52 protein-coding genes (1 of these 52 running past the window's edge) are annotated in these 56,654 nt (G+C 60.3%); 39 read left to right on the forward strand and 13 right to left on the reverse strand.

Going from position 1 to position 56,654, the window contains the following annotated elements; all coding sequences use genetic code 11:
- Positions 1-201: 201 nt before the first annotated feature.
- The 4 genes from AC0Z5Z_RS19685 (at position 202) to AC0Z5Z_RS19700 (ending at position 4,502) form a co-directional block, all read left to right on the forward strand.
- On the forward strand, positions 202-915 hold the full coding sequence (locus AC0Z5Z_RS19685; RefSeq protein ID WP_016770970.1) for a GntR family transcriptional regulator: 714 nt from the start codon (positions 202-204) through the stop codon (positions 913-915).
- Positions 912-1,910, forward strand: a complete 999-nt coding sequence (locus tag AC0Z5Z_RS19690) for an ADP-ribosylglycohydrolase family protein (RefSeq protein WP_431078155.1) — start codon at positions 912-914, stop codon at positions 1,908-1,910. The genes AC0Z5Z_RS19685 and AC0Z5Z_RS19690 overlap by 4 nt, the downstream gene beginning before the upstream one ends.
- 203 nt (positions 1,911-2,113) lie before the next feature.
- On the forward strand, positions 2,114-3,580 hold the full coding sequence (locus AC0Z5Z_RS19695; RefSeq protein ID WP_485611554.1) for a purine-cytosine permease family protein: 1,467 nt from the start codon (positions 2,114-2,116) through the stop codon (positions 3,578-3,580).
- Positions 3,573-4,502, forward strand: a complete 930-nt coding sequence (locus AC0Z5Z_RS19700; protein ID WP_150742569.1) for a PfkB family carbohydrate kinase — start codon at positions 3,573-3,575, stop codon at positions 4,500-4,502. The genes AC0Z5Z_RS19695 and AC0Z5Z_RS19700 overlap by 8 nt, the downstream gene beginning before the upstream one ends.
- Before the next feature lie 114 nt (positions 4,503-4,616).
- Here the strand turns inward: AC0Z5Z_RS19700 and AC0Z5Z_RS19705 are convergent, their stop codons facing one another.
- From AC0Z5Z_RS19705 to AC0Z5Z_RS19715, 3 genes are all read right to left on the reverse strand, one after another.
- Positions 4,617-4,997: a Rho termination factor N-terminal domain-containing protein gene (locus AC0Z5Z_RS19705; protein ID WP_217851772.1), complete on the reverse strand. Its 381-nt coding sequence runs from the start codon at positions 4,995-4,997 to the stop codon at positions 4,617-4,619.
- A 104-nt stretch (positions 4,998-5,101) separates the two neighbouring features.
- Positions 5,102-5,356 carry a hypothetical protein gene (locus AC0Z5Z_RS19710; RefSeq protein WP_041479421.1) on the reverse strand — a complete coding sequence of 85 codons (255 nt, stop codon included), beginning with the start codon at positions 5,354-5,356 and terminating at the stop codon, positions 5,102-5,104.
- 44 nt (positions 5,357-5,400) lie between these two features.
- A complete protein-coding gene (locus AC0Z5Z_RS19715) occupies positions 5,401-5,745 on the reverse strand; it encodes a hypothetical protein (RefSeq protein ID WP_041479419.1) in 345 nt (114 codons plus the stop codon).
- A gap of 377 nt (positions 5,746-6,122) precedes the next feature.
- Between AC0Z5Z_RS19715 and AC0Z5Z_RS19720 the strand changes: the two genes are divergently transcribed.
- The 10 genes from AC0Z5Z_RS19720 (at position 6,123) to AC0Z5Z_RS19765 (ending at position 14,647) form a co-directional block, all read left to right on the forward strand.
- Positions 6,123-6,602 carry a GNAT family N-acetyltransferase gene (locus AC0Z5Z_RS19720; protein WP_485611555.1) on the forward strand — a complete coding sequence of 160 codons (480 nt, stop codon included), beginning with the start codon at positions 6,123-6,125 and terminating at the stop codon, positions 6,600-6,602.
- A 159-nt stretch (positions 6,603-6,761) separates the two neighbouring features.
- The gene (locus tag AC0Z5Z_RS19725) at positions 6,762-7,424 is read left to right on the forward strand and encodes a hypothetical protein (protein WP_252868079.1); all 663 of its coding nucleotides are present in this window, start codon (positions 6,762-6,764) and stop codon (positions 7,422-7,424) included.
- Positions 7,421-7,915, forward strand: a complete 495-nt coding sequence (locus AC0Z5Z_RS19730; RefSeq protein ID WP_041479413.1) for a PAAR domain-containing protein — start codon at positions 7,421-7,423, stop codon at positions 7,913-7,915. The genes AC0Z5Z_RS19725 and AC0Z5Z_RS19730 overlap by 4 nt, the downstream gene beginning before the upstream one ends.
- 6 nt (positions 7,916-7,921) lie before the next feature.
- Positions 7,922-8,656, forward strand: coding sequence for an alpha/beta hydrolase (locus AC0Z5Z_RS19735; RefSeq protein WP_485611556.1), 735 nt, complete (start codon positions 7,922-7,924; stop codon positions 8,654-8,656).
- Between the two features lie 56 nt (positions 8,657-8,712).
- Positions 8,713-9,159, forward strand: a complete 447-nt coding sequence (locus AC0Z5Z_RS19740; RefSeq protein WP_236168413.1) for a hypothetical protein — start codon at positions 8,713-8,715, stop codon at positions 9,157-9,159.
- Positions 9,160-9,454: 295 nt separating this feature from the next.
- Positions 9,455-10,444 (forward strand): 2-dehydro-3-deoxygalactonokinase, encoded by a 990-nt coding sequence (locus AC0Z5Z_RS19745; protein WP_041479409.1) that lies wholly within the window; start codon positions 9,455-9,457, stop codon positions 10,442-10,444.
- Between the two features lie 19 nt (positions 10,445-10,463).
- Entirely contained in the window at positions 10,464-11,084 is a 621-nt protein-coding gene (locus AC0Z5Z_RS19750; RefSeq protein WP_071173195.1) for a 2-dehydro-3-deoxy-6-phosphogalactonate aldolase, read from the forward strand.
- Positions 11,085-11,145: 61 nt separating this feature from the next.
- Positions 11,146-12,294, forward strand: coding sequence for a galactonate dehydratase (gene dgoD / locus AC0Z5Z_RS19755; RefSeq protein WP_016770960.1), 1,149 nt, complete (start codon positions 11,146-11,148; stop codon positions 12,292-12,294).
- A 177-nt stretch (positions 12,295-12,471) separates the two neighbouring features.
- Complete coding sequence (locus tag AC0Z5Z_RS19760) at positions 12,472-13,782, forward strand: MFS transporter (RefSeq protein ID WP_130888462.1); 1,311 nt, start codon at positions 12,472-12,474, stop codon at positions 13,780-13,782.
- Between the two features lie 61 nt (positions 13,783-13,843).
- Positions 13,844-14,647, forward strand: coding sequence for an IclR family transcriptional regulator (locus AC0Z5Z_RS19765; protein ID WP_016770958.1), 804 nt, complete (start codon positions 13,844-13,846; stop codon positions 14,645-14,647).
- A gap of 9 nt (positions 14,648-14,656) precedes the next feature.
- Here the strand turns inward: AC0Z5Z_RS19765 and AC0Z5Z_RS19770 are convergent, their stop codons facing one another.
- Positions 14,657-15,709: an NAD(P)-dependent alcohol dehydrogenase gene (locus AC0Z5Z_RS19770; protein ID WP_016770957.1), complete on the reverse strand. Its 1,053-nt coding sequence runs from the start codon at positions 15,707-15,709 to the stop codon at positions 14,657-14,659.
- 190 nt (positions 15,710-15,899) lie between these two features.
- Between AC0Z5Z_RS19770 and AC0Z5Z_RS19775 the strand changes: the two genes are divergently transcribed.
- Positions 15,900-16,790, forward strand: coding sequence for an AraC family transcriptional regulator (locus AC0Z5Z_RS19775; protein WP_016770956.1), 891 nt, complete (start codon positions 15,900-15,902; stop codon positions 16,788-16,790).
- A gap of 183 nt (positions 16,791-16,973) precedes the next feature.
- Here AC0Z5Z_RS19775 and AC0Z5Z_RS19780 read toward each other — a convergent pair whose 3' ends face one another.
- Positions 16,974-18,638: an electron transfer flavoprotein-ubiquinone oxidoreductase gene (locus tag AC0Z5Z_RS19780; RefSeq protein ID WP_016770955.1), complete on the reverse strand. Its 1,665-nt coding sequence runs from the start codon at positions 18,636-18,638 to the stop codon at positions 16,974-16,976.
- A gap of 550 nt (positions 18,639-19,188) precedes the next feature.
- Between AC0Z5Z_RS19780 and AC0Z5Z_RS19785 the strand changes: the two genes are divergently transcribed.
- The 10 genes from AC0Z5Z_RS19785 to AC0Z5Z_RS19830 all read left to right on the forward strand — a co-directional run bounded on the left by AC0Z5Z_RS19785 (position 19,189) and on the right by AC0Z5Z_RS19830 (position 28,617).
- Positions 19,189-19,938 (forward strand): electron transfer flavoprotein subunit beta/FixA family protein, encoded by a 750-nt coding sequence (locus tag AC0Z5Z_RS19785; RefSeq protein WP_007908338.1) that lies wholly within the window; start codon positions 19,189-19,191, stop codon positions 19,936-19,938.
- Positions 19,939-20,868: an electron transfer flavoprotein subunit alpha/FixB family protein gene (locus AC0Z5Z_RS19790; protein ID WP_016770954.1), complete on the forward strand. Its 930-nt coding sequence runs from the start codon at positions 19,939-19,941 to the stop codon at positions 20,866-20,868.
- 82 nt (positions 20,869-20,950) lie between these two features.
- Complete coding sequence (locus AC0Z5Z_RS19795) at positions 20,951-21,772, forward strand: substrate-binding periplasmic protein (protein ID WP_457262380.1); 822 nt, start codon at positions 20,951-20,953, stop codon at positions 21,770-21,772.
- A 9-nt stretch (positions 21,773-21,781) separates the two neighbouring features.
- Positions 21,782-22,144 (forward strand): DUF4398 domain-containing protein, encoded by a 363-nt coding sequence (locus AC0Z5Z_RS19800; protein ID WP_038860459.1) that lies wholly within the window; start codon positions 21,782-21,784, stop codon positions 22,142-22,144.
- On the forward strand, positions 22,141-22,953 hold the full coding sequence (locus tag AC0Z5Z_RS19805; RefSeq protein WP_056788304.1) for an OmpA family protein: 813 nt from the start codon (positions 22,141-22,143) through the stop codon (positions 22,951-22,953). The genes AC0Z5Z_RS19800 and AC0Z5Z_RS19805 overlap by 4 nt, the downstream gene beginning before the upstream one ends.
- A 201-nt stretch (positions 22,954-23,154) precedes the next feature.
- Entirely contained in the window at positions 23,155-24,594 is a 1,440-nt protein-coding gene (locus AC0Z5Z_RS19810) for an aminotransferase-like domain-containing protein (protein WP_041478242.1), read from the forward strand.
- Between the two features lie 78 nt (positions 24,595-24,672).
- The gene (locus AC0Z5Z_RS19815; RefSeq protein ID WP_252886631.1) at positions 24,673-25,146 is read left to right on the forward strand and encodes a translation initiation factor 2; all 474 of its coding nucleotides are present in this window, start codon (positions 24,673-24,675) and stop codon (positions 25,144-25,146) included.
- Between the two features lie 163 nt (positions 25,147-25,309).
- On the forward strand, positions 25,310-25,564 hold the full coding sequence (locus tag AC0Z5Z_RS19820; protein WP_071173185.1) for a YkgJ family cysteine cluster protein: 255 nt from the start codon (positions 25,310-25,312) through the stop codon (positions 25,562-25,564).
- 40 nt (positions 25,565-25,604) lie between these two features.
- Positions 25,605-26,210: an START domain-containing protein gene (locus tag AC0Z5Z_RS19825; protein ID WP_071173184.1), complete on the forward strand. Its 606-nt coding sequence runs from the start codon at positions 25,605-25,607 to the stop codon at positions 26,208-26,210.
- Between the two features lie 313 nt (positions 26,211-26,523).
- Positions 26,524-28,617, forward strand: coding sequence for an LTA synthase family protein (locus AC0Z5Z_RS19830; protein WP_041478246.1), 2,094 nt, complete (start codon positions 26,524-26,526; stop codon positions 28,615-28,617).
- A 72-nt stretch (positions 28,618-28,689) separates the two neighbouring features.
- On the opposite strand, the gene AC0Z5Z_RS19835 is transcribed toward AC0Z5Z_RS19830, so the two are convergent.
- A complete protein-coding gene (locus AC0Z5Z_RS19835; protein ID WP_003183939.1) occupies positions 28,690-28,842 on the reverse strand; it encodes a DUF3309 family protein in 153 nt (50 codons plus the stop codon).
- A 331-nt stretch (positions 28,843-29,173) separates the two neighbouring features.
- Here AC0Z5Z_RS19835 and AC0Z5Z_RS19840 point away from each other — a divergent pair, with 331 nt between their 5' ends.
- The 3 genes from AC0Z5Z_RS19840 (at position 29,174) to csrA (ending at position 30,705) form a co-directional block, all read left to right on the forward strand.
- Positions 29,174-29,989 carry an SDR family oxidoreductase gene (locus tag AC0Z5Z_RS19840; protein ID WP_041478247.1) on the forward strand — a complete coding sequence of 272 codons (816 nt, stop codon included), beginning with the start codon at positions 29,174-29,176 and terminating at the stop codon, positions 29,987-29,989.
- 64 nt (positions 29,990-30,053) lie between these two features.
- Positions 30,054-30,386, forward strand: a complete 333-nt coding sequence (locus tag AC0Z5Z_RS19845) for a YnfA family protein (protein WP_016770946.1) — start codon at positions 30,054-30,056, stop codon at positions 30,384-30,386.
- 133 nt (positions 30,387-30,519) lie between these two features.
- Complete coding sequence (csrA, locus tag AC0Z5Z_RS19850) at positions 30,520-30,705, forward strand: carbon storage regulator CsrA (protein ID WP_024013891.1); 186 nt, start codon at positions 30,520-30,522, stop codon at positions 30,703-30,705.
- Between the two features lie 5 nt (positions 30,706-30,710).
- Here the strand turns inward: csrA and AC0Z5Z_RS19855 are convergent, their stop codons facing one another.
- The 4 genes from AC0Z5Z_RS19855 to AC0Z5Z_RS19870 form a co-directional block, all read right to left on the reverse strand.
- Positions 30,711-30,938, reverse strand: a complete 228-nt coding sequence (locus AC0Z5Z_RS19855) for a YheU family protein (protein ID WP_003172962.1) — start codon at positions 30,936-30,938, stop codon at positions 30,711-30,713.
- Between the two features lie 169 nt (positions 30,939-31,107).
- Positions 31,108-32,298 (reverse strand): osmoprotectant NAGGN system M42 family peptidase, encoded by a 1,191-nt coding sequence (locus tag AC0Z5Z_RS19860; RefSeq protein WP_024013890.1) that lies wholly within the window; start codon positions 32,296-32,298, stop codon positions 31,108-31,110.
- A gap of 159 nt (positions 32,299-32,457) precedes the next feature.
- Positions 32,458-34,206, reverse strand: a complete 1,749-nt coding sequence (gene ngg, locus AC0Z5Z_RS19865) for an N-acetylglutaminylglutamine synthetase (protein ID WP_252868075.1) — start codon at positions 34,204-34,206, stop codon at positions 32,458-32,460.
- 3 nt (positions 34,207-34,209) lie between these two features.
- Positions 34,210-35,982, reverse strand: a complete 1,773-nt coding sequence (locus AC0Z5Z_RS19870; RefSeq protein ID WP_076563778.1) for an N-acetylglutaminylglutamine amidotransferase — start codon at positions 35,980-35,982, stop codon at positions 34,210-34,212.
- Positions 35,983-36,346: 364 nt separating this feature from the next.
- Here AC0Z5Z_RS19870 and AC0Z5Z_RS19875 point away from each other — a divergent pair, with 364 nt between their 5' ends.
- Positions 36,347-41,173 carry an NEL-type E3 ubiquitin ligase domain-containing protein gene (locus AC0Z5Z_RS19875; protein ID WP_485611557.1) on the forward strand — a complete coding sequence of 1,609 codons (4,827 nt, stop codon included), beginning with the start codon at positions 36,347-36,349 and terminating at the stop codon, positions 41,171-41,173.
- Positions 41,174-41,176: 3 nt separating this feature from the next.
- On the opposite strand, the gene mnmC is transcribed toward AC0Z5Z_RS19875, so the two are convergent.
- A complete protein-coding gene (mnmC, locus tag AC0Z5Z_RS19880) occupies positions 41,177-43,156 on the reverse strand; it encodes a bifunctional tRNA (5-methylaminomethyl-2-thiouridine)(34)-methyltransferase MnmC2/FAD-dependent 5-carboxymethylaminomethyl-2-thiouridine(34) oxidoreductase MnmC1 (protein ID WP_485611558.1) in 1,980 nt (659 codons plus the stop codon).
- Positions 43,157-43,469: 313 nt separating this feature from the next.
- On the opposite strand from mnmC, the gene pap reads away from it, so the two are divergent.
- On the forward strand, positions 43,470-44,984 hold the full coding sequence (gene pap / locus AC0Z5Z_RS19885) for a polyphosphate:AMP phosphotransferase (RefSeq protein ID WP_236168421.1): 1,515 nt from the start codon (positions 43,470-43,472) through the stop codon (positions 44,982-44,984).
- Between the two features lie 103 nt (positions 44,985-45,087).
- A complete protein-coding gene (locus tag AC0Z5Z_RS19890; RefSeq protein ID WP_016770940.1) occupies positions 45,088-46,272 on the forward strand; it encodes a thiolase family protein in 1,185 nt (394 codons plus the stop codon).
- A 103-nt stretch (positions 46,273-46,375) separates the two neighbouring features.
- Here the strand turns inward: AC0Z5Z_RS19890 and AC0Z5Z_RS19895 are convergent, their stop codons facing one another.
- A complete protein-coding gene (locus AC0Z5Z_RS19895) occupies positions 46,376-46,567 on the reverse strand; it encodes a DUF6316 family protein (RefSeq protein ID WP_056788322.1) in 192 nt (63 codons plus the stop codon).
- Positions 46,568-46,775: 208 nt separating this feature from the next.
- On the opposite strand from AC0Z5Z_RS19895, the gene AC0Z5Z_RS19900 reads away from it, so the two are divergent.
- Positions 46,776-47,735 carry a DMT family transporter gene (locus AC0Z5Z_RS19900; protein ID WP_485611559.1) on the forward strand — a complete coding sequence of 320 codons (960 nt, stop codon included), beginning with the start codon at positions 46,776-46,778 and terminating at the stop codon, positions 47,733-47,735.
- A gap of 108 nt (positions 47,736-47,843) precedes the next feature.
- On the opposite strand, the gene AC0Z5Z_RS19905 is transcribed toward AC0Z5Z_RS19900, so the two are convergent.
- A complete protein-coding gene (locus AC0Z5Z_RS19905) occupies positions 47,844-49,238 on the reverse strand; it encodes a class II fumarate hydratase (RefSeq protein WP_485611560.1) in 1,395 nt (464 codons plus the stop codon).
- Between the two features lie 191 nt (positions 49,239-49,429).
- Here AC0Z5Z_RS19905 and AC0Z5Z_RS19910 point away from each other — a divergent pair, with 191 nt between their 5' ends.
- From AC0Z5Z_RS19910 to AC0Z5Z_RS19940, 7 genes are all read left to right on the forward strand, one after another.
- Positions 49,430-49,945 (forward strand): DUF2059 domain-containing protein, encoded by a 516-nt coding sequence (locus tag AC0Z5Z_RS19910; protein WP_016770936.1) that lies wholly within the window; start codon positions 49,430-49,432, stop codon positions 49,943-49,945.
- Between the two features lie 12 nt (positions 49,946-49,957).
- Positions 49,958-50,257 (forward strand): BolA family protein, encoded by a 300-nt coding sequence (locus AC0Z5Z_RS19915; RefSeq protein WP_016770935.1) that lies wholly within the window; start codon positions 49,958-49,960, stop codon positions 50,255-50,257.
- A 152-nt stretch (positions 50,258-50,409) separates the two neighbouring features.
- The gene (gene trhO, locus AC0Z5Z_RS19920; RefSeq protein WP_041478261.1) at positions 50,410-51,351 is read left to right on the forward strand and encodes an oxygen-dependent tRNA uridine(34) hydroxylase TrhO; all 942 of its coding nucleotides are present in this window, start codon (positions 50,410-50,412) and stop codon (positions 51,349-51,351) included.
- Positions 51,352-51,386: 35 nt separating this feature from the next.
- Entirely contained in the window at positions 51,387-51,989 is a 603-nt protein-coding gene (locus tag AC0Z5Z_RS19925; RefSeq protein ID WP_177434006.1) for a DsbA family protein, read from the forward strand.
- Positions 51,982-53,799, forward strand: coding sequence for an ABC transporter ATP-binding protein (locus AC0Z5Z_RS19930; protein WP_341639337.1), 1,818 nt, complete (start codon positions 51,982-51,984; stop codon positions 53,797-53,799). Before AC0Z5Z_RS19925 ends, AC0Z5Z_RS19930 begins: the two co-directional genes overlap by 8 nt.
- A gap of 137 nt (positions 53,800-53,936) precedes the next feature.
- On the forward strand, positions 53,937-56,396 hold the full coding sequence (locus AC0Z5Z_RS19935) for an EAL domain-containing protein (protein ID WP_485611561.1): 2,460 nt from the start codon (positions 53,937-53,939) through the stop codon (positions 56,394-56,396).
- 79 nt (positions 56,397-56,475) lie between these two features.
- On the forward strand, positions 56,476-56,654 hold the start of the coding sequence (locus tag AC0Z5Z_RS19940) for an iron-containing redox enzyme family protein (RefSeq protein ID WP_406226932.1). 583 nt of this gene lie beyond the right edge of the window; only the first 179 of its 762 coding nucleotides appear in the window; its start codon is at positions 56,476-56,478; the stop codon falls past the right edge of the window.

Raw genomic sequence — 56,654 nt, forward strand, 5'->3', positions numbered from 1 at the left:
ACATCGACCTGAAAGATCGGGTCGATTGTGGATTCGCTAAAGCAACATCATTTCGGCGCATTTCCTGAGCACTCCCCAATCAGTTCCCTCTCCCACCGGGAGAGGGCTAGGGTGAGGGGCTCTTGACTTTGCTCTCTCCACCGGTCACCTCCCTCAAATTTTTGTTGCCCGCCACGCCCCGTTTCGGTTATCAATTTGTACATGATTAGACAGGTACGATTCGACAAGAAACAACGGGTGGTCGACGAGCTCGTCCGACGCATCGAAAGCGGCCTCATGGAGGACGGCTTTCTGTTGCCCGGCGAACATCAGTTGGCTCAAGAATTCCAGGTCAGCCGTGGCACCTTGCGTGAGGCGCTGGCCGAACTGAAGCGGCGTAATTACATCGCCACGCAGAGCGGTGTCGGCTCCATCGTCACTTTCGACGGTGTCGCGCTGGATCAGCGCAGCGGCTGGGCGCAGGCGCTGGCCGACAGCGGGGCGCTGATCAATACCGAAGTGTTGCGCCTCGAGGCGGTGACTCGCCCGGATCTGCTGGTGCGTTTCGGCACCGATCAATTCATCACCCTCGACCGTCGCCGGCGCGCCACCGACGGTACACTGGTGTCTCTCGAACGATCCTTGATGCCGGCCAACGGCGGCCTGGAAAGCCTGCCCCGCGTCGGCCTGATCGACAATTCCCTGACCATCACCCTGGCCGCCTACGGCTATATCGGCGAGCGCGGCGATCAGTGGATCGGCGCCGAGCCGCTGAATGCCGAAGACGCCGAGCTGCTCGGTCGCCCGGTCGGCACGGTGTTTCTCAAAGCCCTGCGCACCACCTACGACCGGCAGAACCGTTTCATGGAACAGGTCGAAAGCCTGCTCGACCCGGTGCACTTTCGTCTGCACCTGCAATTCGGAGAATCGAAATGACCGCGCTCAACCGTGCGCTTGGCGCTTTCTATGGTCTGGCTCTGGGTGACGCGCTGGGCATGCCGACGCAGTCGCTCGATCGTGAAACGATCAAGGCGCGCTTCGGCCAGATCACTGATTTGCAGGACGCAGGTCCCTTGCAACCGATCGCCGCGAACATGCCCAAAGGCTCGATCACCGATGACACCGAGCAGGCGATCCTGGTCGGCGAATTATTGGTCGAAGGTCACGGCCGTATCGAGCCGGCGGTCCTCGCCCAGCGCTTGATCGAATGGGAAGCCGAGATGCAGGCCAAAGGCTCGCAGGACTTGCTCGGCCCCTCGACCAAACGCGCCATTGAAATGATCCTCGCCGGGCATTCCCCGGAAGAAGCCGGACGCTACGGCACCACCAATGGCGCGGCGATGCGCATCACCCCGGTGGGGATCGCCGCGAATGTGGCCGACCCGCAGCGCTTCATCGCGGCGGTCGTGCAGGCTTGCCAGGTGACGCATAACACCACGCTGGGAATTTCCAGTGCAGCAGCGGTGGCGGCGGTGGTCTCTGCTGGCATCAATGACGTCGATCTCGGCGAGGCGCTGAACCTCGGCCAGCAGATAGCTCAGCAAGCCGAAGCCCACGGGCATTGGGTTGCTGGCGGGCGCATGGCCTCGCGCATCAGTTGGGCGCGCAGTATCAGCGTCGACAGTGACAAAGCACTGCTCGCCGATCTGCTCTACGACGTGATCGGTACATCGGTGGCGTCGCAGGAGTCGGTGGTGGTTTCATTCGCACTGGCGCAGCAAGTGGCCATCGGTGAAATGACGGCATTCGAGGCGTTGTGCATGGCCGCCAGTCTCGGCGGCGACACGGATACCATCGCGGCGATTCTCGGCGCCATGCTCGGGGCCTGCCTGGGGCTTGAGTGCTGGCCGGAGCCGATGATCGAGACGGTGAAAGTCGTTAATCAACTTGAGCTGGAACCTTTGGTACAGGGGCTGTTGGCCTTGCGCTGATTGGGCTGCCGTCTTCGCGAGCAGGCTCGCTCCCACAATTGGAATGCATTTCCTTGTGGGAGCGAGCCTGCTCGCGAAAGGGGCGGCGCATTTCTAAAGAATTCACACAGCAATGGATCGCACAGACAGGCCTCGGAAGGCCGGTTGTCTTGTCGTTTTGCATCATTGCCACAACCACAAAAAAGGCAAACAGGAGCATCTTCATGAGTTCATCAACCGCCGGGCAAAGCGTCGGGCAATTGGAAACCCGGGGCATCGAGCCGGTACCGGAAGCGGAGTGCAACGGTCATCCGCTGCAACTTTTCTGGGTCTGGTTCGCGGCCAATATTTCCATCCTCGGCCTGCCGCTGGGCGCCACGCTGGTGGCGTTTCGCGGGCTGGCGATCTGGCAGGCGATCATCGTCGCCATCCTCGGTGCCGCCGGTTCGTTTGCCGTGGTCGGGATTATTTCGATTGCCGGGCGGCGGGGCCGCGCGCCGAGTCTGACGCTGTCGCGGGCGATCTTCGGCGTACGCGGCAACATCGGTCCGACGCTGGTTTCGCTGATGTCGCGTCTGGGTTGGGAAACCGTCAACACCACCACTGCGGCGTTTGTCCTGCTGTCGCTGTGTTCGATCCTGTTCGGCTCGCCGGTCGAGGCGAAAAGTGCGCCGGTACTGACGCTGATCTTTATCGCCATCTTCGTCCTGCTGACCTTGTCAGTGTCCGGCCTCGGCCACGCGACTTTGCTGGTGATCCAGAAGTGGGCGACGTACGTGTTCGGTGCGCTGAACATTCTCGTCGGTGGTTTTCTCTGCGCGACCATCGACTGGAGCGCGGTGTTCAACGCCACGCCAGCACCGCTGAGCGCAATGATCATCGGCATCGGCACCATGGCCGCCGGCACCGGCATCGGCTGGGCCAACGCTGGCGCTGACATGTCGCGCTATCAGCATCGCAGCGTCAAGGCTGTGCGCCTGGTGGCGTCGGCGGCGTTCGGCGCAGGGATTCCGCTGGTGCTGCTGATCACCCTCGGCGGCTTGTTGTCGGTGGGCAACAATGATCTGGCGTCGGCGACTGACCCGATCGTGGCGATCCGGGACATGTTGCCGACGTGGATGGCCGTGCCGTACCTGATCACCGCGTTCGGTGGTCTGCTGCTGTCGAACAACCTGTCGGTGTACTCCGCCGGCCTGACCACGCTGACCTTGGGCCTCAAGGTCAAACGCGTCTACGCGGTGTTGGTCGACATCGTCGCGATCTTCGCCGGCTCGATCTACTTCATGCTGATCGCCGACAGTTTCTACGGCCCGTTCATTACCTTCATTTCCCTGCTGGCAGTGCCGATCACCGCATGGGTGGGGATTTTCGTCGTCGATCTGATTCACCGTCACTACTACAGCCCCAAAGACCTGCTCGACGTCAGCCCGAGCAGCGCCTACTGGTATCGCGGCGGCATCGAGTGGCGCGCGTTTGGCGCCTGGGCGATCGCTATCGTCCTTGGTTTCAGCTTCACCACCATCGGCACCACGGCAGAAAACGTCTGGTTCAAGGGCTTTCTGTCCGACTCCTGGCTGGGCCACAACGGCCTCGGCTGGATCGTGACCTTCGTCGTCGCCGGTGGCATTTACCTGATACTTGGCGGTGCGAAAGATCGCCGCGCCGCGCAACCCGAGAATGCTCATGCCTAAGATGCTGCACACCGGCCAGGTCATCATCGACCTGGTCATGGCCGTGGATAAACTGCCGCAAATTGGCGGCGACGTGCTGGCGCAGTCGGCAGGGTTCGAAGCCGGTGGCGGCTTCAACGTGATGGCCGCTGCGGTGCGTAACGGTCTGCCGGTGGTTTACCTCGGTCGCCATGGCACGGGGCGTTTCGGTGACCTGGCGCGCCAAGCGATGCAGGCGGAAGGTATCTGCATCGGCATCCGCGCACCGGCCGAGCGCGACACCGGTCTGTGCGTGGCGCTGACCGATGCGTCGGCTGAACGCAGTTTCATTTCCTACATCGGCGCTGAAGGCGAGGTGACCGAAGACGATTTGAACAGTGTGGCTGCCGAGCCCGGCGATTACGTTTATCTCAGCGGTTACAGTCTGCTGCACGAGGGCAAGGCGCAGGCGTTGCTCGACTGGACGCTGGCGCTGCCGGCGTCGGTCAATGTGGTGTTCGACCCGGGGCCGTTGGTGGAGTCACCTGACGCGCCGATGATGCAGACGTTGCTGCCGCGCATCGATGTGTGGACCAGCAACAGTGTCGAAGCGTTGCGTTTTACCGGAGCCGATGAGATTGGTATCGCGATGGATTGCCTCGCGGAACTGCTGCCGGAAAGTGTGCTGATGGTGGTGCGCGACGGGCCGCAGGGTTGCTGGATTCAACAGCGCGGCGAGCGCCGTCAGGTGCCGGGGTTTGCTGTCAATGCAGTGGACAGCAATGGCGCCGGTGATGCGCATGCCGGGGTGTTTGTGGCCGGATTGGCGCAGGGGCTGGATGCACTGGAAGCGGCGCGGCGGGCGAATGCTGCGGCGGCGCTGGCGGTGACGCGCTGGGGGCCGGCGACATCGCCGGGGGCGGGTGAGGTGGATGCGTTTATCCGCGAATCCTGCGGCGACTGATGCACCGCAATCGCTGGCAAGCCAGCTCCCACAGGGTCTTCGTGTGTAAGTGCAATAGTGCAACCACCCGAAAAATCTGTGGGAGCTGGCTTGCCAGCGATGAGGCCATCAGACTTAACCGGCCTTGCGCAACGCCTCAATCAACTCCTGTTTGCGCATCGACGAGCGTCCCGGAATATTCTTCGCTCGGGCTTCCTTCATCAGGCTATCGACAGTCTGCGTATCCTTCGAAGTCTCGCTATTGCGCGAATGGCCCTTGCGACTGGCCACCGCGCGGCGGGATGACTCTTTGCGCTCTTCCGACTTGGCACTTGCAGGCTTCTTGCGCCCTGAGCCGCCGGACTTTTCGCCACCGCCGGATTGCTTGTTCACCGTCGCCCAGGCACGCGCCTCAGCTTCATCTTTCGACACGCCCTTTTTCTCGTAGCTGTCTTCGATGTGCTCGGCTTTGCGCTTCTGTTCGCTGGTGTATTTGTCTTTGCTTCCACGAGGCATGGGATTTCTCCTTGCGTCAGGATGTGCTGCGTTACGCCGAAGGCTGCGAATCACTCGAGACGAATCACCCGTTCGAAGTCGAAGATCCGCAGCCCCAACCAGCGTCAGCTATCGAGTTTCTTCGCCGCTTCAACGCCGGCTGAACTGAGCTTGATCGGCAGGTTCAGCGAGTGCTCACCGGCTTCGCTGCAGGTCACATGACCATGGTGAATCAGCCCGCGATCCTGCAGGGCGGCGAGGGCGCTGGCCACGACTTTCTCGCCCCGGTAATTGTCCAGCACCTCCTTGCCCAAGCCGTTGGGATGCGCGTGCAGCAGGCGGGTGAGAACTTCTTTTTCCAGGTCTTTGTCGACGTTCATGGTTACCTCTTCATGGGAGTGAATAGGGCGCTCGCGTCGGCGAACTACTGACCGGCACCTTCGGAACCGGAGCCACCGGTGGTGGTTTTCGAGCCGACACCGGGGCCGGCATTGTCAGGCGGAGTGGCAGGAGAGTCAGGCGTGTTCATGCCACCCTGACGGCCCGGATCGCTGCCTTGTGTGCGCGGATCGGTGCCGGTGGCGGGTGGCTGATTGATCAGCGGCACGCCGGAACCATCGGTATTCATACCGGGAGCACTGTTGATGGCGGGCGCGCGTGGCGGGGTCGGATCGGTAGGGCCAGTGCCCGCTGCCGTGGACGAGGCGGCGAATACCGCAGGGCAAAGCAGGGCGCTGAAGACTAAAGCGGTCAACCTTGACGAGATCATAGGGCTTCTCCAGTGATTGGAATCCTTACACTGGGTTGGTCAGCCCTGATGACGGATTGGTGCCTGATGATCGACGAACGGTCTTCTCCGGGGTCGCGTGTCTGCTGTTCAGACGATGCCGATCTTTAGTGTTTCCATCGGTGCAAAACAGTTAACGGTCATAAGCATCCTTTCAGAACGTGCGCTATCAACTGTGGGAGCGAGCCTGCTCGCGAAGCAGTTGACTCGAGGCTGACTGGAAGGACGCATTCGCGAGCAGGCTCGCTCCCACAGGGGCAACGGCGTTCGCCCGATCGGGCAGGTCAGTATGTTTGCCATGTGACGAGCGCCGCTGCGCGCCTTAGTATGGCGCTTTAATTTGCAGACAAGGCCCGTCCATGACGATCGAAATCCGCCCGGCGACCCCCAGCGATGCGCCGCAAATCCTCGCCTTCATCACCGAACTGGCAGATTTCGAAAAGGTCCGTCACGAAGTCATCGCCAGCGTCGCCGACATCGAACGTAGCCTGTTCGGCGAAGGCGCGACCGCCCATGGCCTGATTTGCCTGCGCGACGGCTTGCCGATCGGCTTCGCGGTGTTCTTCTTCAGCTATTCAACGTGGCTGGGCAGCAACTGCCTGTACCTCGAAGACCTTTACATCACCCCCGAACAACGCGGTGGCGGCGCCGGCAAAACCCTGCTGCGCCACCTGGCGAAAATCGCCTGCGCCAACGACTGCGGCCGCTTCGAATGGAGCGTGCTGGAATGGAACACCCCAGCCATCGAATTCTACAAATCTCTCGGCGCACAACCGCAGGAGGAATGGGTGCGGTATCGCATGGATGGCAAGGTGTTGCGAGAGTTTGCCGAGGGCTGAGCACAATGATGGCAATCTACTGCTGATTCAGTTGTCGCCACCGCTCTGGTCCGGCATTCTGTGCGCCATTTTTGCGCGCTCACGGACGACACCTGCAATGCATCTGGCAAAATTTCTCCGCGCCTGTGGAGCCCTCGCTGCGTCAATGAGTGACCAGCTATGAGCGGACTGCAGGCGTCTATGCGTCTGTATGGTCTGGTGAAAACTACCGGCTCTTCCGACGACCCGAATCGACAGGCTGTCGAAATTCTCTGCATGGCCCAGCGCACCGGCGGCCTGGCTATTCGGGCTTTCGTGTCGCGGCTCGACGCCGAGTTGATGTCGCGCAGCGCCGGCCTCGGCGAATACCGTGTGGTAGCGCTGAGAACCTTTGATCCAACTGCGATTATCGACGCTCATCAAGGCTGGCTGATGCTGCACATCTGTTGCGGCTTCGTCGCTCTCGCCGGCCATTCTCTGTTGAAAAACGGTGCGTTGATCCCGATGGGCTGGCACGTCTACTCCGAAGTGGGGCGCTGGACCTCCAGGCATCATCTGGACCTTGGCGTGGAAATGGTCGAGTTGCTGCAATCGACTTTCGAGCGCAATCACCTGCGCAACTACAACGCCTGGCTCAACGAACTTGATGATGCAACGCCTGCCGAGTTGAGTTGGCAAGCCAACGAAGCCTGGCGTGCCATACAAACCGCGACATCACCTGAAAGCCGTGAGCATTGTCATGCTCTGTTCGACCCGGTCGATAATCGCTGGCGCTTTGCCGCGACCGACATCGACATCTATCAGCCATCCCCGGCACCCCTTAAGCAAGGAGCTTTGAATTGAGTGGTAAACCCGCAGCTCGCGTCACCGACCCAACCGCCTGCCCACTGCCAGGTCACGGCACCAACCCGATTGTCTCCGGCTCGCCGGACGTATTCTTCGACGGCCTCGCTGCTGCACGCATGACCGATAAATCAGCGTGTGGCAGCCCTATCACCGGAGCGGTCTCCGGCACTGTTTTCATTAACGGCCTGAATGCCGCGATGCTCGATAGCACTGGTGGGCATGGCAATGTCGTGATCGGTGGCTCGGGCACGGTGATCATCGGCCAAAGTGGGGGAGGGGCCGCATTTAGTGGGCTGTTGCCGATGCCGGTGCATTTCACTGACAGGTTGCAAGTGACGAATGAAGCGACTGGACAGCCAGTGCCTTATCACGCCTACACCATTCAACGAGGCGACGGAAGTGAGGAACACGGTGTTACTGATGCGAACGGATTCACTCATATGGTCAGTTCGCACGTGGCAGAAACCATCAAACTATTCGTGGAATGATTGCTTATGTCCGAAGTCAATGCACCTACTGAAGTACCTCATGCGAAAAGGGAAGTCAAAGCACATACACTTACATGCAAGACCGATCAGACCAATAAGCAGGTGGCCATATCTCTGCGGAATTTTGTGGTTTTTTTTATTGGTGGTGCTGGAGACCAGGAAAGTTATTACTTCAGTGGGCCAAATAATAATGTCGACGCGGTGCGCGAAATCTTTATCAGAGATGCCAAGGCGTTGAAATTTCCTGTGGGAAAATTTGAGTCGTGGCCTCTTGGCTATAATGATTTCATTACCGATAAAGACCTATCTGAAAAGGTACTGGCGAAGATCCCTGACTGCTCAACCGCTGTGTACATTGTGGGTCATAGTCTGGGAGGCTGGAATGGCGCCCACCTTTCAGCCACTCTCACGAGGAAGGGCTATACAGTGAGAATGTTACTGACCATCGATCCGGTTGGCGAAGGTGTAATGGTCTGGGGTATTTCCAATATCTACCGGTTGCCACCCAAGCCCAAGGCTCAGTACTGGGTTAATATTCGCGCTGCGCCGAAGATAACGAACGTATCAGATACGGTTGCTAGTTTTGGTGAACAATGGGAGGTTTCTACCGGGCCTAATGTAATGGGGCGCGTAGATGTGAATCATGCGGATGCAAATATTATGTATTTGCGGCCGTTGGATAACGGCAAGACTGCTCGTCAGATTTTTAACGAGTCGGTCTTGAGTTTTTTCAAGGAATGAACATCGTGTCTCGATTTTTTTTGATGGGTTTATTGGTCATATGTTCTGGATGTTCAATGAATCACGAAAAGCCGGCTGCGAAGCTGTTTTATTCCGGTGTTGATGAGTTGGAAGACACCGGAATCTATCAGGTTCACTTTCTCGCCGATGTGGAATTACTCGAGTTGTTCACATCACATATAAGCCAAGGGTTGGTATGTACTGTGGATGATGATGTGGACTTTTCTGTTGGGCACCAGATAAAACGCTCCGGTTTTGGCCTTGTTGAGCGCGATGAGAGTGGCGCTGCAAACGAGTACAAAGCCGACGTGATTTTCAGAGAGTCGACTGGCGAAAAGGGCGCGGAAATCTTTCCGGAGGGGCCGGTGCTCAATCGTTGGTTTACGAACAGACGTTTTATTTCCTGCGTGTTCCGCGTTCATACGACTCCTTACAAAACGTATTTTTCCCAAATCATGCGTGTGCCAACTGCCGACCTGGCGCGAGCTATCAACAGGGAGTGAATCCTTCATTCATCCAGGCTCCTTTTCTGGCGGGAGGGAGCCTGATCTCGATTGCTCCTCTGCCGCCTTTCAATGTCCGCTGAGCAGATGCATGCAGCGCTTTTCGCAGAGAATCCTTAATACCTTGGCTTTTTCTCCGTTGATCCTTACGGAGCACGATTTGTACCCGCGACAAGACAAGCTTGACACTTGCGCTATTCCCAAAATATGGGATTGATATTTATATATTGAGATTTTAGCCCGCCCGGGTTTATAGTCCGTCGCACTCACTGCCAAAAACAAAACAGGTGAAGCGATGCAGGCGCAATTGATCGCGCTCGATTGGGGGACGACCTCATTACGTGCTTACAAACTCGCGGCGGACGGTGTGGTGCTGGAGCAGCGTGCGCTGTCGTCCGGGATCATGCAGTTGCCCAAGACCCCGCGAATCATCCACGGCCGTGAATGCGCCGATGGTTTTGAACTGGCCTTTGACGAGGCCTGCGGTGACTGGCTCGATGCGCAGCCGGATCTGCCGGTGATCGCTTGCGGCATGGTCGGCAGTGCGCAGGGCTGGCGCGAAGCGCCTTACTGCGAAACGCCAGCCGACGTCGCCCATCTCGGAAATTCCCTACAAACCGTTGTCAGTCTGCGCGGTACGCCGGTGCATATCGTCCCGGGCGTGATCCAGCGTTCGCGTCTGCCGAATGTAATGCGCGGCGAAGAAACCCAAGTCCTCGGCGTGCTGCAAAGTCTGCCGGTCGAGGCGGGTAATGATCTGCTGATCGGCCTGCCTGGCAGCCACTCGAAGTGGGTGGAGGTGGTCGATGGCCGCATCACCCATTTCGACACGTTCATGACCGGCGAAGTGTTTGCCGTGCTCAGCGAGCACAGCATTCTCGGCCGTACCCAACAACCGAGCGCGACCTTCGATGCGCAGGCGTTCGATCGCGGCGTGCAAATCGCGCTGTCGACAGATGCCGAGCTCGGTGTGCTGTCGACCTTGTTCAGCGCCCGCACCCTCGGCCTGACCGGTGAACTGAGCCCGACTGCTCAGGCGGATTATCTGTCCGGTCTGATGATCGGCCATGAGCTGGCCGCGCTCGCCAATGTGCAGCGGCGCCGGCGCAATCAAGCGAATCTTCCAGCGATCGTGCTCATCGGCAATGCGCTTCTGTGCGCACGCTATCAACGCGCCCTCGACGCCTGCGGCTTTGCTCGGGTGACGCTGGCCGAGCAGGCGACCGAGCGTGGCCTGTGGCAACTGGCGCGCGCCGCCGGACTGATCGATTCCTCATCCCGTTAACCCTGACTGGAGGCCTGACATGCTCAAGCAAGCACTGGCACAAAACGGTCTGATCGCGATTCTGCGTGGCCTGCAACCGCAGGAAGCGGCGGCTGTCGGAGAAGTCCTGTATTCCGCCGGATTTCGCGTCATCGAAGTACCGCTCAATTCCCCATCGCCGTACGAAAGTATCCGCATCCTGCGTGATGCGCTGCCCGCCGATTGCCTGATCGGTGCTGGCACGGTGCTCAGCCCCGAGCAGGTCGAGCAGGTCAAAGCTGCTGGCGGCCAAGTGATCGTCATGCCGCACAGCGATGCCAAGGTGTTGCGCGCGGCGAAAGCGGCGGGGCTGTACCTGTCGCCGGGTGTGGCCACGCCGACCGAAGCCTTCGCCGCACTGGCTGAGGGCGCGGACATTCTCAAGCTGTTTCCGGCCGAGCAAATGAACCCGGCGGTCGTCAAGGCCTGGCTGGCGGTGTTGCCAGCCGGCACGGTGCTGGCGCCGGTCGGCGGGATCACACCGGACAACATGCAGGCCTTTATCGATGCCGGTGTGAAAGGTTTCGGCCTCGGTTCCGGTCTGTTCAAACCGGGCATGACGCCCGAGCAGGTGGCGGTCAATGCCAAGGCCTACGTGGCTGCCTGGAAAGCCCTGCGTTAAGACTTTTTGGCGCTGTGTGCGCTGCATCTAATAAAAGCTGCATTTACAAAAGAGAGCAGAGATGAAAATCACCAAACTCACGACCTTCATCGTTCCGCCGCGCTGGTGCTTCCTCAAGGTCGAAACCGACGAGGGCGTGACCGGTTGGGGCGAGCCTGTGGTCGAAGGGCGCGCGCATACCGTAGCTGCTGCGGTGGAAGAATTGTCCGACTACCTGATCGGCAAAGACCCACGCAATATCGAAGACATCTGGACCGTGCTCTATCGCGGTGGCTTCTACCGTGGCGGCGCGATCCACATGAGCGCGCTGGCCGGTATCGACCAAGCGCTGTGGGACATCAAGGGCAAGGCCCTCGGCGTGTCGGTCAGCGATCTGCTCGGTGGCCAGGTGCGCGACAAGATTCGTGTGTATTCGTGGATCGGCGGCGACCGTCCGGCGGACACCGCGCGTGCGGCGAAAGAAGCAGTGAGCCGTGGTTTCACTGCGGTAAAAATGAACGGCACCGAAGAACTGCAGTTCCTCGACACTTTCGAGAAAGTCGACCTCGCCTTGGCCAACGTTGCCGCCGTGCGTGATGCGGTGGGGCCGAACGTCGGTATCGGCGTCGATTTCCACGGCCGCGTGCACAAGCCGATGGCCAAGGTGCTGATGAAGGAGCTCGACCCGTACAAACTGATGTTCATCGAAGAACCGGTGCTCAGCGAAAACTACGAAGCATTGAAAGAACTGGCGCCGCTGACCAGCACGCCGATTGCCCTCGGCGAGCGTCTGTTCTCGCGCTGGGACTTTAAACGGGTGTTGAGCGAAGGCTACGTCGACATTATCCAGCCGGATGCCTCCCACGCTGGCGGCATCACCGAAACTCGCAAGATCGCCAACATGGCCGAAGCCTACGACGTCGCGCTGGCGCTGCATTGTCCGCTGGGACCGATCGCGCTGGCTGCCTGTTTGCAACTCGACGCGGCTTGTTACAACGCGTTTATCCAGGAGCAGAGCCTGGGCATCCATTACAACGAGAGCAACGACTTGCTCGACTATGTGAAGGATCCGCGCGTGTTCGACTACGACCAGGGCTTCGTGAAGATTCCGAACGGCCCGGGGCTGGGCATCGAGATCAACGAGGAATACGTGATCGAACGCGCCGCCGTCGGCCATCGCTGGCGCAACCCGATCTGGCGCCATGCCGATGGCAGCTTTGCCGAGTGGTGATCTCCTGATTCAGCACTGATCCCTGTGGGAGCGAGCCTGCTCGCGAATGCAATGTCACATCCGCCATCCATGTGACTGACCCGACGCTTTCGCGAGCAGGCTCGCTCCCACAGTTTGATCTCCAGGGAGAGGAGATCTGCGTCATGACCTCAACAAACATAAAAAGAGGCTCTCCTCATGCAAACGCATACCCTCTCCGGGCAGGCGTCTTTAGTCACGCCTAGCCGCAAGCGATTTTTCATCATGGTGTTGCTGTTCATCACCGTGGTCATCAACTACCTCGACCGCAGCAACCTGTCGATTGCCGCGCCGGCGCTGACCAGTGAGCTGGGCATCGATCCGGTTCACGTCGGTCTGATCTTCTCCGCCTTCGGCTGGACTTACGCTGCCATGCAGATCCCCGGCGGCTGGCTGGTCGATCGCGTGCCGCCGCGCATCCTTTACAGCGTCGCGCTGCTGCTGTGGTCGGTGGCCACGGTGATGCTCGGTTTCGTCAGCAGCTTCATCGCCCTGTTCGTGCTGCGCATGGCCGTCGGTGCGCTGGAGGCGCCCGCCTATCCGATCAACAGCCGCGTGGTCACCACCTGGTTTCCTGAGCGCGAGCGCGCCACGGCGATCGGTTTCTACACCTCCGGACAGTTTGTCGGCCTGGCCTTCCTGACCCCGGTGCTGGCGTGGCTGCAACATGCATTCGGCTGGCACATGGTGTTCGTCGCCACCGGTGCGGTGGGCATTCTGTGGGCGCTGATCTGGTACGCGGTGTATCGCGAGCCGCGCGATTTCAAAGGCACCAATCAGGCGGAGATCGACCTGATCCGCGAAGGCGGCGGGCTGGTCGATATCCAGGCCGAGGCGGCCAAGGTCAAGGCCAGATTCAGTTGGACCGATCTGGGCATCGTCCTCAGCAAGCGCAAGTTGTGGGGCATCTACCTCGGCCAGTTCTGCCTGAACTCGACGCTGTGGTTCTTCCTCACCTGGTTTCCGACCTATCTGGTGAAATATCGCGGCATGGACTTCATCAAGTCCGGTCTGCTCGCATCGCTGCCATTTCTTGCCGCGTTCGTCGGCGTGTTGTGCTCGGGATTCTTTTCCGACTTCCTGATCCGGCGCGGCTACACCGTGGGCTTCGCGCGCAAGTTGCCAATCATTGGCGGGCTGCTGATTTCGACTTCGATCATCGGCGCCAACTTTGTCGAGTCGACGCCGCTGGTGATTGCCTTCCTCGCCCTGGCATTTTTTGGCAACGGTCTGGCGTCGATCACCTGGTCACTGGTGTCGACGCTGGCACCGGCGCGGTTGCTCGGCCTGACCGGTGGCGTGTTCAACTTCATCGGCAATCTTTCGGCGATCGCTACGCCGATCGTGATCGGCTTCCTCGCCAGCGGTGATTCGTTCGCGCCGGCGATCACCTACATCGCCGTGCTCGCGCTGGTCGGTGCCTTGTCCTACGTGCTGCTGGTGGGCAAGGTCGAGCGTATCGAGTTGTAGTGCTCAGTCTCGGGCGACCATAATGCCGCCCGTTCCTTCGCTCAACGGTAAAAGGCTGGATATGCAGGAAGACGCCCCGGAAAAAACCAAGGACGCCGCGCCCACCGGCACCCAGACGCTGCTGCGCGGCCTCGGTGTGGTGCAGGCGGTGGCCAGTGGCGCGCGTGATCTCAAGGAGATTGCCCGGCTGATCGGCACCACGCGCAGCACTACCCATCGTCTGGCCAGCTGTCTGGTCGACGAGCGTTATCTGCGCGTGGTGCCGCAAATCGGTTATCTGCTCGGGCCGAAACTGATCGAACTGGGCTTTCAGGCCCGCGAAGAGTTGCCGCTGGTGACGTTGGCCGGGCCGTATCTGGATGAGTTGTCGGCGCTGACCGGCGATACCGTGCACCTCGGAATCCGCGAAGGCGACGAAGTGCTGTACCTGCTGAAGAATCCAGGGCGCAACGGCCCGGAAATGCGCTCACGGGTTGGCCATCGCATGCCGCTGGTACGCACCGGGATCGGCAAGGCCTTGATGCTCGATGATTCGCCGCAGGATTGGCGGCGGCTGTACGACATCAGCCTGCCGGCGGGTGGCAAAAGTCAGTTCTGGCCGCAGCATCCGCAGCAATCGTGGGAGCAGCTGGAGCAGCGCATGGGCGAATACGTTGCCGGTGGCTACGCGTTCGATCTGGAAGACAACGAACCGTCGATCCGCTGTGTGGCGGCGCCAATTCGTGATGCGAGCAAGGGCATCGTCGCGGCGATCAGTATCGCCAGCACCGTGCCGTACATGCCGCTGGAAAAAATGGCCGAGTTGATCCCCCTGCTCAAAGGGGTCACAACCCGGCTGTCGGCGGAGCTTGGTTTGAAGGTATAGCCCTAAGGTTTAGGCCTTCAGCGTCGCCATGTCGATGACGAAGCGGTACTTGACGTCACCGGCAATCATCCGCGCGTAGGCTTCGTTGATCTGGCGGATGTCGAGCATTTCGATGTCGCAGGTGATGTTGTGCTCGGCGCAGAAATCCAGCACTTCCTGGGTCTCGGCGATACCGCCGATCAAGGAACCGGCCAGCACGCGGCGGCTCATCACCAGTTTGCCGGCGTGGACGGGCGGGTTCACCGGCTCGATCAGGCCGACCAGAATGTGCACACCGTCGAAACGCAGGGTGTCGAGGTACGGGTTCAAATCGTGCTGCACCGGAATGGTGTCGAGCAGGAAGTCGAAGTAGCCGGCCGCGGCCTTCATCTGCTCGGCATCGGTGGAGACGATGACGTGATCGGCGCCCTGACGGCGACCTTCTTCAGCCTTGCTCGCCGAGCGGGTGAACAGCGTGACTTCCGCGCCCATCGCCTTGGCGAACTTGATGCCCATGTGGCCGAGGCCGCCCATGCCGAGAATCCCGACCTTGTCACCGGCCTTGACGCCGTAGTGCTTGAGCGGCGAGTAAGTGGTGATGCCGGCGCAGAGAATCGGTGCGGCGCTGGCCAGTGCGAGTTTCTCGGGGATGCGCACAACGAAGTGTTCGCTGACCACGATGCTGTCCGAATAACCGCCCATGGTGTTGCTGCCATCAACCCGATCCGGGGTGGCGTAGGTCATGGTCGGGCCTTCGAGGCAATATTGCTCGAGGTTCGCCTGACAGGCTTCGCAGCTGCGGCAGGAGTCGACCATGCAGCCTACGCCAACCAGATCGCCTACCTTGTGACGGGTGACATTCGCACCGACTGCGGTGACTTTTCCGACGATCTCATGGCCAGGCATCAGCGGATAAACGGCGATGCCCCATTCGTTGCGTGCCTGATGGATGTCGGAATGGCAGACGCCGCAGTAGAGAATTTCGATCGCCACGTCGTCGGCGCGCGGGCTGCGCCGTTCGAATTTCATCGGGGCGAGGGGCGTGGTGGCCGATTGGGCGGCATAGCCGATGGCGGTGTACATGGGTGACCTCGCAAAAACAGTGACAAGTGAGGCGGTGAATTCTGGCCGTCAGACGCGGGTGCTGCCATGACGATTTCTCCGGGTCTCATGCCTAATCCTCCGGCATGCGGGTTTCGGCGATCGCATTGGTCAGCGGATCTGCGATGATGTTTTCATCCACTTTTCCGTGAATTTTACGAAGACCTATTCGATGCAGTTGACCCGTCATCTTGATGCCAATGCCCGGCTGGTTTCGCTGATCGAACCGCTGGCGCTGCGCGATGGCTACAGCCAGACCGGCCTGCCCGGTGTGCAGATCCTGCGCGCCAGTTGCGACGTCGCCCGTGGCCCGCACATTTACGAGCCGAGCCTGATGATCATCGCCCAGGGCAGCAAACTGGCGTTCCTCGGCCCACGAACTATGGAATACGGCGCCGGGCATTACCTGATCCAGGCGCTGCCGGTGCCGTTCGAATGCGAAACCTTTGCCTTGCCCGATGCGCCATTGCTCGGTGTGTCGGTGGCGATTGATCGCGTCCTGCTCGGCGAATTGGTGCTGGCCATGGGGCTGGCGCCGGGTCGGCATATTCCGGCGCAGACGCCGGAGTCGATGACCTCGGTGGTGCTCGACGATGGCATGCGCGGTTGTGTCGAACGGCTGCTTAGCTGTCTGCACGATCCGCTGGAATGCCAGATTCTCGGCCCGGCGCGGGTCCGCGAGTTGTTGTTCGTTGCGTTGCGCGGGCCGCAGGCGGATGTATTGCGTGCGTTGGTCGAGCAACAAGGGCAATTCGCCCGGGTGGCGGCGTCGATCAGCCATCTGCATGCGCATTACACCGAGCCGCTGAATGTCGAGACCCTGGCTGGTTGCGCGAACATGAGCGTGTCGACGTTTCATGAGCATTTCAAGCGCAGCACACTGTTGTCGCCGGTGCAGTATCTCAAGCGTTTGCGCTTGTTGAAGGCGCAGACGCTGCTGGTGGCGGAGGGGCTGGGTGTCGCGCAGGTGGCGCATCGGGTGGGGTATCAGAGCACGTCGCAGTTCAGCCGCGAGTACAAGCGTTACTTCGAACGCAGTCCGGGGGATGAGCGCGCTGCCTGATCCGCCGATATTCCCTGTGGGAGCGAGCCTGCTCGCGAAGGCGCTGGATCAGTCGACATCATCTTCATATGACACACCGCTTTCGCAAGCAGGCTCGCTCCCACAGTTGTTTTGTGGTGTCAGGGGAATTTTGGGCAACAAAAAGGCCCCCATTTCGGGAGCCTTGTTGTTCAGCGTTTCGTCTTACATGTTCGGGTAAGTCGGGCCGCCGGCACCTTCCGGCGCGACCCAGGTGATGTTCTGCGCAGGGTCCTTGATGTCACAGGTCTTGCAGTGCACGCAGTTCTGGGCGTTGATCTGGAAGCGCTTCTCGCCATCTTCCTTGGTGATCACTTCGTATACGCCGGCCGGGCAGTAACGCTGCGCCGGTTCGTCGTACAACGGCAGGTTTTTGCTGATCGGGATGCTCGGATCGGTCAGCTTCAAGTGGCACGGCTGCTCTTCTTCGTGGTTGGTACCAGAGATGAACACCGAGCTGAGTTTGTCGAAACTCAGTTTGCCGTCGGGTTTCGGATAGTCGATCTTCTTGCAGTCGGCCGCGAGCTTGAGGCAGGCGTAATCCGGCTTGGTGTCGCGCAGGGTGAACGGCAGTTTGCCGCCGAAGATGTTCTGGTCCAGCCAGTTGAAACCACCGCCGATGATCGCGCCGTACTTGTGGATCGCCGGGCCGAAGTTACGGCTGGCGAACAGTTCTTCATGCAGCCAGCTGTTCTTGAATGCGTCGACGTAAGTGGTCAGTTCGACGGTGCAATCCTGCTCGGCAAACAGCGCATCGGCTACCGATTCCGCCGCGAGCATGCCGGACTTCATCGCGGTGTGGCTGCCTTTGATCTTGGCGAAGTTCAGGGTGCCGAGGTCGCAACCGATCAGCGCGCCGCCCTTGAAGACCATTTTCGGCAGCGAGTTCAGGCCACCCTTGGCGATGGCGCGGGCGCCATAGCTGACGCGCTTGCCGCCTTCCAGATATTGCTTGAGCACCGGGTGATGCTTGAGGCGCTGGAACTCATCGAACGGCGACAGGTAAGTGTTGCTGTAGGACAGGTCGACGATCAGACCGACCACCACCTGATTGTTTTCCAGGTGATAGAGGAACGAGCCGCCGGTGTTCTCGGTGCCCATGATGTCCAGCGGCCAGCCGGCGGTGTGCACCACCAGGCCTGGCTGATGCTTGGCCGGGTCGATTTCCCAGATTTCTTTCAGACCAATGCCGTAATGCTGCACGTCGGCATCGCTGTCGAGGTTGTAGCGCTTGATCAGTTGCTTGCCGATGTGGCCACGGCAGCCTTCGGCGAACAGCGTGTATTTGCCACGCAGTTCCATGCCAGGGGTGTACAGGCCTTCTTTCGGGTTGCCTTCACGGTCGACGCCCAGATCACCGGTGATGATCCCGCGCACTACGCCGTTTTCATCGATCAGCGCTTCCTGAGCGGCGAAGCCCGGGTAGATTTCCACACCCAGGTTCTCGGCCTGCTGAGCCAGCCAGCGGCACAGATTGCCCAGGGAAATGATGTAGTTGCCTTCGTTGTGCATGGTCTTGGGCACAAAGAAGTCAGGAATCTTCTGCGCACTGTCGGCGTTTTTCAGCACGAAAATGTCATCGCGCGTGACGGGCGTGTTCAGCGGCGCGCCGAGTTCTTTCCAGTCCGGGAACAGTTCGTTCAGGGCGCGGGGTTCGAACACCGCACCGGAGAGGATGTGTGCGCCGACTTCGGAGCCTTTTTCGACCACGCAGACGCTGATTTCCTTACCGGCGTCAGCGGCCTTCTGCTTCAAGCGGCAGGCGGCGGACAGACCAGCGGGGCCGGCACCGACGATGACGACGTCGAATTCCATGTATTCGCGTTCCACAGGCTATCTCCTACTCAAGGCTCAACAGTTTTTTTTCTAATATGGAGGTTTGATCTCGCATCCGTATTGCCTTTACGTTAACGTCAAAGGGAATATTGGCGAATCCACCTTTCTCTCTAGGCGGCGCATTATATCTACACCACTCCTAGCGTCCAATACAAACGTTTGTTTGAATCGCCTCCAGCCCTGATAAATCAAAGAAGCGCGGCTAATGACAGGGCATTTTGGCGTATTGACCAGAATGGGCGTTCCGGTCAAGATACGGGCGGTTTTGCGCTCGCCGTAGGCAGACTGGCGGTTTCAAGAGCACCTCTAAAGACAGGGCACAGGCAGTAGACGGTGATGCGCAGCGCAAGTCCGGCGCGCAGTTTACACAGCGTGAGAATGAATGACCCGACAGTCACCCCTGACGAACGGTCACCGCTCTTCGCGAAGTGAATCACCTCACATTCAAGCCGGCGTTTTTAGAGGTGCCCTTGTCGCCCGATGAGCATCATCCGCCAGGTTCGCCTAGGCGACTTTCTTTTCACCGGAGAGTAACGAGGAATCCATGAAGGTTCTTGTAGCTGTCAAACGCGTTGTGGATTACAACGTCAAGGTCCGCGTCAAGGCGGACAATTCCGGCGTCGACCTCGCCAACGTCAAGATGTCGATGAACCCGTTCTGCGAAATCGCCGTGGAAGAAGCCGTACGCCTGAAAGAGAAGGGCGTTGCGACTGAAATCGTCGTCGTCTCGATCGGCCCGACCACCGCTCAGGAGCAGCTGCGTACCGCACTGGCTCTGGGTGCCGACCGCGCCATCCTCGTCGAATCCGCTGAAGACCTGACCTCGCTGGCCGTGGCCAAGCTGCTCAAGGCCGTTGTCGACAAGGAACAGCCTCAGCTGGTGATCCTTGGCAAACAGGCGATCGACAGCGACAACAACCAGACCGGCCAGATGCTCGCGGCACTGAGCGGCTACGGTCAGGGCACCTTCGCTTCGAAAGTCGAAGTCTCCGGCGACAGCGTTGCCGTGACTCGCGAAATCGACGGCGGCGCGCAGACCGTTTCGCTGAAACTGCCGGCCATCGTCACCACCGACCTGCGTTTGAACGAGCCGCGCTATGCGTCCCTGCCAAACATCATGAAAGCCAAGAAGAAGCCTCTCGAAGTGCTGACTCCGGACGCTTTGGGCGTTTCCACCGCCTCCACCAACAAGACCCTGAAAGTCGAAGCGCCGGCTGCACGCAGCGCGGGCATCAAGGTCAAGTCGGTGGCTGAACTGGTTGAAAAACTCAAGAACGAAGCGAAGGTAATCTAAATGACTATCTTGGTTATTGCTGAACACGACAACAAAGTGCTGGCCCCGGCCACACTGAACACCGTGGCTGCTGCGGCAAAAATCGGCGGCGACATCCACGTTCTGGTAGCAGGTCAGGGCGCAGGCCCGGTGGCCGAAGCCGCAGCGAAAATCGCTGGCGTGAGCAAAGTCCTGAATGCTGACAACGCCGCTTACGCGCATCAGCTGCCGGAAAACGTTGCACCGCTGGTTGCAGAGCTGGGCGCTGGCTACAGCCACATCCTGGCTGCCGCGACCTCCAACGGCAAAAACATCCTGCCGCGCGTTGCTGCTGCGCTGGACGTTGACCAGATCTCCGAGATCATCTCGGTAGAAAGCGCTGACACTTTCAAGCGTCCGATCTACGCCGGTAACGCCATCGCCACCGTGCAATCGACCGCCGCGATCAAAGTGATCACCGTGCGTGCCACCGGTTTCGATCCGGTTGCTGCTGAAGGTGGTTCGGCTGCCGTTGAAGCCGTTGGCGCTGCGCACGACGCCGGTACCTCGAGCTTCGTCAGCGAAGAGCTGGCCAAGTCCGATCGTCCTGAGCTGACCGCTGCCAAGATCGTCGTCTCTGGCGGCCGCGGCATGCAGAACGGTGACAACTTCAAACACCTGTACGCGCTGGCCGACAAGCTCGGCGCTGCTGTTGGCGCTTCGCGCGCTGCGGTCGACGCAGGTTTCGTACCGAACGACATGCAGGTCGGTCAGACCGGCAAGATCGTTGCGCCACAGCTGTACATTGCCGTCGGTATCTCCGGCGCGATCCAGCATCTGGCCGGTATGAAAGACTCCAAAGTGATCGTTGCGATCAACAAGGACGAAGAAGCGCCGATCTTCCAGGTGGCCGATTACGGCCTCGTGGCGGATCTGTTCGAAGCAGTACCTGAGCTGGAGAAGCTGGTCTAATCCGGCGGCTTCACTTATAAAGAGCCCGGCCTGTTGGTCGGGCTTTTTTTTTGTCTTGGATTTGACTGGGGAGCGTTTTGCCATGGATCTGCGCTGCGGATGGTTGTTGGGATGGGTGCTGTTGCCAGGTCTGGCCACGGCCGCTGGCAAGTGCGAGCGCCTGGTTGTCACCGGCAGCCCGGATGCACCGCCGTACTTGTGGCAGGACCCGCAAAACCCCAAGCGCCTGATCGGCGCCAGTGCCGATCTGTTGCAGCAAGTGGCCAAGGATCTGGGCATCAAAGTCGACCTGCTCTACGCCGGCAAACGCTCGCAGGCCCTCGATGAAGTGCGCAGCGGGCGCATGGACATGCTGGCCGACGCGCCGTTGACCGTGAATGAGCTGGAAAACCTCGACTACATCCATCCGCCACTGCTGGAAAACGACTATCTGGTGTGGACGCGCAAAGGCTCGACGCTGACCTATGCCGAGGCCAGCGACCTGAAAGGCCACGCCGGCGCGGTGTCGGAAAAGTCGCGGATGACCCAGGCATTCGGCACTTTCGCCGAACAGAATCTGACCCTGACCCGCACAGCAAACCTTACCGAGGCATTACAGAAACTGCTGTTGGGCGAGGTGGAATATGTCCTCGCCGGACGTTACTCAGGCCTGGCCGCCGCGCAGACATTGGGCATGACCAGCGATCTGTTGGCGTTCGAACAACCCATCGACCGGCCGGGTCTGTTCCTCGCGGTTTCGCATAACTCGGCTTGCAACGATCCGTGGTTGCGCGGACAGCTCGCCAAAAAGATGACAGAATTGCCCGCGTCCGGACTGACGGAAGCCGCGCTGCAACGCAACATCGAGCGCTGGAAGGCGCAACAGCAACAGTCGCCACAACCTGTCAGTGCCCCAAAACAGTAGGGATTCTTAGTGAGTATTCGACCTCTTTTCGCGGCTGTGGCCGTTCTGGCCCTGGCCGGGTGCGCATCCGATCCGGCACCCAGTGAACAAATGCGCTTGACCGAACAAGCCATCGTGCAGGCCAAGGCAGTCGGCGCCACCGCTGACGAAGTGCCGGAAATGCAACTGGCCGAAACCAAGTACAACCGCGCCAAAGGCAGCATGGCCGACGAGTCCTATCGCAATGCGCGCATGCGTGCCGAGCAGGCCGAACTGGATGCACGTCTGGCCGAAGCCAAGGTGCTGACGAAAAAAAGTGAAGAGCAACTCAATGTGCTCAATACCCGCATTGTCCGCCTGCGCAAGCAGCTGCAACTGGGGGAAGCGCAATGAGCCTCAAGTCCAACGCTTTGGGCATTCTGCTCCTCGCCGGTTGCGCCAGCCTGTACGGCTGCGCTGGCCAGCACAGCGAGGCGGCGCTGCAACAGGCCGGCGCTGATTTCCAGAAGGTCAAGGAAGATTCCAACGTCCTGCGCATTGCGCCGAAAGACGTGATCCGCGCCGGCGAATCCCTGGCCCGTGCCGATCGGCTGTCGACCTATTGGGGCAGCGGTGCCGACGTGGTGCATTACGCCTACTTGAGCCAGCGCTACAGCGAAATCGCCCGCGAGCACACCAACCAGGCGCTCAACGAGGAACGCGCAGCCAAGCTCGAGCTTGAGCGTCAGCGTCTGCAACTGGCTCTGCGCGAGTCGAAGCTGCTCAGTGTGCAGCAGCAGGGCAAGTGGCTGGAGGAACAGATCGAGGCCCTGGCCACCACACAGACCGATCGGGGGCTGGTCATGACCCTCGGCGACGTGTTGTTCGACACCGGCCAGGCGGAACTGAAAAACTCGGCCAACCGTGTCGTGCTGAAGATCGTGCAGTTTCTGCAACTCAACCCCAAGCGCGTGGTGCGCATCGAGGGTTACACCGACAGCACCGGTGGCAAACAGGAAAACCTCAAACTGTCCCGCGATCGTGCGCAGTCGGTAGCTGACGTGCTGGTCGATCTGGGCATCGATGAAAAACGCATTCAGGTCGAAGGTTATGGCGACCAGTTCCCGGTTGACGCCAACGCCTCCGAGCGCGGCAGGGCGCAGAACCGCCGGGTGGAAATCGTGTTCTCTGACGAAAAAGGCCAGCTCGGCGCCGCCCGTTGAGGGCTGCGTCTCTGGAAAGCCCGGACTGTCATGCAGTGCCGGGCTTTTTTATGTCTGTCGATTGCTGCGCAAAACCGTACAGATGGGGCAGACACCCCACTGTACGGTCGAGTAATCTGGCAACTGTCCCAGTACACTTCTAAACTGTTCCGGTATTGTTTCAGACAAGAATAAAACGCCCGTGAAATCGAGTGCTGCGTCATGACCAATCTCTTGCTCTACCAACGTATTGCTCAGCAACTGGCCGAAGACATCCGCCGTGGTGTCTATCAACCGGGGGAGCGCGTGCCTTCGGTGCGCAAGATGAGTTCGCAGCTGAACGTCAGTCATGCGACGGTGTTGCAGGCTTACGCCAACCTTGAAGATCAGGGCCTGATCCGCGCCCGACCGCAGTCGGGTTACTACGTGCACCAGACCCCAGCGCTGACCGCGCCGACGCCGGATATTGCCCGGGTCGAACGGCCGGGGCTGGTGACGCGCAGCAGCATCATCCAGCAGGTATTGGTCGAGTCGCGGCGCGAAGGCGTGTTTCCGCTGGGCGCTGCGGTGCCGAGTGTCGATTATCTGCCGGTGCGCGCGCTGCATCAGCAATTGGCCAAGGTCACCCGCTTTCACAGCCCTCGGGCGTTCAGCTACATGTTCAGCCCCGGCTTCGAACCGCTGCGCCGGCAAGTGGCGATCCGCATGCGTGACGCTGGCGTGGTGGTCGATCCATCGGAAGTGGTGATCACCCACGGCTGTGTCGACGCCTTGCAGATGTCGTTGCGCGTGCTGACGCGGCCGGGGGATCTGATCGCTGCCGAATCACCGACCTATTACGGCCTGCTGCAACTGGCCGATCTGCTTGGCCTGAAGGTCATCGAAATCCCCAGCGACCCCGCCACCGGCATGAGCCTGGAAGCCTTGCAACTGGCCGCCAACCAATGGTCGATCAAGGCGCTGGTGCTGACCACGCGCTTGAGCAATCCGCTCGGCGGAACCATGCCGGAAGAGCGGCAGAAACAGTTGCTGCGTCTGGCCTCGGATTTCGACATTCAGATTGTCGAAGACGATATCTACGGCGAACTGATGTTCGAGCAGGGCCGTACCAAGGCGCTGAAGGCTTACGACAGGCTGGATCGGGTGATCTACTGCTCGAGCTTCTCCAAAACCTTGTCGCCAGGTGTGCGTATCGGCTGGATGATCGCCGGCAAATACCAACAGGAAATCCAGCGCCTGCAAACCTTCAGCACCCATTCGGCGTGCAGCGTCACGCAGATGGCGATTGCCGCCTATCTGGAAAACGGCGGTTATGACCGGCATTTACGCTACATCCGCCAGGAATACCGGAAAAACCTCAGCGCGTTCCAGCTGGCGGTTCAACAGCATTTCCCTGAAGGCACGCAGATGTCCCGGCCAACTGGCGGTTTCATCCTTTGGGTGAGCTTGCCGGGGCGGGTCAACACCCAGGAATTGCATGTCCGCGCACTGCAACAAGGCATCAGCATCGCGCCGGGTCTGATCTTCAGCAACACCGAGCAGTTCAACCACTGTATCCGGCTCAATTGCGGTATTCCGTGGAATCGCGAGGCGGAGCGCGCGCTGATGACGCTGGGTCTGTTGGCCACCCAACTGTGTCAGGAAATGGCTGGCGGATTCTGAACGAGGAGGGCGCTGAGGCTTGTCATGTGACGCACAACAAGCGAGCATGTGGCCCTCTGCCGTTAGTTCGTTGGGTCCATGAAAGCGATTGTTCCTGCCGCGTGGGTATTGCTGGGTTTGTTGATGATCGGTCAGGCACCGGGTGTCATGGCGGCCGCAGCCCAGGAAAAACCGGCAGCGACCAGTACCACGAAGAAAGCCGTCAAAACCGTGGTTCCGGCAAAAAAAGCCCAGGCCAAAAAAAACGCCACGGTGAAGAAGCGTCGCCCGGTTGCCTCGAAGTCGAAATCCGCCAGCGAGGTGGCCAAGACCAAATTGCCGCCGGCAAAACTCGATCTCAGCCTGCCCAAGGATATGGTTGAAGACCTGAAGCCACAGGGCACCGTAGAACTGCCCAAACGCGAGGCGATCCTGCCGCAGATGTTTGGCGAAAAAGATAACGGCTTCCAGCTCAACGGCCGCTTGCTCAGCAATGAAATGGAGTTGCAATTGCGCAACGAAGCGCGACGCGATGTGGAAGGCGCGGCGCTGGATTTCGAATTCAAGCAATAGATGCAGGCCTCTGCGACGCGCAGAGCAGACGCTTCGTCGGAGACTGCCCGGTCACTTTTACTTATCGTTGAAAAGCCGCTTGCAGCAATTTGAAACAGTCGTTTTAGCGGTTACTCTGTTCCCGTCTCTTTTACACATCGCCCGTCGCGAGGATCTGTTCGTCATGAAATGCCGTGAAGGCTGTGGCGCTTGCTGCATTGCCCCCTCCATCAGTTCGCCGATTCCCGGCATGCCCGATGGCAAACCCGCCGGCGAACGTTGCGTGCAACTGTCGGTCGATAACCTGTGCAGCATTTTCGGCCGTCCGGAACGTCCGGCTGTCTGCTCGGGTTTCGCTGCGGATGTCGAGGTTTGCGGCAGCAGTTCGCAAGAAGCGATCAGGTTGATCGGCTGGTGGGAGCAGATGACGGCGGCATGATGTGTTCACGAACGGAACTTCAACAATAAGGAATAACACTATGGGTTCGCTGCACCGTATCGCTGTGTTGTGTGGTCTGACTGCCGTACTTGCCACTTCGGTCGTCCACGCGGAAGACTGGAAAGTTGCCAAGAACGAAGACGGCATCAAGGTTTCCCTGAGCGAAATACCCGGTTCGGATTACAAGTCCTACCAAGGCGTTGCGTTGATGAAAACCACCGTTGCCAAACTGCGCGCCTTGCAGGAAGACGTCTCCGGCGCCTGCGCGTGGATTCACGAATGCAAGAGCCAGAAACTGCTCAAGCACGAAGGCGATCTGAGCTGGACCTATTCGCAATTCAATACGCCGTGGCCGGTGACCCCGCGTGATTCGGTGTTGAAGATCACCACTGTTGAGGGCGCCGATGGCAGCCTGACCCGTAATCTTGAGGGCGTGCCGACCTATCTGCCGGAAGAAAAAGGCTTCGTGCGGGTCCAGCAAGTCAAAGGCTTCTGGAAGTTCGTGCCTAAAGGCGATCAGGTTGAAGTGACTTACCAGGTGCACACCGAGCCGGGCGGTAGCGTGCCGGCCATGGTCGCCAACAAGTTTGTGGTGGATGCGCCATTCAATACCCTGAAAGCGCTGAAAGAACGCGCCGAGAAATAATCAATTGGCTGTAAGCAAAACGCCCCGATCGCTTCGGGGCGTTTTGTTTTGTCTCTAAATTGTATTTCCAGATATGCGTTGCACGAAATTTTCACAAAGTCTCCAAGACAATTCGCCCGCACTTGTTGACTGCCATTGCGTTGCCAGCCTTCGAATGAAAGTCTCGAAGGGCTGGGCAGTAATCAATGGCAATGGTGTGAACGATCGTGCAACATTTGCGCACCGCGCACGCCCCGGGGTCTGGATTGACCAATAGAGGGCATGGCGCCGCTGTATTTTTGCAACTTCAACTTCCAATGGGTCCTAAAACGACATGGCAAACCCGGACGCCCTGAGTCAGCAGCGATCTTCTGCTCGTCTGCTGCAACCGACCGTCAAATCGCATCTGGCCTACACGCTGCTGTGCGCGCTGGTCATGATGGTGATGTTTTCCGCGCTGCGCCTCGCGCTGCTGGTCTACAACCGCGAGATGATCCTCGACACCCCGGCCGCGACCTTCCTTGAAGCGTTTGTCAACGGTCTGCGTTTCGACCTGCGCCTGGTGGTCTACCTGTGCATTCCGCTGGTGCTGGCGCTGTTCAGTGCCCGGGCCATGGCCGCGCGCGGTTTCTTCCGTCTGTGGCTGACCGTCGCCTCGAGCATCGCGCTGTTCCTCGGCCTGATGGAAATGGACTTCTACCGCGAGTTTCACCAGCGCCTCAATGGTCTGGTGTTCCAGTACGTGAAGGAAGACCCGAAAACCGTAATGAGCATGCTCTGGTACGGTTTCCCGGTGGTGCGCTACGTGCTGGCGTGGGTAATCGGCACGGTCATTCTGACCCTGGCGTTCAAAGGTGCCGACCGCGCCACCCGCCCGCGCGGACCGTTCAGCGGCGGCAGCGTCAGCTCCCGTCAGGTTGCGCCGTGGTACACCCGCCTGGCGGTGTTCGTGGTCTGCCTGCTGATCTGCGTGGTCGCCGCTCGCGGCACCCTGCGTCAAGGCCCGCCGATGCGTTGGGGTGACGTCTACACCACCGATTCCAACTTCGCCAACCAGCTCGGCCTCAACGGCACGCTGTCGCTGGTCGCCGCAGCCAAGGCGCGCATGGGCGAAGACCGCGACAATATCTGGAAAGCCACGCTGCCCCAGGAACAGGCGCAGCAAGTGGTGCGCGACATGCTGCTGATGCCGGACGACAAACTGGTCGATGCCGACATCGCCGCTGTTCGCCGCGACTACATGCCGCCGGCCGACAAGACCCTGCCGATCAAGAACGTCGTGGTGATCCTGATGGAAAGCATGGCCGGTCACTCGGTCGGTGCTTTGGGCGCGCCGGGCAATATCACCCCGTACCTGGACAAGCTGTCGAAGGAAGGTCTGCTGTTCGACCGTTTCTTCTCCAACGGCACCCACACCCATCAGGGCATGTTCGCGACCATGGCCTGCTTCCCCAACCTGCCAGGTTTCGAATACCTGATGCAGACCCCGGAAGGCAGCCACAAACTGTCCGGCCTGCCGCAGTTGCTCAGCGCCCGCGACTATGACGACGTCTATGTCTACAACGGCGATTTCGCCTGGGATAACCAGTCGGGCTTCTTCAGCAACCAGGGCATGACCAACTTCGTTGGCCGCAATGACTTCGTCAATCCGGTGTTCTCCGATCCGACCTGGGGCGTGTCCGACCAGGACATGTTCGATCGTGGCCTGCAAGAACTGAAGGCGCGGGAAAATGGCAAGCCGTTCTACGCGCTGCTGCAAACCCTGTCCAACCACACGCCGTACGCCTTGCCGACGCCATTGCCGGTCGAGCGCGTGACTGACCGTGGCAGCCTCAACGAACACCTGACCGCGATGCGCTACTCCGATTGGGCGCTCGGCCAGTTCTTCGAGAAGGCGCGCAAAGAGAAGTACTTCAACGAAACCCTGTTCGTCATCGTCGGCGACCACGGCTTCGGCAACGAGCGCCAGATCACCGAAATGGACCTGGGTCGCTTCAACGTGCCGATGCTGATGATCGCCCCGGGCATTCAGCAGAAGTTCGGTACCCGCGACCACACCGTGGGCACGCAGATCGACATCGTGCCGACCATCATGGGCCGTCTCGGTGGCGAAGTGCGTCACCAGTGCTGGGGCCGTGACCTGCTCAACCTACCGCAGGGCGATACCGGTTTCGGTGTGATCAAGCCATCGGGCAGCGAACAGACCACCGCCATCGTCACCGCCGACCAGATTCTGGTGCTGCCGCGTGACAAGGACATGGGCCCGAAAATCTGGCAATACCAGCTCGGCGCCAACCCGCACGCCGAAGTTGTGCCGGACGCGCCGCGCACTGCCGAACTCAAACTCAAACTTGAGGCGTTCCTGCAAACCGCGACCAAGAGCCTGCTCGATAACACCGCCGGTGTCATTCACGGCAAGCCGGACTGATCATTTCTTAAAGTCCACGCAATAAAAAAGAGGCCCTTGAACAAGGGCCTCTTTTTTTACCGCTTCAAATCGTCATATCTTGCCGAGTAACAACAGCACCAGCAGCACGACCAACACCACGCCGATAATGCCCGACGGGCCATAACCCCAACTTCTTGAGTGCGGGAAGACCGGCAGACCACCGATCAGCAACAGGATCAGGATGATGATTAGAATTGTGCCCATGGGTGATTTCCTTGTTCAGAGTCTGGAAGAGTCTTGATGCTCAGTGGGCAGCTGGAGAGCAACTAAATTCCAGCCGGCTTACATGTTCCGACTTGCGCCGATGAAAAAAAATTCAATGTTTTTTTAATGTATTTGGATTGCTCGGTTATTTCCTTTCCAGCAAAAAGATCGCAGCCTCGTTGCACTCGTCAGCTCCTGCATGAGACCAACCGGAAAACAATGACGGCTGGAATCTTTTGATCCTCCATTCAGCAACTGGATGGAGCGTGGGCGAACGAACTTCCTTCGCTACACTCGGCGCATCTCTCCCGGAACAACAAGGCTGTCCGCTATGCAAAATCGCATGATGATCACTGGTGCAGGCTCAGGCCTGGGTCGCGAAATCGCGCTGCGCTGGGCCCGTGAAGGCTGGCGGCTGGCCTTGTCCGATGTCAGTGAGCCCGGCCTGCAGGAAACCCTGAAACTGGTGCGCGAGGCGGGCGGTGACGGCTTCATCCAGCGCTGTGACGTGCGCGATTACAGTCAGCTCACGGCCTTCGCCCAGGCCTGCGAAGAGAAGCTCGGCGGCATCGACATCATCGTCAACAATGCCGGCGTCGCCTCGGGCGGGTTTTTCAGCGAATTGTCGCTGGAAGACTGGGACTGGCAGATCGCGATCAACCTGATGGGCGTGGTCAAAGGCTGCAAGGCGTTCCTGCCGCTGCTGGAAGAGAGCAAGGGCAAGATCATCAACATCGCCTCCATGGCCGCGTTGATGCAAGGCCCGGCAATGAGTAACTACAACGTGGCCAAGGCCGGCGTAGTGGCGTTGTCGGAGAGTCTGCTGATCGAACTGGCGCAGCAGGAAGTGGCGGTGCATGTGGTTTGCCCGTCGTTCTTCCAGACCAACTTGCTCGATTCTTTCCGTGGCCCGACCCCGGCCATGAAAGCCCAGGTCGGCAAGTTGCTGGAAAGTTCGCCGATCAGCGCAGCCGACATCGCTGACTACATCTATCAGCAAGTCGCCGCCGGCGAATTCTTGATTCTGCCCCACGAACAAGGGCGCATGGCCTGGGCGCTCAAACAGAAGAATCCGCAACTGCTCTACAACGAAATGACTTCCATGGCCGAGAAAATGCGCGCCAAGGCCAAACAAAACAACGCTTGATCTTGTTCGATGCCCGTCGCGTCGTTAGGGTGGCCGCCAATGGTCACCCTGTCGAGATGCGCTCATGCTCAATTACTTGTGGTTCTTCCTTGCGGCGCTGTTTGAAATCGCCGGCTGTTTTGCCTTCTACATGTGGCTGCGCCAGGGCAAGAGCGCGTTGTGGGTGATTCCCGCGTTGCTCAGCCTGACCCTGTTCGCGCTGTTGCTGACCCGTGTTGAAGCGGCCTACGCCGGGCGCGCCTATGCCGCGTATGGCGGGATCTACATCGTTGCTTCGATTGGCTGGCTGGCGGTGGTCGAGCGGGTGCGTCCGCTGGGCTCGGACTGGATTGGCATGGCCCTGTGCGTGGTCGGTGCCAGCATCATTCTGTTCGGGCCGCGCTTTTCCGCTGCCTGAGGCTTTTGTGCGAAGTGTCTGACAGCCGTGGGCGTGGGCGTCTGTAGGGCAAGACTGATTTGCTCGTCGTGGATTGTGAAGACGCTGTAAGCCGCGCATCTTCAGGGTTTGCCAGTCCTGAAGGATGAATCCCATGCTTGTACTCAGCCGTGTGGTCGGTGAGTTGATTTCAATCGGAGACGACATCACCCTGCGTGTTCTGTCGGTCAACGGCTCCAGCGTGCGCTTCGGCGTCGAGGCGCCGAAAAAGGTCCATGTACACCGCGCCGAGGTCTATGACCGGATCAAGCGCAAGGAGGCTGCGGCGAAGGCTGGCTGACGGCTTCAGTCGAACAGATGCTTGGGTACGTCGTGCTTGAGCATCAGCTGGCACTGCTCGCTTTCCGGATCGAACACGATCAATGCCTGGCCTTTGGTCAGTGCCTGACGCACGCGCAGGACGCGGGTCTCCAGCGGGGTGTCATCGCCGTTGTCGGTACCGTCGCGGGTGACGAAATCCTCGATCAGGCGGGTGAGGGTGTCGACTTCAAGCGCGTCGTGGGGAATGAGCATGGGCACCTCGGTCAAATCAATGTCGGGATGCTACGGGGAATGGGTTTCGTCTGCCAGTTCTGTATCGGTCTTGCCGGCCCATTCGCGAGCAGGCTCGCTCCCACCTTTGAGTTGCGATCCCTGTGGGAGCGAGCCTGCTCGCGAAAGCGGTTATCTGTTCACCGAAGGCTCAACTGTCAGAACGCTGCCCCACCAGACTGTCCACCGGCGGCACCCGGGTTTCGCTTTCCATCTGCGTGTCATGCTCGATCTGATGGCTGAAGCGATCCAGTGAAGCATTGGCTGGTGCCGCATCGCTGGCAAAGACCGGCGGACTCAGAATGTACGCGCCAAGCAGTCGGCTGAGCGCCGCCAGGCTGTCGATGTGCGTACGCTCGTAGCCGTGGGTGGCATCGCAGCCGAAAGCGAGCAGGGCGGTGCGAATATCGTGGCCGGCGGTGACCGCCGAGTGCGCATCGCTGAAGTAATAGCGGAACATGTCACGGCGCACCGGCAATTCGTGTTCATCGGCCAGACGCAACAGATGCCGCGACAGGTGATAGTCATACGGCCCGCCCGAATCCTGCATTGCCACGCTCACCGCGTGTTCGCTGGAGTGCTGGCCGGGGGCGACCGGTGCGATGTCGATGCCGACAAATTCGCTGACGTCCCACGGCAATGCCGCCGCTGCACCGCTGCCGGTTTCCTCGGTGATGGTGAACAGTGGATGGCAATCGATGTTCAGTTCCTGGCCACTGTCGACAATCGCCTTGAGCGCAGCGAGCAATGCGGCAACACCGGCCTTGTCGTCGAGGTGGCGGGCGCTGATATGGCCGCTTTCAGTGAACTCCGGCAGCGGATCGAAGGCCACCACGTCGCCGACATGAATGCCCAGCGACTCGCAATCGGCCTTGGTCGTGCAGTAGGCATCCAGACGCAGTTCGACGTGGTCCCAACTGATCGGCATTTCATCGACCTGGGTATTGAACGCATGCCCGGACGCCATCAGCGGCAACACGCTGCCGCGAATCACCCCGGTGTCGGTAAACAGGCTGACCCGGCTACCCTCGGCAAAGCGACTCGACCAGCAGCCGACCGGGGCTAGGGTCAGGCGACCGTTGTCTTTCACCGCACGCACAGCAGCGCCGATGGTGTCCAGGTGCGCAGACACCGCGCGGTCAGGGCTGCTCTTTTTGCCCTTCAACGTCGCGCGGATGGTCCCGCGCCGGGTCATTTCAAACGGAATGCCCAGCTCTTCGAGACGCTCGGCGACGTAGCGCACGATGGTGTCGGTGAAACCGGTCGGGCTGGGAATGGCGAGCATTTCCAGCAGGACTTTTTGCAGGTAAGCCAGATCCGGTTCAGGGATTTGTGTGGTCATGGAAACTCCTGATGGGTTGAGCACACCGATGGTTTCGATGAGGAAAATTGGTGGTGACGTTCAGGGCCTCTTCGCGAGCAGGCTCGCTCCCACATTTGGAATGCATTCCCCTGTGGGAGCGAGCCTGCTCGCGAAGGCGTCAGCCGGAACAACGATGGTTCAAGAGACAGCCGGCTGACTATGCGGAAACAACAGATCGACAAAGCGCTCCGCCGTCGGCTGCGGTTCGTGGTTGGCCAGGCCGGCGCGTTCGTTGGCTTCGATGAACACGTACTCGGGCTGATCCGCCGCCGGCACCATCAGATCGAGCCCGACCATCGGAATGTCCAGCGCCCGCGCCGCGCGCACTGCCGCGTCGACCAGGGTCGGATGAAGAATGTCGGTCACGTCTTCCAGCGTACCGCCGGTGTGCAGATTGGCCGTGCGCCGCACGAACAGATGCTCGCCGGCCGGCAGGATGCTGCTGTAGTCATAGCCGGCAGCGTGCAGCGTGCGTTGGGTTTCGTGGTCCAGCGGGATCTTGCTTTCGCCGCTGGTGGCCGCTTGCCGACGGCGGCTCTGCGCTTCGATCAGCGCACCGATCGAATGCTGACCATCGCCAACCACTTCCGCCGGCCGGCGAATCGCCGCCGCTACCACTTCAAAACCGATCACCACGATGCGCAGATCAAGGCCTTCGTGGAAACTTTCCAGCAGCACGCGGCTGTCGAACTGCTTCGCCGTTTCGATGGCCTTCTGCACTTCTTCGATGGTGCGCAGATCCACCGCGACGCCGTGGCCCTGTTCGCCATCGAGAGGTTTGACCACCACCCGTTGGTGCTCATCGAGGAAGGCCAGGTTGTCGTCGGCGTTGCCCGCCAGTTGCTGCGCGGGCAGTTTCAGACCTGCGCCTTTCAGCACCTTGTGGGTCAGGCTTTTGTCCTGGCACAAGGTCATGCTGATCGCACTGGTCAGATCGCTCAACGACTCGCGGCAGCGCACTCGACGGCCGCCATGGCTGAGGGTGAACAGCCCGGCGTCGGCGTCATCCACTTGCACGTCGATACCGCGCCGATGGGCTTCTTCGACGATGATCCGCGCGTAAGGATTGAAATTCGCCTCCGGACCCGGGCCGAGAAACAGCGGCTGGTTGATGCCGTTCTTGCGCTTGATGGCGAACGTCGGCAGGTTGCGGAAACCCAGTTTGGCGTAAAGGTTTTTCGCCTGACGGTTGTCGTGCAGCACCGACAGATCCAGATAAGCCAGACCACGACTCATGAAGTGCTCGACCAGATGCCGCACCAGCACTTCGCCAACGCCGGGGCGCGAGCAATGCGGGTCGACCGCCAGGCACCACAGGCTGCTGCCGTGTTCCGGGTCGTTGAAGGCTTTTTCATGATTGAGACCCATGACACTGCCGATCACCGCGCCGCTGTCCTCGTCTTCCGCCAGCCAGTACACCGGGCCGCCCTGATGATGTGGGGTGAGCAGCTCCTGATCGATCGGCAACATGCCGCGCGCCTGGTACAAACGGTTGATGCCCTGCCAGTCGGTTTCGCTTTGCGCACGACGAATGCGGAAGCCGCGAAACACCCGCGTGGCTTGCCGGTAATCGCTGAACCATAAACGCAGGGTGTCGGATGGATCGAGAAACAGCTGCGTCGGCTCGAGGCCGAGAATCTGCTGCGGTGCGGCAACATACAGGGCGATATCGCGTTCGCCGGGCTGCTCGTTGAGCAGCTCCTGCGCGAGCGACGCCGGGTCGGGAAAGGTATGGCCGATCAGCAGCCGGCCCCAGCCGCAATGCACGGCAATCGGGGCGGTGGCAGGCTCGCTGCCGTCTTCGGCCAGGCGCGCCTGCAAACGTTCATACGAGGGGGCCTGACCACGCAACAGGCGCTGGTTGATGGACGTGGCATGGGGTTTCATCAATCAGATTCCTTGTTCACTGAGCCACAGGTTCAGGGCCGCCAGTTGCCACAGTTTCGAACCGCGCAACGGGGTCAGTTGGCCTTGCGGATCAGTCAAAAGCTTGTCGAGCATGGTCGGGTTGAACAGGCCGCGATCCTGGCTCGGATCCAGCAGCAGTTCGCGCACCCAATTGAGTGTGTCGCCCTGCAAGTGCTTGAGACCCGGCACCGGGAAATAGCCTTTCTTGCGATCGATCACTTCGCTTGGAATGACCCGACGCGCTGCTTCTTTCAGCACTTGCTTGCCGCCATCGGGCAGCTTGAATTGGCCTGGTACACGAGCCGACAGCTCGACCAGTCGATAGTCGAGAAACGGCGTACGCGCTTCCAGGCCCCAGGCCATGGTCATGTTGTCGACGCGTTTGACCGGGTCATCGACCAGCATCACCGTGCTGTCCAGGCGCAGGGCTTTGTCCACTGCGGCATCGGCGCCGGGCTGGGCAAAGTGCTGTTTGACGAAATCGCCGGCCGCGTCGTGGTCGACCAGCCATTTCGGCTGCACAGTCGCCGCGTAGTCGTCGTAGCTGCGATCGAAGAACGCATCACGGTAGGCCGCGTATGGGTCCGCCGCGCCGTCGACCTGCGGATACCAGTGGTAACCGGCAAACAGTTCGTCTGCGCCCTGGCCGCTCTGCACCACTTTGCAGTGCTTGGCCACTTCACGGGACAACAGATAGAAGGCGATGCAGTCATGGCTGACCATCGGCTCGCTCATCGCACGGAACGCGGCGGGCAGTTGCTCGATGATTTCTTTCTCGTCGATGCGCAACTGATGGTGGCGCGTGCCGTAGTGCTTGGCGATCAGATCCGAATACTGGAACTCGTCGCCGCGCTCGCCGCCGGCATCCTGGAAACCAATGGAGAAGGTCGACAGATTCTCTACACCGACTTCGCGCAACAGGCCGACAAGCATGCTCGAGTCGACACCGCCGGACAGCAACACACCGACATCCACCGCCGCACGCTGACGAATCGCCACCGCTTCGCGGGTGCTGTCGAGGACGCGATCGACCCAGTCTTCCAGATTGAGATTTTTCTCGTCCTCATTCGGGCCGTAAGGCAGGGTCCACCAGGTTTTCTGCTCGGTGCGGCCATCGGCTTCAACGCGCATCCAAGTGGCGGGCGGCAGTTTTTCGATACCGGCCAGCAAGGTGCGCGGCGCAGGCACCACGGCATGGAAATTCAGATAGTGATTGAGCGCCACCGGATCAAGAATCGGGTTGATGTCGCCGCCCTTAAGCAGCGCCGGCAGTGCCGAGGCAAAACGCAAGCGTTGGCCGGTGCGTGACAGGTACAACGGCTTTACGCCGAGACGGTCACGAGCGATAAACAGGCGCTGGGCATCGCGCTCCCAGATGGCGAAAGCAAACATGCCATTGAGCTTCGGCAGCAGCGCCTCGCCCCAGGCGTGATAACCCTTGAGCAGCACTTCGGTGTCGCCACCCGAATAGAAGGCATAACCCAGCGCTTCAAGCTCTGCGCGCAATTCCGGGAAGTTGTAGATCGCACCGTTGAACGCCAGGGACAGGCCCAGTTGGCTGTCGATCATCGGCTGCGCCGAGCCGTCCGACAGGTCCATGATTTTCAGGCGTCGATGGCCCAGGGCAATCGGCCCCTGGGCATGGAAGCCCCACGCGTCAGGGCCGCGAGGGGCCAGGTGATGGGTGATTCTTTCGATCGCTGCAAGGTCTGCAGGTTGTTGATCAAAACGTAACTCGCCAGCTAATCCGCACATAAAGTCCTTACCGGTTTTTCCGTTGGGGAAGGTCAAGCCGTACCGCGCGAAAAGTGCGGGTACTCAGAAACTGACCTGTCTCGGTAGGTGGAGTTTTAGATCGATAAGTTATAAGGCGGCCACGCTGGCTCCGGCCGTAACGCTATCGGTGCGGATCGAGTCTCGGGATGTACCCCTGCGCCGTTACGCTTTTTTTGCATAAGCCCACACGTGCACGGACGTCCCGGGTGGGGTGGTGCAGGGCTGTTTTTTCCATACAAAAAAGCGTTTGATCTGCGTGGATTTTGTCCAGCATTTTGAACTGTTATCGGCTGCCCGGCAGCGCTAGGGTCAAGGCTTCAAATCGCAATAAAGGACTATTGCCATGCCCACCCAAGACAAGACAAATCCACAGATTCAGGCCTCGGTCCTGAGCACCTTGTACGCCGCGACCGGTGACCTCGATACCGCTGAAAGCCTGGAAAAAAGCCTGCCGGCGCATCTGCTCACGGCTTCTGCGGCCACGCTGAACAAGCTGGACGAAATCAATCGTGAACTGCACACCCTGCAAGTCAAAGTCGACAAGGATCTGACCCGGCTCAAACCATTGCACAGCTTCTGCATCAGCGAACTCAACGCGGCGCTGAGCGAGAAATGGCCAGCGGTCTATGACGTGAGCGAGGATCTGCTCAGCCTGCCCGGCGTCGATTGTAGCTGCGATGTGAAGGCGACGGATCAGGCCGAGATCGGCTTGGTCAGACACGCGACGCAAAGCCTGTTGCAGGCAGCCATGCAAAACTTCACCGCAGACGAGGAGCAGGCCGACGGTTTCCCCGCCGGCAGCCTGGTGCGCGTCAAGAGTGTGCCCGCTGGCGTGAAGGATCTGACGCCGGCAGCGTTCGCAGCGTTGTGCCGCAAGCTGGATCTGGGCAAGAAATACCAGGAGCATCTGCAGCAAGTGTTCGGTCTGCGTGAGGACTGCGGCAAAGTCGTGGCGACCAGTGCCATGACCCGCAATATCGCCGCATTGAAGCAATCGCTGCTGGAGCTGGACGCTCATCTTGCGGAGCTCAAGGGCGATATCACCGCAGCTGGTTTGCGCATGCTGCAGGATCTGATGCTGGCCGAAGGCGTCGCTTCGGCGCAGCACCTGCGCTACGGCAAAGACCCGATGATCATGCAGGGCATCAGAATCCTCGACAGCTGCGTTTGGGGCGTGGTGGTATTTTCCAAACGCTCCGTGGAACAACATCCTGAGGACGGATGCATGGTGTATATGCCCGGCGAGCCCGAGCGCGCCGTGTATGAGTACCCGAGTTTCAATGCGTTCAAGCGCTACCTCGCGCAACAACTCAAGAGCACGGAATATCAGGGGTATTTCGCCGGCAGCCTCGATGAAGATGACAAGGCTGACTTCTTCAAGGCGTTGGCTGAGAAACCCGATCTGGGCGTCGTCGAACAATGGCCGATCAATGTGGCGCTTTTTGATTTCATGGTGCAAAGCCATGTCGGCAAGTTGCAGATCGACGCGCGCAAACTGGCGGTGCCAACCGCTGATATCGATGAAGAGATCCGACAGAAACGCCTGTTGGATTTCGTTCAGCGCGGGGTGACCGTGGCGTCGGTGGCGGGGCTGTTCGTGCCGGTCCTGGGGCAATTGATGATGGGCGTCGCGGTCGGGCAATTGCTCAGTGAAGTGTATGACGGCGTCGCGGACTGGCGCCGCGGTGATCATCAGGAAGCACTGTCACATCTGCTCAGTGTGGTAGAGAACATCGCATTGATGGGCGTTTTCGCCGGCGGTCAGAAGGTGCTGGGAACTGTGGGCAAAAAACTGCTGCGCACGCATCCGGAGTTCTTCGCGCAGTTCACCGCGATACTCGATCGGGCCGGCAAGCCACGCCTGTGGAAGTCCGATTTGAGCCCGTACGAGCATGCTTTGCCGGCCGGATTCACCATCGGTGCCGGTTCAAAGGAGTTCTACCAGATCGGCAACAAGACCATCGCCCGCTTCGAGCACCGCCTGTTGGCGGGCAACTTTGATATCGACACTCAGCACTGGCGCCTGGAACACCCCGCACGCGCACAAGCCTATGCTCCGGAACTGATCCGCCACGTCGAGGGCGGCTGGCGGTTCCCCGCTGAACAGCCCGAAGAATGGGGCAGCAGCGCCTACACGCTCAAGCGCATCGATCCGCAGTTGAGCGAATTTGCCGACAGCGACCTGGACATCCTTCGCCGGCTGAGCAACACCTCGCAGCAGACCTTGCTGGAGACCTTCAACGACGATCTGAGCCTGCCGGTACGCCTGCGCGATACCGTCGAGCGCGTGCGCATCGAGCGCCAGCTGCGTGAGTTGACCACGGAACTGGAAAACGGCGAGATCCACTCCGAGCAACCTCTGGAAGAACAGATGCACGCCTTGACGCAACTGCCGGGCTGGCCGACTGACCGATACCTTGAGGTCATCGGTCATGAAGGAGACGTCGAAACCACTTATCCTGCAAACAGCACGCTCGACGAAACCCTGGGAGTGCCGGTCACCCAAGGCCAGTTGGCACTCGGGCGCTTGCTGCAAACCGTCATCGACGGCCTCTACGAGCATGAAGTCGAGGCCTTGCTCGGCGGCAAAGTCGCGAAAAGCACGCAAGCCACCGGGCTGGCAAGAAAACTGGGTGCTGCGCTCAAATCCGATTACCGCGCGGCGTTCGAGCGGATGTACAAGCGCTATGACCGCAGTGACGCGCAGGATCTGGGCAAATTGCGCCAGGTTTTCGCCGACATTCCGGCGCGCGATGGTCAAAGGCTGATCGACCGCGCTTCGAGTGTCGAGCGCCTGCACTTGCGCTCGACCGGGAGCGCGCCCTTGCGGTTGGGACAGCGGGCTCGGGCCGGTATTGCCGAGGTGCGGCTTGACCGGGCGCTGAGCGGGTTGCACTGGTCGTGGCTGGCCAATGCCGACACCGACAGGCTGGCCATGAAATTACTGCCGCGCCTGAGCGGCTGGAACGCACAGCTGCGTCTGCAAATGCGCGACAACGCCTTGACCGGACCGATACTCGAAGACATCGGCGATGCGTCGGCGACCTCGGAAAATACCGGCTATCTGGTGAAGTCCACGCAGGGCTACGAGGCGTTTGGCGGCGACAAAAAATCCTTGGGCAAGGTGGCATCCGGCCCCGACGCTTTGTACATGGCCATCCTCAAGGCATTGCCGCCACGTCAGCGGACAGCACTCGGGTTTGCCGATGCCGGACAGGTCAGTACACAACAGTTACGCAAAAAGCTGCTCAACGTTGCCCTCGACGAACGCGAGGTCACTGCGCGGGCATTGCGCGGCGGCAGTACGGAATCACTTCCCGTCGAGCCGGCCTGTGTGCAAGGCGATCAGGTCCCCGCGACAGCTCATTCACGCACACTGCTGCGCAAAGCGCGCAGGCTTTATCCGCGTCTGAGCGAGCCGCAGCTCAGTCAATTGCTCGATGCACTGGGCGATGATCCGTTGAGCCGTGCGACCCGCATCAAAGCCCTGCGTCAGGATCTGCAAACCCTGCGTGACGCTCTGTTTGTCTGGAGTGAAGATGGCGCTGCGCTGCAAGCCATGGGGGGCGATCTGGCCGAAGCGCGGCACAGTCGGAAAATGGCCGCCGAGCTGATCGAAGAAGCGTTTCGACGCTTTCATTGGGCCACCAACGAAGAGGGAAAAAACCTCTGTACCCTCGACCTTGACGGCATGCGCATCGGTAAGGTGCCGACGTTACCGTTGTCGGTGAGCTTCGACCATGTCGAGCAATTGTCGATGCGGAACATGGCGCTGGGGGATGATGTGGCGTACTTCCTCAAGTCGTTCAAACAGCTCGATTCGCTGGAACTGGGCAGCAACGCGATCACCCGGCTGCCTGAAATGTTGTCGCACATGCCGCGTCTGCAACGGCTGAGCCTGGCAAACAATCAGCTCAAGCTCACCGAGCAGACCCTGGCGAAGCTGAACAGGCTGAGCACTTTACGCTACCTGAATCTGGACAAGAATCCGTTGGGTGCCACCCCGGATTTCAGCCGAATGTCGCAACTGCGTCGCTTGTCGCTGAACGATACCGGCATCACCGAACTGCCAGGAGGCCTCGACCATTCTGCGCACATTGAACTGATGGATCTGAGCGCCAACAAAATCACAGAACTGCCCGAGTGGTTGTTCGAGAAATCACGACGTTTCACCGGCGCACTCAAGTTGGGACTGAATCCCTTTTCCGAAGCGACCAAAACGCATCTGGAGAACTATCGCGATAATTTCGGCGTTGGGATGGACTATGTCGCCGATGACATCGCACGGCTGAACGAGCAAACGGCGCGCTCGCTCTGGTTGACCAAGGTCAGTGGCGAAGAGTGGGCAGAGCAGTCGCGCATCTGGGCGGCATTGCGCAGCGAGCGGACGGCCGATGGCTTGTTCACTTTGCTGGCGCAACTGGGCGATACCGCAGACGGCAAACAGGGCAGCGCTGACATGCAGCGACGCGTCTGGGCGGTACTGAAGGCGGCGGAAGCTGACGAGCCGCTGGGCCGTCAACTGCTCGACATCGCGGCCGATCCGCTGCACTGCACCGATAACGCGGCGCTGGTTTTCAGTCGCCTTGAAGTCGCAGTGGAAGTCGAGCGGGTGAGCAGGGCTGCAAGCGGGAGCAGGGGTACTGCCAAGGCGTTGTTGGAACTGGGCCGCAGCCTGTTCAGGCTGGACAGGCTGGAAGAAATCGCCCGGGAGCATTCGCTCCGGGCGCCAAAGGTCGATGCGCTGGAAATGAACCTCGCTTACCGCATCGGTCTCACCGATGCGCTGGGACTGCGCGGTCAACCGAAAGATATGCTGTTCAGTGCCCAGAGTGGCGTGACGGCCGCTGATCTTGAGGTCGCAAAAAATCGCGTCTTCACCGCTGAACTCTCCCCGCAATGGCTGGAATACATGCAGGGGCGAACGTTCTGGCGTGACTATCTGCGACGCATATTTGTCCGCAAGTTTGCGCTGATCGATGACCTGTACGACCCGCAAATGAGCGCACTGTTCGACAAGAAGGACACGCTGCCCTCTGGCGATTATTTGAGTCAGAACCAGGCACTCAAGCTTGAAAAGGACCAAGCTGAAGACGTGCTGTTCAAGAGCCTGACCGAAGACGCGATACGGCTGATGGATCTGGGCATCTGCGAAATGCCCGATACGTGAAATTCACTTGCCGCGAATCAACTGCCGTAAGGCGAAACGATTGGGATGGCAGGCTTCGGCCACGCTGCGTGGCAACGGCAGCGGCTCGTTGTCCAGCCACGCGGCAAGCAGCTCGCCGGACAGCGGCGCGGTGATCAGCCCGCGAGAACCGTGGCCGCTGTTGACGTACAGACCATCGAGCCACGGGCAGGCGAGGTCCGGCACTTGCCGGGCGTCTTTGCTCAACGCTGCGTAGGTCTGATTGAAGGTTTGCAGATCAGCGAGCGGGCCGACAATCGGCAGGTAATCGGGGCTGGTGCAGCGGAAAGCTGCCCGGCCCTCAAGGTTCGCAAGTGGCTGCTCGTCGATGTTGAGGCGTGTCAGCAGGTCGCTGGAAATTTCTTCGAGCATCGCCAGATTGCCTTGGTGCTCGGCAGTCGTGGGGGTCAGATCGTCATTGTTGAAGTCGAAACTGGCACCCAGGGTGTGCTCGCCCAGACGCGCCGGGGCGACGTAGCCCTCGGCGCACACCACGGTGGCCAGCGCATGACTCTCTGCGTTTTCAGGCAGGCGCGTGATCTGCCCGCGAATGCGCTTGAGCGGCAATTCGGCGCTCTGGGCAAAACGTTTGATTTCGGCGGCTCCGGCCATGATCACCACCGGCGCACTGGCGAGCAAACGTTCGCCGTCGAAGGCTTGCCACAGGTCTGCGACTTTGCGCAGTTCCAAAGCTTCGTGATGGCTGAGCAACTCAATGTTGGTGTGGGTCGCCTGGGCCTGACACAGCGCCGGCGGATGCACCCAGCCGCCTTCGGGGTAGAACAAACCGCCATGGGCCACGCCGACACCGGCGCGATCCTGCGCTTGCGGCTGTTCCAGCCACTGCAAGAGATCTTCAGGAAACGCCGCCGCCAGTTGCGCGTGGCGCTCGGCTTCCTTGGCATTGAACGCCAGTTGCAGCACGCCGCAGTCATCCCAGTCGCTGCCGCGTTGCAGGCTTTCCAGCAGGCGCCGGGTGTAACCGAAGCCGCTGACGATCAACTGCGACAACGCCGTGCCATGGGCGGACAGCTTGAGATAGAGCACGCCTTGCGGGTTGCCCGAAGCTTCTTGCGCCACCACCGCGTGACGCTCGAGCAGAGTCACCTGCCAGCCGCGCGCCGCCAGACTCGACGCCGTCGCGCAGCCGGCCAGCCCCGCACCGATCACCATCGCCCGGCGCTCACCGCGCAACGGAGCAGGGCGGGCGAACCAGGGTTTCGCCGGTATGGGCGCCGCCACCTCGGCGGGCCAGCCGAGAAACTCGCCACGCAGGATTTCCCACTTGTGGCCGATGCCCGGCGTGCGCTTCATCTTGAACCCGGCAGCGTTGAGCAGACGGCGGACCCAACCGGTGCTGGTGAAAGTGCTGATGGTCGAGCCCGGCGCAGCCAGCCGCGCCAGTTCGACGAACAGTTCAGCGGTCCACATGTCCGGATTTTTTGCCGGCGCAAAACCGTCGAGAAACCACGCGTCAATCTGCGCATCGAGTTGCGGCAGTTGCTCCAGTGCATCGCCGATCAGCAAGGTCAGCGTCACGCGGCCGTTGGCCAGAGTGATGCGTTGAAAGCCTTGATGAATCGCCACGTAATGCCTGAGCAACTGATCCGCCAACGGCATGAGTTCTGGCCACAGTGCCAAGGCCCGGCGCAGATCCGCAGGCGCCAGCGGGTACTTCTCGACGCTGACAAAATGCAAGCGCGCGCCGGCAACAGCGTGCTGTTCGAACAACTGCCAGGCGCAGAGAAAATTCAACCCGGTGCCGAAACCGGTTTCGCCAATGACCAGACGTCCATCCGCCGGCAGCGCAGCGAAACGCTCGGCCAGACGGTTCTGTTCGAGAAACACGTAACGGGTTTCGTCCAGCCCCGACTGGTCGGAAAAATACACGTCATCGAACACCCGCGAACGTGGGCGTCCCTGGTCGTCCCAGTCGAGTTGGGCGTGGGGCATTTCGGCTTTCATGGCAGGCTCGGCAAACACAAGGCGGCCATTCTAGCCGATCACGCCGGTACTACCGATCCAGCACAAGACTCGCGGTGAAAAGAACCCTGTGGCGAGGGGATTCATCCCCGCTGGACTGCGCAGCAGTCCCAAAACCATCCACCCCGTTTTCCCGATCCAAACCGCACTTCCCGGATCTACGACTACTGCACAGCCAGTCAACGATAAATCCCCTCACCACAAAGTTCTCATCCCGTCCTGAGTTCGTGGGAATTTCTGCCCTGCGCCCGTGCCCAATCCGCTAGTCTTGCTGAACCCTGGAAGGAGCCGTCCCATGTTTGAATCCGCTGAAATCGGTCACGCCATCGACAAAGACACTTACGAGGCGGCCGTCCCTGCGCTGCGTGAAGCCTTGCTGGAAGCGCAGTTCGAGTTGCAGCAGCAGAAGCGCTTTCCGGTGATCATCCTGATCAACGGCATCGAAGGGGCGGGCAAGGGCGAGACGGTCAAGCTGCTCAATGAATGGATGGATCCGCGCCTGATCGAAGTGCGCACCTTCGACCAGCAAACCGATGAAGAACTGGCGCGGCCACCGGCCTGGCGCTACTGGCGGATGCTGCCGGCCAAGGGGCGGATGGGTGTTTTCTTCGGCAACTGGTACAGCCAGATGCTCCAGGGCCGGGTGCACGGACTGTTCAAGGATCCGCGTCTGGACCAGGCCATCGCCGGCGCTGAGCGTCTGGAAAAGATGCTCTGCGATGAAGGCGCGTTAATCTTCAAGTTCTGGTTTCACTTGTCCAAGAAGCAGATGAAAGCGCGGCTCAAATCGCTGGCCGACGACCCGTTGCACAGTTGGCGCATCAGTCCGCTGGACTGGCAGCAATCGCAGACCTACGACAAGTTCGTCAAATACGGCGAGCGGGTGCTGCGCCGCACCAGCCGCGATTACGCGCCGTGGCATGTCATCGAAGGCGTCGATGCCAATTACCGCAGCCTGGCGGTGGGCAAGATTCTCCTCGAAGGTCTGCAAAACGCGCTCAAGCGTGCCGACGTCAATCCACACGAAGTCAGTGCCGCGCCGCTGGGTACGCCGGTCGATCAGTTGAATCTGCTCGACAGCCTCGACCTGACGCAGCGTCTGGACAAGAAAGACTATGAAGAACAACTGATCACCGAGCAGGCGCGCCTGTCCGGGCTGATGCGCGACAAACGCATGCGTCGCCATGCGCTGATCGCGGTGTTCGAGGGTAACGACGCGGCGGGCAAGGGCGGGGCGATTCGCCGCGTGGCAGCGGCGCTCGATCCGCGTCAGTACAGCATCGTCCCGATTGCCGCACCGACCGAAGAAGAGCGCGCACAACCGTATTTGTGGCGGTTCTGGCGACACCTCCCGGCGCGGGGCAAATTCACCGTGTTCGACCGTTCGTGGTACGGGCGGGTACTGGTCGAACGAATCGAGGGCTTCTGCGCACCGGATGATTGGCTGCGCGCCTACGGCGAAATCAATGACTTCGAAGAGCAGCTTGCCGATGCCGGGGTCATCGTCGTCAAGTTCTGGCTGGCGATCGACAAGGACACGCAGATGGAGCGCTTTCAGGAGCGCGAAGAGATTTCGTTCAAGCGTTTCAAGATCACCGAGGACGACTGGCGCAATCGGGAAAAGTGGGACGACTATCGCCGGGCGGTCGGCGACATGGTCGATCGCACCAGCACCGAGATCGCGCCGTGGACGCTGGTCGAAGCCAACGATAAACGCTGGGCACGGGTGAAAGTGTTGCGCACGATCAACCGCGCGCTGGAAGACGCGTTCGAGAAATCCGACAAGAAGGCCAAAAAGCACAAGGACTGAAGCGATGGCCGCGCATACGCCGGGTGAATGATCCTCGCGGTCGGCAAGAAGGTGGACTTATGCTCAGGTCCACTCTCAACCGACAACAACAATGAGGTATGCCATGCGTGAAGTGGTGATCGTCGACAGCGTGCGGACCGGCCTGGCCAAATCCTTTCGCGGCAAGTTCAACCAGACCCGCCCCGATGACATGGCGGCCCACTGCGTCAATGCGCTGCTGACCCGCAACGATATCGACCCGGCCAGCGTCGAGGACTGCATCGTCGGCGCCGGCTCCAACGAGGGCGCGCAGGGCTACAACATCGGCCGCAACGTCGCGGTACTGTCGCGCCTGGGCACCGGCACTGCCGGCATGACCCTCAACCGTTTCTGCTCGTCGGGTTTGCAGGCGATCGCGATTGCCGCCAACCAGATCGCCTCCGGTTGCAGCGACATCATCGTCGCCGGCGGCGTCGAGTCGATCAGCCTGACCCTGAAGAGCGTCAACACCGATCACCTGATCAACCCGCTGCTCAAGCAACAGACTCCCGGCATCTACTACACCATGGGCCAGACCGCCGAAGTGGTGGCACGACGTTATGGTGTCAGTCGTGAGGCGCAGGATCGCTATGCGCTGCAAAGCCAGATCCGTACCGCTCAGGCCCAGGCTGCCGGTCTGTTCGACGATGAAATCGTGCCGATGGCGGTGAAATATCGGGTCGAGGACAAGAACAGCGGTGAAGTGCAGATTGTCGACGGCGTCGTCGAGCGCGACGACTGCAACCGCCCGGACACCACCTACGAAAGCCTTGCCGGACTGAAACCGGTGTTCGCCGACGACGGTTCGGTGACGGCGGGCAATTCCTCGCAGCTGTCCGACGGTGCGTCGATGACACTGGTGATGAGTCTGGACAAAGCGCTGGAGCTGGGGCTCAAGCCGAAGGCGTTTTTCCGTGGCTTCACCGTCGCCGGTTGCGAGCCGGACGAAATGGGCATCGGCCCGGTGTTCTCGGTGCCGAAACTGCTCAAGGCCAAGGGCTTGCAAGTGGCGGATATCGATCTGTGGGAATTGAACGAGGCGTTTGCTTCGCAGTGCCTGTACAGCCGCGACCGGCTGGAGATCGACAACGACAAGTACAACGTCAATGGCGGCTCGATTTCCATCGGCCACCCGTTCGGCATGACCGGCTCGCGTCAGGTCGGGCATTTGATCCGGGAATTGCAGCGGCGCAACCTGCGTTACGGCATCGTCACCATGTGTGTGGGCGGCGGCATGGGAGCGAGCGGGTTGTTTGAGGCGGTGCGCTAAAGGATTGGTTGCCCGTTCAGGCCCCTTCGCGAGCAGGCTCGCTCCCACAGGTGATCGCATTCCTCTGTGGGAGCGAGCCTGCTCGCGAAGGCAGCGCCACGGTTCAGCGGCTGGAATCCCGCCGCTGCATCCGCGCTATATAAGCCTGAATCTCCCGCTCGATCACCTGACTGTCATACGGCCCTTCGAGGGTATTTTCCCGGGTGCTGAAATACAGCTCGCCATTGACCCGGCACACGCGGTCGCTGCGAAAACGGGTGGCGGGGGCGCTGTCCTCGGCGCGCATGGCGTACATGTCGGTCTCCCTGATATGTGTTGAAAAGTCTGCAATCAGCTTATGCCTGAAGCACTTGGCGCGCCTGCCCGGCCGATCAACGGCGGCGCGCCGGTTTACTGCTGCGACCTGCACAGTTTCATTCGCGGCCTGGCGGCAACTGTCCCTGTGTTGCACGGGACAGGGCGCCTAGAATGCAGGCTCTTGTCAGCAGGCTTTTGGGGTTCGCATGCACATTTCATCGGGGCGCTGGGTGTACGGATTGTTCCTGGCGCTGCTGACCGCGTTTCTGTGGGGCATCCTGCCGATCAAGCTCAAACAGGTGTTGCTGGTGATGGACCCGGTCACGGTGACCTGGTTTCGTCTGATGGTTTCCGGCGGCTGCCTGTTCATTTATCTGGCTTCGGTCAAGCGCCTGCCAAGTCGCAAGGTGCTCGGGCCGAAGGGCGGCTGGCTGGTGCTGATGGCGGTACTGGGGCTGGTCGGCAATTACGTGCTGTACCTGATGGGCCTCAACCTGCTCAGCCCCGGCACCGCGCAACTGGTGGTGCAAATGGGTCCGATCATGCTGCTGATCGCCAGCCTGTTCGTGTTCAAGGAGCGCTTCAGCATCGGCCAGGGCCTCGGCTTGCTGGTGCTGTTGATCGGCTTTGGCCTGTTCTTCAATCAGCGCCTGGCCGAGCTGCTGACTTCGCTCTCTGATTACACCGCCGGCGTGCTGTTGGTGCTGCTGGCGTCGACGGTCTGGACCTTCTACGCGCTGGGCCAGAAGCAATTGCTGACTGTGTGGAATTCGTTGCAGGTGATGATGGTGATCTACCTGTTCTGCGGGCTCTTGCTGACGCCGTGGGTACATCCACTTGAAGCGCTCAACTTGAGCCCGTTGCAGGGCTGGCTGTTGCTGGCGTGCTGCATGAACACCTTGATCGCCTACGGCGCATTCGCCGAAGCGCTGGCGCACTGGGAAGCCTCGCGGGTCAGTGCGACGCTGGCGATCACGCCGTTGGTGACGTTTGTTGCGGTGGCGATTGCGGCGCGGATCTGGCCGGACTACGTGCATGCCGAGGAGATCAACGCCCTGGGCTATGGCGGGGCGGTGCTGGTGGTGCTGGGTTCGGCGCTGGTGGCGTTGGGGCCATCGTTGATTGCCGGGCTCAGGGCGCGGCGGGCCAGGGTTGTGCCAGGCTGACGATCGGCGGCGCCTGTATTCGCGAGCAGGCTCGCTCCCACTTTGCAATGCAATTTTCCTGTGGGAGCGAGCCTGCTCGCGAAGACGGACTTTCAGGCGCTACATGACTCAGCCCTTGGCCCCGGCCTCGATCATGTTCTCCGGGCGCACCCAGGCATCGAACTCTTCTTCAGTCAGATAACCCAGCTGCAACGCCGCCTCACGCAAAGTCAGCCCTTCGCTGTAGGCCTTCTTGGCGATCTCCGCCGACTTGTCATAACCGATGTGCGGGTTCAGCGCAGTCACCAGCATCAGCCCACGTTCCAGATGCCTGGCCATGACCTCCGCATCCGGCTCGAGCCCGGCGATGCAGTGCTGCTGGAAGTTGCTGCAACCGTCGCCGAGCAGACGGATCGATTGCAGCAGATTGTGAATGATCACCGGTTTGAACACGTTCAACTGCAAGTGCCCCTGACTGGCGGCAAATCCGATCGCCACGTCGTTGCCGAGCACCTGGCAGGCGAGCATCGACAGCGCTTCGCACTGGGTCGGGTTGACCTTGCCGGGCATGATCGAACTGCCCGGTTCGTTGGCCGGCAGCTTCACTTCGGCAAAACCTGCGCGAGGACCTGAGCCCAGCAGACGCAGGTCGTTGGCGATCTTCATCAAGGCCACAGCGAGGGTTTTCAGCGCACCTGAAAGCGTTACCAGCGGTTCATGGCCGGCCAGTGCAGCGAACTTGTTCGGCGCGGTGACGAACGGCAAGCCGGACAACGCGGCGAGTTCGGCGGCAATCGCCTCACCGAAGCCGTGCGGCGAATTCAGCCCGGTGCCGACCGCAGTGCCGCCCTGAGCCAGTTCGCAGACCGCCGGCAGCGCGGCGCGAATGGCGCGCTCGGCGTAATCCAGTTGCGCGATGAAGCCGGACAATTCCTGACCGAAGGTGATCGGCGTCGCGTCCATCATGTGCGTGCGCCCGGTCTTCACCAGTTTCATGTGCCGCGCCGCCAGCTCAGCGAGGCCGCCGGACAGCTCGGCAATCGCCGGCAGCAGTTGTTCCTGCACTGCTTTGGCGGTGGCAATGCTCATGGCGGTGGGGAAGCAGTCGTTGGAACTTTGCGAGCGGTTGACGTGATCGTTCGGGTGCACCGGCGACTTGCCGCCGCGCGGGTTGCCGGCCAGTTCGTTGGCGCGACCGGCGATCACTTCGTTGACGTTCATGTTGCTCTGGGTACCGCTGCCGGTCTGCCAGACCACCAGCGGGAACTGCTCGTCATGCTCGCCGGCGAGCACTTCATCGGCGGCCTGTTCGATCAGGCGGGCGATGTCGGCAGGCAGGTCGCCGTTGCGGTCGTTGACCCGTGCGGCGGCTTTTTTGATCAGGGCCAGGGCGTGCAGCACCGGTAGCGGCATGCGTTCCTGACCAATGGCGAAGTTGATCAGCGAGCGTTGCGTCTGAGCACCCCAGTAAGCGTCGTCCGGGACCTCGATCTGGCCCAGGCTGTCGGTTTCGATACGGCTCATCGTGCACACTCCTGTTGGTCTGTTGGCGCAATTTAGGCCGGCGTCGGCCCGGGTGGTTCCATCGGCTCGATTGTTGACCGCAAAACCCCGCCAATCAAGCGCGGCAAGGGCCGGGGGTTGAGCCACAGCGATTGTTAGGCGCAGAATGGTCGCCCTTGGGGTTCGACCTCGCTTTGCTTAAAGGAAACTCGATGACTCGTCTTCGCGCCATCTGTACCGCGGTTGCACTGGTTTGCGCCAGCGGCCAGGTGCTTGCCGATACCGCCAGCCACAACGCCAGTGCCGAAGCTTTCCTGACGCTGGCTCACGCTGACAAGCTGGGTACCCCGGTGTACATGCAAGTGCAGCAAATGTTCGCCCAGCGCTTTGAACAGACCAAAGCGCCTGAGTCGAAGAAAGCCGTGCTCGAAACCTATCAGGCCAAGGCCAACGCTGCGCTGGACCAAGCCATCGGCTGGAACAAGCTCAAGCCCGACATGGTCAAGCTCTACACCAGCAACTTCAGCGAATCCGAGCTCAAGGATCTGGTTGCCTTCTACCAGTCGCCACTGGGCAAGAAAGTCCTGGAAAAAATGCCGCAGCTGACCCAGCAGTCGGCGCAGATGACCCAGGGCAAACTGGAAAGCGCGGTGCCAGTGGTCAACAAGCTGCTCGACGACATGACCAAAGAGCTGACCCCGGCCGCGGCGCCAGCCAAGAAGAAGTAAGCGGAGTTCGTGATGACCATGCAACAACGCATCGAATCGACGCTGGCCCTGTTACAGCCTGAGCACCTGCAAGTGCTCGACGAAAGCCACATGCACAGTCGCGGGTCTCAGACCCACTACAAGGCGGTGGTGGTCAGCGCGCAGTTCGAAGGCCTGAACCGGGTCAAGCGCCACCAGAAAGTCTACGGCACGCTCGGCGAGCTGATGGGCGAGTTCCATGCGTTGGCGCTGCACACCTACACCCCGCAGGAATGGGCAGAGATCGACGGCGCTCCGGCGTCGCCGACCTGTGCCGGCGGTAGCAAACATTAAGATCAAAAGATCGCAGCCTTCGGCAGCTCCTACAGGGCACAGCCGCAGGCGGTGATGTTTTTTGCTAGAATCCGCAACGCGCCGCTTAGCCGGCGCGTTTTTTATTGAATCCGGTTCACCCTTTGCGAGGGTAGCCACCTGGAGAAATACCCATGACACAACCGATTGTCGTGGCGGCACTGTACAAGTTCGTCACCCTCGAAGATTACGTTGACCTGCGCGAGCCACTGCTGCAAGCGATGGTCGACAACGGCATCAAAGGCACTCTGCTGATCGCCGAAGAAGGCATCAACGGCACGGTTTCCGGCAGCCGCGAAGGCATCGACGGCCTGCTCGCCTGGCTCAAGAACGATCCACGCATGGTCGACATTGACCACAAGGAATCGTACTGCGACGAGCAGCCGTTCTATCGCACCAAGGTCAAGCTGAAGAAAGAGATCGTCACCCTCGGCGTCGAAGGCGTCGACCCTAACAAGAAGGTCGGTACCTACGTCGAGCCGCAAGACTGGAACGCGCTGATCAGCGACCCGGAAGTGCTGCTGATCGACACGCGCAACGATTACGAAGTGTCGATCGGTACCTTCGAAGGCGCCATCGATCCGAAAACCACCAGTTTTCGCGAGTTTCCCGACTACATCAAAGAACACTTCGACCCGGCCGTGCACAAGAAGGTCGCGATGTTCTGCACCGGCGGCATTCGCTGCGAGAAAGCCTCGAGCTACATGCTCGGCGAGGGCTTCGAAGAGGTTTACCACCTCAAGGGCGGCATCCTGAAGTACCTCGAAGAGGTGCCGCAGGAAGAAACCAAATGGCGCGGCGACTGCTTCGTCTTCGACAACCGCGTCACCGTGCGTCACGACCTGACGGAAGGCGACTACGATCAATGTCATGCCTGCCGCACGCCGGTCAGCGTTGAAGATCGCGCCTCCGAGCACTACGTCGCCGGCATCAGTTGCCCGCACTGCTGGGACAAGCTCAGCGAGAAAACCCGGCGCAGCGCCATCGATCGGCAAAAGCAGATCGAACTGGCCAAGGCACGCAATCAGCCGCACCCGATCGGCTACAACTATAAGCAAGCATCTTCCGAGGCTTAACCATGTCTGCGCGCCTGCTCTATGTGATGGATCCGATGTGTTCATGGTGCTGGGGGTTTGCTCCGGTGGCCAAGGCACTGGTCGAGCAGGCACAGGCAGCCGGAGTCGAGCTGCATCTGGTGGTCGGCGGGTTGCGCACCGGCAGCGGTTCGGCGCTGGAGCCGACCACGCGGCGCTACATTCTCGAGCACTGGCAAGCGGTCACCGAGGCCACCGGCCAGCCGTTCAAGTTCGACGGTGCGTTGCCTGACGGTTTTGTCTACGACACCGAGCCTGCCTGTCGCGCCATTGTCACCGCGCGCAGTCTGGCGCCGGATTGCGCGTGGGCATTGGTCGGGCTGATCCAGCAGGCGTTTTACGCCGAAGGTCGCGATGTCACTCAGGCCAGCGTGCTGGTCGAACTGGCGGAGCAGGCCGGTGTGCCGCGTATCGAATTCGCGGCGTTGTTCGATCATGCCGATCAGCACAAGGCGACCCAGGCTGATTTCACCTGGGTCCAGGATCTGGGTATCGCCGGTTTTCCGACCCTGCTGGCCGAGCGCAACGGGCAACTGGCGCTGCTGACCAACGGCTATCAACCGCTCAGCGAGCTGTCGCCGTTGCTCGGCCGTTGGCTGGAGCGTGCGGCCTGTGTCTGACCGCGTCGATGACACGCCAGCCGTAGAGCGTGTCGACCGGCTGAGCTGGGCTGAAGTCCGGCGTCTGGCACTGCATCACAAGAAATCCCTGTGGATCGCCAACGGCGTGGCCGTGCTGGCGACGCTGTGCAGCGTGCCGATCCCGTTGCTGCTGCCGTTGCTGGTCGACGAAGTGCTGCTCGGCCACGGCGATGCCGCACTGAAAGTCATGAATCATTTTCTGCCAAGCATGTGGCAGCAGGCGGCGGGTTATATCGGCCTGATGCTAGTGGTGACCCTGACCTTGCGTTGCAGCGCCCTGTGTTTTGGCGTGTTGCAGTCGCGGCTGTTTGCGCGCCTGGCCAAGGACATCGTCTACCGCATTCGCGTACGCCTGATCGAGCGGCTCAAGCGCATTTCCCTTGGTGAATACGAAAGCCTCGGCAGCGGCACAGTGACCACGCACCTGGTCACCGATCTGGATACCCTCGACAAATTCGTCGGCGAAACCCTCAGCCGCTTCCTCGTCGCGATGCTGACCCTGGTCGGCACCGCCAGCATCCTCATGTGGATGCACTGGAAGCTGGCGCTGCTGATTCTGCTGTTCAACCCGTTGGTGATCTACGCCACGGTGCAGTTGGGCAAACGGGTCAAGCATCTGAAGAAGCTGGAGAACGACAGCACCTCGCGTTTCACCCAGGCACTGAGCGAAACCCTCGATGCGATTCAGGAAGTGCGCGCCGGCAACCGTCAGGGCTATTTCCTCGGGCGCCTCGGTTTGCGCGCGCAGGAGGTGCGCAACTACGCAGTCAACTCGCAGTGGAAAACCGACGCCTCGAACCGCGCCAGTGGTTTGCTGTTCCAGTTCGGCATCGACATCTTCCGCGCAGCGGCGATGCTCACCGTGCTGTTTTCCGACCTGTCGATCGGGCAGATGCTCGCGGTGTTCAGTTACCTGTGGTTCATGATCGGCCCGGTCGAACAGCTGCTCAATCTGCAATACGCCTATTACGCGGCGGGCGGTGCGCTGACGCGGATCAATGAACTGCTGGCGCGTGCCGACGAGCCGCAGTATCCCGGCGGCGTCGATCCGTTCAAGGGGCGCGACACCGTCGGCATCGAGGTGCAAGGCCTGAGCTTCGGTTACGGCGACGAGCTGGTTCTGGATCAGATGAACCTGTCGATCCTGCCCGGCGAAAAAGTCGCGATTGTCGGGGCGAGCGGCGGCGGCAAAAGTACCTTGGTGCAGTTGCTGCTGGGCCTGTACACGCCAGCGGCCGGGACCATCCGCTTTGGCGGGTCGACCCAGCAGGAGATCGGTCTGGAGACGGTGCGCGAGAACGTCGCGGTGGTGCTGCAGCATCCGGCGCTGTTCAACGACAGCGTGCGCGCCAACCTGACCATGGGCCGCATGCGCAGCGACGAAGCCTGCTGGCAGGCGCTGGAAATCGCGCAAATGGCCGCAACCATCCGCGCGCTGCCCGCTGGCCTCGACAGCATCGTCGGTCGTTCCGGCGTGCGCTTGTCCGGCGGCCAGCGCCAGCGTCTGGCGATTGCACGGATGATTCTCGCCGAGCCGAAAGTGGTGATTCTCGACGAAGCCACCTCGGCCCTCGACGCCGCCACCGAGTACAACCTGCACCAGGCGATGGCGAAATTTCTCCATGGCCGCACCACGCTGATCATTGCCCATCGCCTGTCGGCGGTGAAACAGGCCGACCGCGTGCTGGTATTCGACGGCGGGCAGATCGCCGAGGACGGCGACCATCGCCAACTGATCGCCGACGGCGGTCTGTACGCCAAGCTCTACGGCAACTTGCAACAGCACTGATCGAAACCCTCGCCGACCTGTCAGAGGTTCTGCGCGCGGTGTAACGCCGCGCCTTGCCTTGAACGAGAACCCCACCTAGTCTCGTCATAGCGAATTCGCCCGGAAGGCGAGCGGGCAGTGCTCATGCAAGGACTCTCATGAAGCAAAAGCAGACTCTGGGAACACCACGGTTGTTGGGTATCGTCTGGCCCTTTATTGCTGTCGTGGTGTTCCAGGCATTACTGGGGGGCGTGAGCCTTTACGTGCTTTCGGCCGTGCGTGGCTACGTCGCTGGCGAAAGCCTGTGGTCCAAGGGCCAGAAAGACGCCATCTATTACCTCAACCTCTACGCCGACAGCCGTGACGAGGCGATCTATCGCAAATACCTGACGGCGATCGCCGTGCCCCAGGGCGGGCACCAATTGCGTCTGGCGCTGGATCGTCAGCCGCCGGATCTGCAAGCGGCGCGCGAAGGCATTCTCAAGGGCGGTAATCATCCGGACGATGTCTCCAGCGTCATCTGGCTGTACCTCAATTTTCGCCACTATAGTTATCTGGAAACCGCGATCGATCGCTGGACGATTGGCGATGCCTATCTCGACCGATTGCACGAAGTCGCGCAGGAGATGCACCAGGGCATTGCGCAGAACCAGGCCAGCCCGGGCGATGTGCAGCGCTGGAAGTTACAGATCTTCGCCATCAACGATGCAGTCACCCCAGCGGCCAGGGCCTTCAGCGATGCCTTGGGCGAAGGCTCGCGGGTGATCATGCGCCTGCTGTTGTTCACCAACCTGGCCACCGCGCTGGGTCTGATCGCGCTGGCGCTGTGGCGCACGCACAAACTGCTCAGGCAACGGCATGAATTTGCCCAGGCGCTGCAACTGGAGAAGGATCGCGCGCACATCACCTTGCAATCGATTGGCGATGGCGTGATCACCACCGACGTCAACGGCGCGATCGATTACATGAACCCCGCCGCCGAGGCCATGACGCACTGGAAGGCCGAGCAGGCGGCGGGGCTGCCGTTGTCGGCGCTGTTCAACCTGCTCGACGATAACGCTCAGACCGAAGGGCTGACGTTGATCGAGCACATTCTCAGTGGTCAGCTCAGCGGCGGCAGCGAACATTCCAAGCTGATCCAGCGGCTGGACGGCAGCACCCTGTCGGTGACCCTGGTCGGCGCGCCGATCCGCAATGCCGGGAATGTCAGCGGCACGGTGCTGGTGCTGCACGACATGACTCAGGAGCGGCAATACATCGCCAATCTGTCCTGGCAGGCGACCCACGATGCGCTGACCGGTCTGGCGAACCGCCGCGAATTCGAATATCGCCTCGAACAGGCCTTGCACAACCTGACGCGCCAGCCCGGCCGGCATGCCCTGATGTTCCTCGATCTGGACCAGTTCAAACTGGTCAACGACACCTGTGGTCATGCGGCGGGCGATGAGTTGCTGCGGCATATCTGCACGCTGCTGCAATCAGACCTGCGCGAGGGCGACACCCTGGCGCGACTGGGCGGCGACGAATTCGGGATTTTGCTCGAGAACTGCCCGCCGGACATCGCGGAGAAGATTGCCGAAAGCCTGCGTCAGACCGTGCAGAATCTGCATTTTGTCTGGAAAGGACGGCCGTTCCTGACCACCGTCAGTATTGGCCTGGTACATGTCGCACAGAATCCGACCACCCTGGAAGCCTCCCTGCGTGCGGCGGACATGGCTTGCTACATGGCCAAGGAAAAGGGCCGCAACCGCGTGCAGGTCTATCATGCGGACGACTCCGAACTGTCCATGCGCTTCGGTGAAATGGCTTGGGTGCAAAGGCTGCACATGGCGCTCGAAGAAAACCGCTTCTGCCTTTATGCCCAGCAGATCGCGCCGCTCAAGCCGCAACCCGGCCAGGCCGGACACATCGAAATTCTCCTGCGCCTGCATGAGGAATCCGGACGAATGATTTTGCCTGACAGCTTTATTCCGGCGGCGGAGCGTTATGGTTTGATGACCCAGTTAGATCGCTGGGTAGTTCAAAACGTTTTCAAGGTTATTGCCCAGTGTATTGAACAGGAACATGAACTTCCTTTGGCAATGTGTGCGATTAATCTGTCAGGCATTACTATAGGAGATGACGCGTTTTTGCACTTCCTGCGGGAACAGTTTGTTAACTACGCTATACCGCCTGAAATGATTTGTTTTGAAATTACCGAAACCAGTGCAATTGCAAATCTTGGTAGTGCAATTCGTTTTATCAATGAACTCAAAGGCTTAGGTTGTCACTTTTCTCTGGATGACTTTTGTGCCGGAATGTCTTCATTCGCTTACTTGAAACATTTGCCTGTAGACTTCCTGAAGATCGACGGGAGTTTCGTAAAGGATATGCTGGACGACCCGATTAATCGGGCAATGGTCGAAGTGATCAATCACATCGGTCATGTTATGGGTAAGCAGACAATTGCCGAGTTTGTTGAAACTAACCAGATCGAACAGGCATTGCTTGAAATAGGTGTGGATTACGCTCAGGGGTATGTCATCGAGCGTCCGCAGTTGTTTACCTGTGACAGTTTGCAAAGTCGTCCTGCCAGACCGCAGCCGTTGTTGTTCAAAGCGCCTGGCACGTTCCGTTGAAGTCTCTCGCCGATCCTTGCCATCACAACTCAAAAGGAGCCGAACAGTGATCGACACATTCAACCGAACCGGACCCCTCATGGAAGCTGCAAGTTATCCTGCCTGGGCGCAACAGCTCATCAAGGATTGCAGCGAGAGCAAGCGTCGGGTTGTCGAACATGAACTTTATCAGCGCATGCGCGACAACAGACTCAGCGCGAAAACCATGCGCCAGTACCTCATCGGCGGCTGGCCGGTGGTCGAGCAGTTTGCCTTGTA

Source organism: Pseudomonas sp. 1L-E-NC-VB-C3, assembly GCF_057291535.1.

Coding starts and splice junctions, on each gene's coding strand:
- AC0Z5Z_RS19685 (WP_016770970.1), top strand. CDS start 202: ATGATTAGACAGGTACGATTCGACAAGAAACAACGGGTGGTCGACGAG.
- AC0Z5Z_RS19690 (WP_431078155.1), top strand. CDS start 912: ATGACCGCGCTCAACCGTGCGCTTGGCGCTTTCTATGGTCTGGCTCTG.
- AC0Z5Z_RS19695 (WP_485611554.1), top strand. CDS start 2,114: ATGAGTTCATCAACCGCCGGGCAAAGCGTCGGGCAATTGGAAACCCGG.
- AC0Z5Z_RS19700 (WP_150742569.1), top strand. CDS start 3,573: ATGCCTAAGATGCTGCACACCGGCCAGGTCATCATCGACCTGGTCATG.
- AC0Z5Z_RS19705 (WP_217851772.1), bottom strand. CDS start 4,997: ATGCCTCGTGGAAGCAAAGACAAATACACCAGCGAACAGAAGCGCAAA.
- AC0Z5Z_RS19710 (WP_041479421.1), bottom strand. CDS start 5,356: ATGAACGTCGACAAAGACCTGGAAAAAGAAGTTCTCACCCGCCTGCTG.
- AC0Z5Z_RS19715 (WP_041479419.1), bottom strand. CDS start 5,745: ATGATCTCGTCAAGGTTGACCGCTTTAGTCTTCAGCGCCCTGCTTTGC.
- AC0Z5Z_RS19720 (WP_485611555.1), top strand. CDS start 6,123: ATGACGATCGAAATCCGCCCGGCGACCCCCAGCGATGCGCCGCAAATC.
- AC0Z5Z_RS19725 (WP_252868079.1), top strand. CDS start 6,762: ATGAGCGGACTGCAGGCGTCTATGCGTCTGTATGGTCTGGTGAAAACT.
- AC0Z5Z_RS19735 (WP_485611556.1), top strand. CDS start 7,922: ATGTCCGAAGTCAATGCACCTACTGAAGTACCTCATGCGAAAAGGGAA.
- AC0Z5Z_RS19740 (WP_236168413.1), top strand. CDS start 8,713: ATGAATCACGAAAAGCCGGCTGCGAAGCTGTTTTATTCCGGTGTTGAT.
- AC0Z5Z_RS19745 (WP_041479409.1), top strand. CDS start 9,455: ATGCAGGCGCAATTGATCGCGCTCGATTGGGGGACGACCTCATTACGT.
- AC0Z5Z_RS19750 (WP_071173195.1), top strand. CDS start 10,464: ATGCTCAAGCAAGCACTGGCACAAAACGGTCTGATCGCGATTCTGCGT.
- dgoD (WP_016770960.1), top strand. CDS start 11,146: ATGAAAATCACCAAACTCACGACCTTCATCGTTCCGCCGCGCTGGTGC.
- AC0Z5Z_RS19760 (WP_130888462.1), top strand. CDS start 12,472: ATGCAAACGCATACCCTCTCCGGGCAGGCGTCTTTAGTCACGCCTAGC.
- AC0Z5Z_RS19765 (WP_016770958.1), top strand. CDS start 13,844: ATGCAGGAAGACGCCCCGGAAAAAACCAAGGACGCCGCGCCCACCGGC.
- AC0Z5Z_RS19770 (WP_016770957.1), bottom strand. CDS start 15,709: ATGTACACCGCCATCGGCTATGCCGCCCAATCGGCCACCACGCCCCTC.
- AC0Z5Z_RS19775 (WP_016770956.1), top strand. CDS start 15,900: ATGCAGTTGACCCGTCATCTTGATGCCAATGCCCGGCTGGTTTCGCTG.
- AC0Z5Z_RS19785 (WP_007908338.1), top strand. CDS start 19,189: ATGAAGGTTCTTGTAGCTGTCAAACGCGTTGTGGATTACAACGTCAAG.
- AC0Z5Z_RS19790 (WP_016770954.1), top strand. CDS start 19,939: ATGACTATCTTGGTTATTGCTGAACACGACAACAAAGTGCTGGCCCCG.
- AC0Z5Z_RS19795 (WP_457262380.1), top strand. CDS start 20,951: ATGGATCTGCGCTGCGGATGGTTGTTGGGATGGGTGCTGTTGCCAGGT.
- AC0Z5Z_RS19805 (WP_056788304.1), top strand. CDS start 22,141: ATGAGCCTCAAGTCCAACGCTTTGGGCATTCTGCTCCTCGCCGGTTGC.
- AC0Z5Z_RS19810 (WP_041478242.1), top strand. CDS start 23,155: ATGACCAATCTCTTGCTCTACCAACGTATTGCTCAGCAACTGGCCGAA.
- AC0Z5Z_RS19815 (WP_252886631.1), top strand. CDS start 24,673: ATGAAAGCGATTGTTCCTGCCGCGTGGGTATTGCTGGGTTTGTTGATG.
- AC0Z5Z_RS19820 (WP_071173185.1), top strand. CDS start 25,310: ATGAAATGCCGTGAAGGCTGTGGCGCTTGCTGCATTGCCCCCTCCATC.
- AC0Z5Z_RS19825 (WP_071173184.1), top strand. CDS start 25,605: ATGGGTTCGCTGCACCGTATCGCTGTGTTGTGTGGTCTGACTGCCGTA.
- AC0Z5Z_RS19830 (WP_041478246.1), top strand. CDS start 26,524: ATGGCAAACCCGGACGCCCTGAGTCAGCAGCGATCTTCTGCTCGTCTG.
- AC0Z5Z_RS19835 (WP_003183939.1), bottom strand. CDS start 28,842: ATGGGCACAATTCTAATCATCATCCTGATCCTGTTGCTGATCGGTGGT.
- AC0Z5Z_RS19840 (WP_041478247.1), top strand. CDS start 29,174: ATGCAAAATCGCATGATGATCACTGGTGCAGGCTCAGGCCTGGGTCGC.
- AC0Z5Z_RS19845 (WP_016770946.1), top strand. CDS start 30,054: ATGCTCAATTACTTGTGGTTCTTCCTTGCGGCGCTGTTTGAAATCGCC.
- csrA (WP_024013891.1), top strand. CDS start 30,520: ATGCTTGTACTCAGCCGTGTGGTCGGTGAGTTGATTTCAATCGGAGAC.
- AC0Z5Z_RS19855 (WP_003172962.1), bottom strand. CDS start 30,938: ATGCTCATTCCCCACGACGCGCTTGAAGTCGACACCCTCACCCGCCTG.
- AC0Z5Z_RS19860 (WP_024013890.1), bottom strand. CDS start 32,298: ATGACCACACAAATCCCTGAACCGGATCTGGCTTACCTGCAAAAAGTC.
- ngg (WP_252868075.1), bottom strand. CDS start 34,206: ATGAAACCCCATGCCACGTCCATCAACCAGCGCCTGTTGCGTGGTCAG.
- AC0Z5Z_RS19870 (WP_076563778.1), bottom strand. CDS start 35,982: ATGTGCGGATTAGCTGGCGAGTTACGTTTTGATCAACAACCTGCAGAC.
- AC0Z5Z_RS19875 (WP_485611557.1), top strand. CDS start 36,347: ATGCCCACCCAAGACAAGACAAATCCACAGATTCAGGCCTCGGTCCTG.
- mnmC (WP_485611558.1), bottom strand. CDS start 43,156: ATGAAAGCCGAAATGCCCCACGCCCAACTCGACTGGGACGACCAGGGA.
- pap (WP_236168421.1), top strand. CDS start 43,470: ATGTTTGAATCCGCTGAAATCGGTCACGCCATCGACAAAGACACTTAC.
- AC0Z5Z_RS19890 (WP_016770940.1), top strand. CDS start 45,088: ATGCGTGAAGTGGTGATCGTCGACAGCGTGCGGACCGGCCTGGCCAAA.
- AC0Z5Z_RS19895 (WP_056788322.1), bottom strand. CDS start 46,567: ATGTACGCCATGCGCGCCGAGGACAGCGCCCCCGCCACCCGTTTTCGC.
- AC0Z5Z_RS19900 (WP_485611559.1), top strand. CDS start 46,776: ATGCACATTTCATCGGGGCGCTGGGTGTACGGATTGTTCCTGGCGCTG.
- AC0Z5Z_RS19905 (WP_485611560.1), bottom strand. CDS start 49,238: ATGAGCCGTATCGAAACCGACAGCCTGGGCCAGATCGAGGTCCCGGAC.
- AC0Z5Z_RS19910 (WP_016770936.1), top strand. CDS start 49,430: ATGACTCGTCTTCGCGCCATCTGTACCGCGGTTGCACTGGTTTGCGCC.
- AC0Z5Z_RS19915 (WP_016770935.1), top strand. CDS start 49,958: ATGACCATGCAACAACGCATCGAATCGACGCTGGCCCTGTTACAGCCT.
- trhO (WP_041478261.1), top strand. CDS start 50,410: ATGACACAACCGATTGTCGTGGCGGCACTGTACAAGTTCGTCACCCTC.
- AC0Z5Z_RS19925 (WP_177434006.1), top strand. CDS start 51,387: ATGTGTTCATGGTGCTGGGGGTTTGCTCCGGTGGCCAAGGCACTGGTC.
- AC0Z5Z_RS19935 (WP_485611561.1), top strand. CDS start 53,937: ATGAAGCAAAAGCAGACTCTGGGAACACCACGGTTGTTGGGTATCGTC.